At 31.4% G+C, this 57671-nt stretch carries 50 protein-coding genes and 1 tRNA gene (2 of these 51 running past the window's edge); 21 read left to right on the top strand and 30 right to left on the bottom strand.

The features are described from left to right. Positions 1–2035: the start of a non-ribosomal peptide synthetase gene (locus tag EYD46_RS01945; RefSeq protein ID WP_130935367.1), read on the bottom strand. Its footprint begins 2111 nt before the window's first position; the window shows 2035 of its 4146 coding nt (coding positions 1–2035); its start codon is at positions 2033–2035; its stop codon lies beyond the left edge, outside the window. Between the two features lie 372 nt (positions 2036–2407). Here EYD46_RS01945 and EYD46_RS01940 point away from each other — a divergent pair, with 372 nt between their 5' ends. From EYD46_RS01940 to EYD46_RS01900, 9 genes are all read left to right on the top strand, one after another. Continuing rightward, positions 2408–3658, top strand: coding sequence for a HupE/UreJ family protein (locus EYD46_RS01940; protein WP_130935366.1), 1251 nt, complete (start codon positions 2408–2410; stop codon positions 3656–3658). A gap of 10 nt (positions 3659–3668) precedes the next feature. After that, positions 3669–6560, top strand: coding sequence for a non-ribosomal peptide synthetase (locus EYD46_RS01935; RefSeq protein ID WP_130935365.1), 2892 nt, complete (start codon positions 3669–3671; stop codon positions 6558–6560). A 23-nt stretch (positions 6561–6583) separates the two neighbouring features. Further along, positions 6584–7933: a thioesterase domain-containing protein gene (locus EYD46_RS01930; RefSeq protein ID WP_130935364.1), complete on the top strand. Its 1350-nt coding sequence runs from the start codon at positions 6584–6586 to the stop codon at positions 7931–7933. A 10-nt stretch (positions 7934–7943) separates the two neighbouring features. Continuing rightward, positions 7944–8666, top strand: coding sequence for a 4'-phosphopantetheinyl transferase family protein (locus tag EYD46_RS01925; RefSeq protein ID WP_130935363.1), 723 nt, complete (start codon positions 7944–7946; stop codon positions 8664–8666). 292 nt (positions 8667–8958) lie between these two features. Next, complete coding sequence (locus tag EYD46_RS01920) at positions 8959–9456, top strand: toll/interleukin-1 receptor domain-containing protein (protein WP_130935362.1); 498 nt, start codon at positions 8959–8961, stop codon at positions 9454–9456. Then, positions 9456–12017 (top strand): hypothetical protein, encoded by a 2562-nt coding sequence (locus EYD46_RS01915; protein ID WP_130935361.1) that lies wholly within the window; start codon positions 9456–9458, stop codon positions 12015–12017. Before EYD46_RS01920 ends, EYD46_RS01915 begins: the two co-directional genes overlap by 1 nt. Then, positions 12010–14313, top strand: a complete 2304-nt coding sequence (locus EYD46_RS01910) for an SPFH domain-containing protein (RefSeq protein WP_130935360.1) — start codon at positions 12010–12012, stop codon at positions 14311–14313. The genes EYD46_RS01915 and EYD46_RS01910 overlap by 8 nt, the downstream gene beginning before the upstream one ends. Next, complete coding sequence (locus EYD46_RS01905) at positions 14310–15890, top strand: MotA/TolQ/ExbB proton channel family protein (protein WP_130935359.1); 1581 nt, start codon at positions 14310–14312, stop codon at positions 15888–15890. Before EYD46_RS01910 ends, EYD46_RS01905 begins: the two co-directional genes overlap by 4 nt. 1 nt (position 15891) lies before the next feature. Continuing rightward, a complete protein-coding gene (locus EYD46_RS01900) occupies positions 15892–16638 on the top strand; it encodes an OmpA family protein (protein ID WP_130935358.1) in 747 nt (248 codons plus the stop codon). 139 nt (positions 16639–16777) lie between these two features. Here the strand turns inward: EYD46_RS01900 and EYD46_RS01895 are convergent, their stop codons facing one another. The 11 genes from EYD46_RS01895 to mnmE form a co-directional block, all read right to left on the bottom strand. Further along, positions 16778–20383, bottom strand: a complete 3606-nt coding sequence (locus tag EYD46_RS01895; RefSeq protein WP_130935357.1) for an nSTAND1 domain-containing NTPase — start codon at positions 20381–20383, stop codon at positions 16778–16780. 6 nt (positions 20384–20389) lie between these two features. Then, positions 20390–23083 (bottom strand): toll/interleukin-1 receptor domain-containing protein, encoded by a 2694-nt coding sequence (locus EYD46_RS01890; RefSeq protein ID WP_130935356.1) that lies wholly within the window; start codon positions 23081–23083, stop codon positions 20390–20392. Positions 23084–23138: 55 nt separating this feature from the next. Continuing rightward, positions 23139–23669: a RipA family octameric membrane protein gene (locus EYD46_RS01885; protein WP_130935355.1), complete on the bottom strand. Its 531-nt coding sequence runs from the start codon at positions 23667–23669 to the stop codon at positions 23139–23141. A 2-nt stretch (positions 23670–23671) separates the two neighbouring features. Beyond that, positions 23672–24634 carry a caspase family protein gene (locus EYD46_RS01880; RefSeq protein WP_130935354.1) on the bottom strand — a complete coding sequence of 321 codons (963 nt, stop codon included), beginning with the start codon at positions 24632–24634 and terminating at the stop codon, positions 23672–23674. Positions 24635–24637: 3 nt separating this feature from the next. Continuing rightward, positions 24638–25084: a hypothetical protein gene (locus EYD46_RS01875; RefSeq protein ID WP_130935353.1), complete on the bottom strand. Its 447-nt coding sequence runs from the start codon at positions 25082–25084 to the stop codon at positions 24638–24640. Further along, positions 25081–25890: a hypothetical protein gene (locus tag EYD46_RS01870; protein ID WP_130935352.1), complete on the bottom strand. Its 810-nt coding sequence runs from the start codon at positions 25888–25890 to the stop codon at positions 25081–25083. The genes EYD46_RS01875 and EYD46_RS01870 overlap by 4 nt, the downstream gene beginning before the upstream one ends. A 3-nt stretch (positions 25891–25893) precedes the next feature. After that, entirely contained in the window at positions 25894–26691 is a 798-nt protein-coding gene (locus tag EYD46_RS01865) for a caspase family protein (protein ID WP_130935351.1), read from the bottom strand. Positions 26692–26760: 69 nt separating this feature from the next. Beyond that, a complete protein-coding gene (locus EYD46_RS01860; protein ID WP_130935350.1) occupies positions 26761–27375 on the bottom strand; it encodes a response regulator in 615 nt (204 codons plus the stop codon). Then, complete coding sequence (locus tag EYD46_RS01855; protein ID WP_130935349.1) at positions 27372–29252, bottom strand: sensor histidine kinase; 1881 nt, start codon at positions 29250–29252, stop codon at positions 27372–27374. Before EYD46_RS01855 ends, EYD46_RS01860 begins: the two co-directional genes overlap by 4 nt. A gap of 24 nt (positions 29253–29276) precedes the next feature. Beyond that, the gene (locus tag EYD46_RS01850) at positions 29277–29624 is read right to left on the bottom strand and encodes a hypothetical protein (protein WP_130935348.1); all 348 of its coding nucleotides are present in this window, start codon (positions 29622–29624) and stop codon (positions 29277–29279) included. A 580-nt stretch (positions 29625–30204) separates the two neighbouring features. Beyond that, on the bottom strand, positions 30205–31593 hold the full coding sequence (gene mnmE / locus EYD46_RS01845) for a tRNA uridine-5-carboxymethylaminomethyl(34) synthesis GTPase MnmE (protein WP_130935347.1): 1389 nt from the start codon (positions 31591–31593) through the stop codon (positions 30205–30207). A 376-nt stretch (positions 31594–31969) separates the two neighbouring features. Between mnmE and EYD46_RS01840 the strand changes: the two genes are divergently transcribed. Then, positions 31970–32398 (top strand): hypothetical protein, encoded by a 429-nt coding sequence (locus EYD46_RS01840; RefSeq protein WP_130935346.1) that lies wholly within the window; start codon positions 31970–31972, stop codon positions 32396–32398. Between the two features lie 26 nt (positions 32399–32424). On the opposite strand, the gene EYD46_RS01835 is transcribed toward EYD46_RS01840, so the two are convergent. From EYD46_RS01835 to EYD46_RS01815, 5 genes are all read right to left on the bottom strand, one after another. Next, a complete protein-coding gene (locus EYD46_RS01835) occupies positions 32425–33258 on the bottom strand; it encodes a CvfB family protein (protein ID WP_130935345.1) in 834 nt (277 codons plus the stop codon). Positions 33259–33356: 98 nt separating this feature from the next. Beyond that, positions 33357–33695, bottom strand: coding sequence for a DUF2853 family protein (locus tag EYD46_RS01830; protein ID WP_130935344.1), 339 nt, complete (start codon positions 33693–33695; stop codon positions 33357–33359). An 85-nt stretch (positions 33696–33780) separates the two neighbouring features. Continuing rightward, positions 33781–35541, bottom strand: coding sequence for a 2-succinyl-5-enolpyruvyl-6-hydroxy-3-cyclohexene-1-carboxylate synthase (gene menD / locus EYD46_RS01825; protein ID WP_130935343.1), 1761 nt, complete (start codon positions 35539–35541; stop codon positions 33781–33783). A gap of 52 nt (positions 35542–35593) precedes the next feature. Next, positions 35594–36709: a chorismate-binding protein gene (locus EYD46_RS01820; RefSeq protein WP_130935342.1), complete on the bottom strand. Its 1116-nt coding sequence runs from the start codon at positions 36707–36709 to the stop codon at positions 35594–35596. 4 nt (positions 36710–36713) lie between these two features. Continuing rightward, positions 36714–37139: a PaaI family thioesterase gene (locus EYD46_RS01815; protein WP_130935341.1), complete on the bottom strand. Its 426-nt coding sequence runs from the start codon at positions 37137–37139 to the stop codon at positions 36714–36716. Between the two features lie 39 nt (positions 37140–37178). On the opposite strand from EYD46_RS01815, the gene EYD46_RS17665 reads away from it, so the two are divergent. Then, on the top strand, positions 37179–37328 hold the full coding sequence (locus EYD46_RS17665) for a hypothetical protein (protein ID WP_165454318.1): 150 nt from the start codon (positions 37179–37181) through the stop codon (positions 37326–37328). 20 nt (positions 37329–37348) lie between these two features. Next, on the top strand, positions 37349–38203 hold the full coding sequence (locus EYD46_RS01810; RefSeq protein ID WP_130935340.1) for an AraC family transcriptional regulator: 855 nt from the start codon (positions 37349–37351) through the stop codon (positions 38201–38203). A gap of 13 nt (positions 38204–38216) precedes the next feature. On the opposite strand, the gene EYD46_RS01805 is transcribed toward EYD46_RS01810, so the two are convergent. Continuing rightward, positions 38217–39113, bottom strand: coding sequence for an NHL repeat-containing protein (locus EYD46_RS01805; RefSeq protein WP_130935339.1), 897 nt, complete (start codon positions 39111–39113; stop codon positions 38217–38219). Positions 39114–39237: 124 nt separating this feature from the next. Here EYD46_RS01805 and EYD46_RS01800 point away from each other — a divergent pair, with 124 nt between their 5' ends. After that, a complete protein-coding gene (locus EYD46_RS01800; protein WP_130935338.1) occupies positions 39238–39588 on the top strand; it encodes a hypothetical protein in 351 nt (116 codons plus the stop codon). On the opposite strand, the gene murA is transcribed toward EYD46_RS01800, so the two are convergent. Genes murA through EYD46_RS01785 form a run of 3 tightly spaced genes read right to left on the bottom strand, consistent with a single transcriptional unit; the run spans position 39585 to position 41872 of the window. Next, complete coding sequence (murA, locus tag EYD46_RS01795) at positions 39585–40892, bottom strand: UDP-N-acetylglucosamine 1-carboxyvinyltransferase (RefSeq protein WP_130935337.1); 1308 nt, start codon at positions 40890–40892, stop codon at positions 39585–39587. The two genes, EYD46_RS01800 and murA, sit on opposite strands and share 4 nt — an antisense overlap. A gap of 8 nt (positions 40893–40900) precedes the next feature. Next, on the bottom strand, positions 40901–41527 hold the full coding sequence (locus EYD46_RS01790) for a DUF4290 domain-containing protein (RefSeq protein WP_130935336.1): 627 nt from the start codon (positions 41525–41527) through the stop codon (positions 40901–40903). Between the two features lie 51 nt (positions 41528–41578). Further along, positions 41579–41872: a DUF493 family protein gene (locus EYD46_RS01785; protein WP_130935659.1), complete on the bottom strand. Its 294-nt coding sequence runs from the start codon at positions 41870–41872 to the stop codon at positions 41579–41581. Between the two features lie 89 nt (positions 41873–41961). Between EYD46_RS01785 and EYD46_RS01780 the strand changes: the two genes are divergently transcribed. The 5 genes from EYD46_RS01780 to EYD46_RS01760 all read left to right on the top strand — a co-directional run bounded on the left by EYD46_RS01780 (position 41962) and on the right by EYD46_RS01760 (position 46499). Then, positions 41962–42504 (top strand): AAA family ATPase, encoded by a 543-nt coding sequence (locus EYD46_RS01780; protein WP_130935335.1) that lies wholly within the window; start codon positions 41962–41964, stop codon positions 42502–42504. Next, on the top strand, positions 42501–44408 hold the full coding sequence (locus tag EYD46_RS01775) for a RecQ family ATP-dependent DNA helicase (protein WP_130935334.1): 1908 nt from the start codon (positions 42501–42503) through the stop codon (positions 44406–44408). Before EYD46_RS01780 ends, EYD46_RS01775 begins: the two co-directional genes overlap by 4 nt. After that, positions 44405–45352 carry a methionyl-tRNA formyltransferase gene (gene fmt / locus EYD46_RS01770; RefSeq protein WP_130935333.1) on the top strand — a complete coding sequence of 316 codons (948 nt, stop codon included), beginning with the start codon at positions 44405–44407 and terminating at the stop codon, positions 45350–45352. Before EYD46_RS01775 ends, fmt begins: the two co-directional genes overlap by 4 nt. A gap of 188 nt (positions 45353–45540) precedes the next feature. Further along, positions 45541–45813 carry an HU family DNA-binding protein gene (locus EYD46_RS01765; protein ID WP_130935332.1) on the top strand — a complete coding sequence of 91 codons (273 nt, stop codon included), beginning with the start codon at positions 45541–45543 and terminating at the stop codon, positions 45811–45813. A 125-nt stretch (positions 45814–45938) separates the two neighbouring features. Then, the gene (locus EYD46_RS01760) at positions 45939–46499 is read left to right on the top strand and encodes a YqgE/AlgH family protein (protein ID WP_130935331.1); all 561 of its coding nucleotides are present in this window, start codon (positions 45939–45941) and stop codon (positions 46497–46499) included. Here the strand turns inward: EYD46_RS01760 and EYD46_RS01755 are convergent. Continuing rightward, a complete protein-coding gene (locus EYD46_RS01755; RefSeq protein ID WP_130935330.1) occupies positions 46496–47338 on the bottom strand; it encodes an aminotransferase class IV in 843 nt (280 codons plus the stop codon). The genes EYD46_RS01760 and EYD46_RS01755 overlap by 4 nt on opposite strands. A 61-nt stretch (positions 47339–47399) precedes the next feature. Then, a complete protein-coding gene (locus tag EYD46_RS01750; RefSeq protein WP_130935329.1) occupies positions 47400–47792 on the bottom strand; it encodes an START-like domain-containing protein in 393 nt (130 codons plus the stop codon). 131 nt (positions 47793–47923) lie between these two features. On the opposite strand from EYD46_RS01750, the gene EYD46_RS01745 reads away from it, so the two are divergent. Next, positions 47924–47997: transfer RNA gene (locus EYD46_RS01745), tRNA-Met, on the top strand. 89 nt (positions 47998–48086) lie between these two features. Here the strand turns inward: EYD46_RS01745 and EYD46_RS01740 are convergent. Genes EYD46_RS01740 through EYD46_RS01710 form a run of 7 tightly spaced genes read right to left on the bottom strand, consistent with a single transcriptional unit; the run spans position 48087 to position 54375 of the window. Further along, positions 48087–48527, bottom strand: a complete 441-nt coding sequence (locus EYD46_RS01740) for a Fur family transcriptional regulator (RefSeq protein WP_130935328.1) — start codon at positions 48525–48527, stop codon at positions 48087–48089. A 37-nt stretch (positions 48528–48564) separates the two neighbouring features. After that, positions 48565–48903 carry a hypothetical protein gene (locus EYD46_RS01735; protein ID WP_130935327.1) on the bottom strand — a complete coding sequence of 113 codons (339 nt, stop codon included), beginning with the start codon at positions 48901–48903 and terminating at the stop codon, positions 48565–48567. Between the two features lie 5 nt (positions 48904–48908). Continuing rightward, positions 48909–49256, bottom strand: a complete 348-nt coding sequence (locus EYD46_RS01730) for a DUF6686 family protein (protein ID WP_130935326.1) — start codon at positions 49254–49256, stop codon at positions 48909–48911. A gap of 15 nt (positions 49257–49271) precedes the next feature. Further along, positions 49272–51467 (bottom strand): PepSY domain-containing protein, encoded by a 2196-nt coding sequence (locus EYD46_RS01725; protein ID WP_130935325.1) that lies wholly within the window; start codon positions 51465–51467, stop codon positions 49272–49274. Between the two features lie 10 nt (positions 51468–51477). Continuing rightward, positions 51478–51945, bottom strand: a complete 468-nt coding sequence (locus tag EYD46_RS01720; protein WP_241657673.1) for a DUF2271 domain-containing protein — start codon at positions 51943–51945, stop codon at positions 51478–51480. A 20-nt stretch (positions 51946–51965) separates the two neighbouring features. Continuing rightward, entirely contained in the window at positions 51966–53465 is a 1500-nt protein-coding gene (locus EYD46_RS01715; RefSeq protein ID WP_130935323.1) for an ankyrin repeat domain-containing protein, read from the bottom strand. Positions 53466–53472: 7 nt separating this feature from the next. After that, positions 53473–54375: a DUF6607 family protein gene (locus EYD46_RS01710; protein WP_130935322.1), complete on the bottom strand. Its 903-nt coding sequence runs from the start codon at positions 54373–54375 to the stop codon at positions 53473–53475. Between the two features lie 105 nt (positions 54376–54480). Between EYD46_RS01710 and EYD46_RS01705 the strand changes: the two genes are divergently transcribed. Further along, entirely contained in the window at positions 54481–56631 is a 2151-nt protein-coding gene (locus EYD46_RS01705) for a TonB-dependent receptor plug domain-containing protein (protein WP_130935321.1), read from the top strand. Positions 56632–56638: 7 nt separating this feature from the next. Further along, positions 56639–57671: the 5' portion of an HmuY family protein gene (locus EYD46_RS01700; protein ID WP_130935320.1), read on the top strand. Its footprint extends 473 nt past the window's final position; only the first 1033 of its 1506 coding nucleotides appear in the window; its start codon is at positions 56639–56641; its stop codon lies off the right edge, out of view.

Here is a 57671-nt window from a genome sequence, read left to right as displayed (position 1 = left end):
TATCTATTCCAGACTCATCTTCTTCATAAACAATCATTCTACCTCCACTTACTAAAGGCAAAAAAGTAGAAGTAATTGTTAAATCGAACCCTATGGATGTAAATAATGCAAAAACTGATTTACTACTAAAACCATAATGTTCTTTAGCCCAAAAAATATAATTTGAAAGTGCTCTATTAGAGATAAGTACTCCTTTTGGAAGACCTGTAGAGCCTGAGGTATAAAGCACATAAGCTAATGTGCTTTCGTTTTTAATAATATCAATATTCTCTTCTGATTGATTAGCTAAATCATCACCTATCTCTTGTAAATTAATTATTGGAATTCTAATATCTTCAGAAAAGTTTTTCAATAACTCATTTTGAGTTAAAACAAACGCGCAATCACAGTTTTCTAATATAAAATCAATCCTATTTTTTGTCTGATCGGAAGCTATTGGAATAAATGTTCCACCAATTTTTAATATTGCTAAAACACTTATTATGTAGTTTGAATTTCTATAACTATGTACTACTACATTATCATTTACCTTGGCACCTTTTACTATTAGATAATTTGCAAGTTGATTAGCTTTTTTGTTGAGAGCTTTGTAGGTTAAAGTTTCACTTTTAAATTGTAAAGCAATAGCATTGGGTGTTGTCTTTACATTGTCTTCAAAAGCATCAATTACTGTTTGCAATTCAGGACTAGTATCTATTAAGGTTTCTGTAAAAACACTTTTCTCTACTTTACTAATGATACTAGGCTTATCTATTGGTTGGTTAATGTCTGCTAAAAAAGCATTAAATACATTTTCAAAATGCTCTAAAAAAGTTTCTGGAGTAGAAGCAACAAGTATATCTTCATTAAAATCGAAAATTAAATTTAACTGATTTGTATTATTAAAATCATGAATATGAAATCGCAGTTTGTGAGCTGGATCTGAACATTCTGGATGTATCCATCTTGTTATTGTTTCATGATTGGCAAAATTATTATAGCTAGAATTTATGTAGTTTAAAATAACATTATAACTTCTACTCAAATTTGCAGAAGATGTTCCTATTAATCCATTTTTAAAGCAATGAATAGTATCTAATTGAATCTTTTTTAATAATGAAATAAAAGTTTCATTTTCATCAATTTCAACCGTAAGCGGAAAAATTTCTATAAATAGCCCTACTGTTTCTTGAAAAGCCTTATTTATTCTATTATGAATAGGTATCCCAATAATTAATTTTCTTTGACCACTAACTCTATATAAATAAGAAAATAATACTGAAGCAAAAACAGTTAAAAGTGTAACATCTTTGTTCCAAATTTTAATTTCTGGGTTTTCTGAAAACTTTGTAAGCTTATCGATATCATCCTTACTGAGTTGAACTTCAATTCTATGTGATTTTTCAGTAACGTTACCTACTTTTTTTAATCCGTAAAAAGAAGGAGGATCTGTAAAAGATTTAATTTTGTTTTCCCAGTATTTTGTTTTCTCTTTATGCTGATCTCTAGACTTTTCTTCAAAATCTATAAACATATTATACTTATATTCTTCTGTAAAACTAGAAGTACCAAAGTTTAGAAGTTCTTCATAGATATAAGACATTCTATTGAATAATATAGTTCTACTTGTTGCATCAGTTATCAGATGATGCAAATTCAAATACCATATAAAATCATCATTTTTTAATCTAATCAATGCGCTATCAAATAACTTTTTTGATGTATCTAATACTAGCTTACTTTTAGTCCTCAACCATTCTTCCACCTCTGCTAGCTTTTTATCTTCAAAATCCAAATACAATAAATCTTCTTCTAAACATGCTGCGATTTTTTGATATGGTTTCCCATCAACTTCTAAGATAATAGCTCTCAAAACATCAGTATTACCAAGTAATTCTTTAAATGCTAGTTTAAATATTTTAATATCTATTTCTCCCTTAATATAAAATGCATACGGATCATTATTTATAGGAAGATTAAGGTGTAGCTTATCTGTAAGCCATAAAGACGTTTGACTTTTGGTTAAGGGTAATAATTCAATTTTAGATTTATCCATATTGAAGGACAGGTTGGTTTAATTTTTCTCATAAAAGTATGCTTTCTAAAAGTGTGATACTGTATATGAAAAAAGAGTTTTTGAGAGAAATTTAAATGATTAAATAATATTTTTAAAATACATCTAATTAATCATTAAAATATTTACTAAAGCAATTTCTATTAAGTTGTTTTCTCTTCATTAGTAAATATATAGTAATCACACATAGAGTTAAAATTCATTTTTAACACTTTGACGATTAATATTCTGAATTTATCGAAAAAAAAGACAATAAACATTAACAGTCTTTCAATATTTGCGATATTGAAATAAAAAATCGACAAAAGACACTTATACTTTATAAAGTGTTTTTACTAATAAACCCAACCCATTATGAAGATATTTACATCCTTGATATTATTTATTGGATTATCACTATTATCGGTAAATAAATTGTATGCTCATAAACCTGAAAACGCGTTAATATATTTGAAAGTATATGAACAAGAAAATGTAGAAGGCAGCTTTCATGTCAATGTTCACGATATAAATAATGCTTTGGACCTAAATCTAGGTAAGCATATTTCTTTGAAAGAGGTAGAACCCCATATAGATAGAATAAAATATTATTTAAAACAAAATTCTTCTTTTACATACCAAAACAAAGTGTATGAAATTGTATTTAACAATGATAACGAAATTCTATGGGTTGGTTTTGGTGACTTTATTTCGTTAGGGTTTTATTTGAAAGACTCTAAAAATGTACCTGATTCATTAAATATTACATATAAAGTTTTTATAGAAGAAAACCCAAAACATGTAAATCTGTTAGCAATGGAATACAATTGGAAAGCTGGACTAATTCATAATGAATCTATAATTGCCTTAGATTTTGATAAAGATAATTTAACAAAAACATTATCACTTAAGGATGGGTCTTTATGGACAGGATTTGTAGCTATGATAAAGCAAGGGACTCATCATATATGGATAGGGCTTGACCATATTCTCTTTATTCTTGCTTTAATTTTGCCTGCTGTAGTTAGAAGAAAAGAAATTACCGCTTCTACCAGCACAGTAAAAACTTCTAGTTTATGGAATTGGCACCCTGTAGATAAGTTCAAACCTGCTTTTATTTACATAGTAAAGATTATCACTTTTTTTACTATAGCGCACACAATAACACTTAGTTTAGCATCTTTACAAATTTTAACTTTACCTTCTAGACTTGTAGAATCTCTAATTGCGCTTTCTATTGGTTTGGCCGCATATCATAATATCAAACCAATTTTTAAAGGAAAAGATTGGGTAATAGCCTTTGTATTTGGTCTGTTTCATGGTTTTGGTTTTGCTACAGTCTTAGGCGAGCTTGGTTTTAAAGGGGAAAATCTATCATTATCCTTATTAGGTTTTAATATTGGAGTTGAAATTGGGCAATTAGTTATTATAATAGCTATTTTCCCTATTCTATATCTTATAAGAAAACTAAAATTATATCCTAAATTTTTAGTGTACCTTTCGGCTATACTTATCATTATTTCATTGTATTGGCTAATAGAACGTGCTTTTGATATTGATTTACCTCTAGATGAGGATGTTAAAAGAATTCTTTTTCCTGTAGTAAAATGGTTAGGGTTACGTTAAAAAAATAGCTGTGAATAAAGAAGAAAAGAAAATATCTCTCCTTGATAAATGGAAAAATAGAGATAGTAATACTATACTCCAAAACACCATACAAAAAGCTCCTATTGGTGTTAATCTCCCTTTATCTCATGGGCAAAAAAGACTGTGGTTTTTACAACAATTATATCCTAAAAACCCTTTTTATAATTATTCTGAAACATATACCTTAAAAGGTAAACTATCTGAAAACTCTCTAATTGGAAGTTTAAAACACATATATTTAAATAACGATGTTTTAAGAACAACTTATCATATAGAGAATGGAGAAGTGTTTCAAAAAATAAATAATGATAATGAATTAAACATATTAGTTTTTGACTTAACTAAAAAATCATCCAAATTAAAAAAACAAGAAATCAATGATATAATTGAGAAAGATGCCAAACAGTATTTTGATTTAACTAAATCTCCACTTATAAGGTGTACTTTAATTAAAAAAAGTGAAACTGAGAGCGTACTCATAATAACCATGCATCATATAGTTATAGATGAGTGGTCCATGAAAATTTTTAGAAAGCAATTATCTAAATATTATAACTTATTAAATATCAATGGAGAAATTAGAGATATAGATGATGAAACAAATAAATTGCAATATACCGATTATGCTTACTGGCAAAGTAAAAACAGTATAAATAAAGACCATCTATTTTATTGGAAAAATAAACTTTCAGGAGAGATACCTAGTTTAGACTTACCTACAGATTTTTCTAGACCAGCAAATCTCAATTTTAAAGGTTCTTTTTCAAAAACAGTTATTTTTGAAAATGATGTATCAAATAAAATAATAGCACTTTCTCAAGAATTAAGTACCACTCCATATGTAATTTTATTATCTGCATATTTTACATTATTACACTGGTATAGCGGACAAAATGATATTTTAGTTGGTTCCCCAGTGACCAATAGAGATCAAAAATCACTAGAAAACATTATTGGCTTCTTCATTGATACATTAGTAATTAGAACTGAAGTAAATCCTTCAATATCTTTTAAAGAATTTGTAGAGGTAGTTCGTAAAAACACCTTAGAAGCATTTTCTAATAAAAACATTCCTTTTGATCTACTAGTTAAAGAGTTGAATATAGATAGGTCATTATCAACAAATCCTTTTTTTCAAGTTATGTTTGTTTATAATGAAGAGGTTGAAACTCTTCATTTTAATGATAATTTAGAACTTACCCATGAATATTTTGACACTAAAGTTGCAAAATTTGACCTCACTTTTTTTGTAACTAAGCATAATGATACATTTAGTTCTAAATTTGAATTTTCTACTGAGTTATTTAATGAATCTACTATAAATAGTTTTCAAGAGCATTTTAATATATTATTAAAAGGACTTATTAATTCCCCTAATTTAAAACTATCCAAAGCTCCAATACTAACAGATTCGGAAAAAGCATTATACACTCAAGAAAATATAAACTCTTACAATTTCGAAGCTATAAATGGTATTCACAGCTTAATAGAAACTAATGCATTAAAGCAGCCTAATAAAATTGCTATCAGCTTTAATAAGTCTTCAATGAGTTACAAGGAACTTAATAATAAATCAAACCAAATAGCCTTAGAAATATTAAGTATCACAGAGGGAAAAAATATAATTATAGCATTATGTATTGAGCGTTCTATTGATATGATTGTTGGCATGTTAGGCATATTAAAAGCTGGATGTTGCTACCTACCTATTGATCCAGAATACCCCAAGGAACGAGTTGATTTTATGCTTAAAGACTCCGAAGCACAAATAATAGTAACTACTAATGAATATTCGCAAAACTTTGTTTCTGAACAGTTTTCAATTATAAATATAAAAAATATTGACTCTCCCATCGCTGAAATAGCAGATATAAAGTTACCCAAAGTATTAAATCATCAGTTAGCATATATAATTTACACTTCAGGCAGTACAGGTAAACCCAAAGGAGTTGCTATAACCCATAAAAATATTATTAATTCTACGCTAGGTAGGTTTGAGTTTTACAGTGACGCTCCAGAAGTATTTCTATTAATGTCTTCAATATCTTTTGACAGTTCTAAAGCTGGAATTTTTTGGACATTATGTAAAGGGGGCAATCTTATTATTACAGAAAAGAGAATTGAACAGGATATTGAAAAACTGGGAAATATCATAAATGCGTATAAGGTAACTCATACCTTAATGCTTCCCTCTTTGTACAGTCTCTTAATTAATTATGCTGATTATGATAAAATAAAATCACTAAGCACAGTTATAGTAGCTGGGGAAGTATGTCCTCCAGAACTATGTAAAATACATTTTAACACCTTTTCAAATATTAATCTTTATAATGAATATGGACCTACTGAAGCTTCTGTATGGTGTATCGCTCATAAAGTTACAGAGGAGGATTTATCTACAGAAAAGATTCCTATTGGAAAACCTGTTGCAAATACAGGCATTTATATATTAAACGAAGATTTAAAATACCTACCGCAGGGAGCTGTAGGTGAAATTTACATTGGAGGTACTAGTTTGTCTAATGGCTACATAAATCGAAAAGAACTTACAGAGGTTTCGTTTATAAAAAATCCAAATAAACCAGAAGAACGTCTTTATAAAACTGGAGACTTAGCCAGATATGACTCAAATGGGAATATTGTTTTTCTTGGTAGAGTAGATCAACAAATTAAAATAAGGGGCTATCGTGTGGAACTAAGCGAAATTGAAAACGCTATAAAACAATTTAGTTCAGATATAACTAAAAGTATCGTTTTATTTGAAGAAGATGATTCTGATAGCGAACTAATTAATGATACTGTTTTAAATGACGATGAAACTTTTTTTAAACTTCTTAAATCGTTGAACGATGAAGAACTTAAAGAGATATTTACCAAATAACTGTCACTTTTCTATAATAGTATATGACTGAAGAATATTTACATAACACATATCAACAACTATCTGAAGAAGAAAAATATAGTATAAAGTTAAAAGTTTTAAAACTAAAGCAAACTAATACTATTGATTCTAAACAAAAAAAGACAAAACAATTAACCGCTTATGTTAAATCTAATAAACTTATAGATTTAGAAACTTTTAAACTTTATTTAAAAGATCAGTTACCTCAATATATGATTCCTAATAGGATTTTCGAATTAGATAGTATTCCCCTTTTACCAAATGGTAAGGTTGATTTAACTAAGTTAAAGCATAACAGAAAAAACTATTCGAATAAGAAAAATATAACTTCAAAAACAGTAGGCTTACCTAAAAATGAAACTGAAAAGCAATTAGTTAAACTTTGGGAAGACGTTTTAGGCATTTCTTCCATTAGAGTAGATGACAATTTTTTCTCTATAGGTGGAGATTCAATTTTAAGCATTCAATTAGTATCTAAAGCTAAAAAATTAGGGCTTAATTTAAGACCAAATCAGTTATTTGAAAATCAAACTATAAGAGAACTTTCAAAAGAGCTTTTAAACGATACTAATAAGCTTAAGAACGACATATATTTAACTTCTATAAGGAAAAAAGGCAATAAAACACCTCTTTTTTGTATTCATTCTGGTGGAGGTCATGTATTCTTCTATGGCCCCTTAAAGGAATACTTAAAAAAAGGGAGACCTATATATGCTTTAAACCCATCTGGATTAAATAGCGGTGAGACCATGCATGAAAATGTTGAAAACATGGCAAAAGATTATTTAAAAACTATTAGAAAAATTCAACCTCAGGGTCCTTACAATATTTTAGTATACTGTTTTAGTACCTCAGTAGGAAACGAGATAGCAGCCCTTCTCGAGAACACAGAAGAAAAAATAAATATTATAGTTATGGACACTATGGCATCTGCTTGGAATGCCACCGACAATGAAACAATAACAGTACGTGTAAAATTTTTCGTTAAACGTTTATTTAAAGCTCCAATACAAACTATAAAACTATATTTTCAAGATAGATACTATTTAATTGAACCAATCCTTGTTAAACTATTTGGTAAACCATATGAAAAAGAACTTGAAAAATTAAAAGCTAATTTGAGAAAAATAAGTGTTGACTATAAATTTAAATCACATTCTGGAAATGTCTCACTTATTATGACTCAGAAAGAAGACAAAAGATTTGAAAATTTTGTAATTCAATCATGGAAAAACTTAACTTCAGGCAAAGTTTCCATAACATATACACAAGGACATCATAATACACTTTTTGAAAAATCAGATATAAAATATGTTTCTAAAAAAATTGACCAAGTAATAATAGACAGTTAAAAAACATCATTTGAGCTCTCTAATAATAGAAAAGAACAGTGCCCATGTATGGTTGATAAAAAAAGAATCAATCATTAAACATATTAAATACTTCAATAAACTCTTGTCTGAAGATGAAAAACTTAAAGTAAGTAAATTTAAATTCAAAAAAGATAAAACAACTTCAATTATAGCTCGCGGTAGTTTGAGAGTATTACTATCTAAGTATCTAAACTATCCTGCAACCGATTTTTCATTTTCTTATGGGGTATACGGAAAGCCATTATTACTTGATAATCAATCTATAAAATTTAACATTTCTCATTCTGGAGAAATAATAGTTATTGCATTTTGTAACCTTTATGATATTGGTGTAGATATTGAATATGTTGAAAAAGGTTTTAACGTTCTTGATATTGTAAATAATTATTTTTCAAATGCTGAAATACAAGCATTACATAACTTACCTGAATCAGAACATATTGAGGCTTTCTATAGAGGGTGGACAAGAAAAGAAGCCTTTATAAAAGCAAAAGCTAAAGGGTTATCCTTCCCTTTAGCTTCTTTTTCTGTATCAATTGATTCAGATAAAACAACTGATTTATATGAAACTATTTGGGATAAAAAAGAAAAAGAATTGTGGGATATTATTCCTTTTAAAACTGCTACACATTATAAAGCTGCACTTGCTGTACAAGCAAAAATAAATAGTATTAAATATTTTGAATTAAACTCAGAAAACATATTGATGTAGCATATCTACTTTCCGATACAAATTTGATACAATAAAAATTAAACTAAATAAATATTATAACGACTACTAAATTCCTACAAATATTTACTTTGTAAAAGTTAAGAGCTTGTAAAGTTTACTTCATTACACCTCAATAAATTGCAAGCTTGATCTCTATTAAGTTCTTTAAGAAAAACTACAAAAGAATTAAAAATCTTCAATAAATATTTCTATGTAGAACGCTTTATACCTATAAATGGGGATTGAATTGTCTTTTTTTAAAATATACATTAGCTGACATAATTCAAAATACATGGAAAGACAATACAAATATGACATTGCTATTTCCTTTGCAGAAGAGGATTATCAAATTGCTAAAAATATTGCATTGGCACTGAGAAAAATAAACCTTGAACCTTACTATTATAAAGATGACAGGGGGCGTAATTGGGGAACCAACCTTTTAGACACGATTACTAAGGTCTACAAATACGAGTCCCGTTTCGCCTTGATTCTTGTTTCCAAAAATTATTTAGAAAAGAAATGGACTACTTTGGAGCGCGAAATCATTCAAAGCGTTCATCGGGATTCTGCAGACTACTTATTGCCTTTAAAACTGGATGATACTCAGCTTCCAGATATGCCCCCACATATCATTCATGAAGAGTACAGCAATAATCCCGATGAAATTGCCGTGCTGTGTCACAAAAAAATCCAAAGCCTGCCCATACATCATTATCCTCCCTTTGATGAGGCCCCAAAAGTGGTTAACAACATTGGAACAGTAAACAACATGACATTCAATCTGTAATGAGCAAGGAGGAAAATAAGAATACAAACGATAATAATGTTGAGAATCAAAATTCAGATAGGCACGAATTGAGTAATTCCAATAAATTATCCGAAAATGACCGTTCGTATATCGTTGAAGAAATTAAAAAGTTTCTAGAGGATTCGCAATCCTCTGGTGGAAGTCCAAAGCTAATAAACGACACTGGTCCGGTTGCTAACATGAATTTTTATCTGAACAATACTAAAAAACATGAACAAGTAAACAATAATGCTGATAATTTTCATAGAGAATTTGATGTAAATGTTGAAGGAGAAAATGATAGAGGGCCCAAGGACAGCATTAAGAAAGAAAAATCAGATAAACTTGACTGTTTTAGTCCTTTTGAAAGAGTTGAGCAAACCCGTCCTTTTTTATTCTCCCAAATTGATGTTTACACCTACATAAAATATTTGGAGAAGGAACATTTTATCTTGTTTGAATATCCCGACAAAGTCTCTTACAAATATCTTGTTGATGTAATCCTGAATACTTCTCCGTTTGGTACTGCCTCCGTTTTTAATCTTGACCTTGACAAACAAAAAAAATTATCTGCTGAAGAGCAATTTCAACTCATCTATGATTTTAACGGGGTTGATGAGAAAATAGATATTCTTATCATAGAGCTGAACGAAAAACAATTTAACAACCTAATAAGAAAGCGAACTACGATTCAATTAAGGGGTTTAAAAAGAAACTTAAAGCTTAAACAGCTTCGGTTAATTTACTTTTTTCGCTCAGAAAGTGCGCAAATCATAATGCGTACTGAATTGCCAGATTTTTATTTTGAAATAGACTTCCTAAAAACCTTTTTATATGAGCACGTATCCCAGAATAAAGATGAGATTCAGACTAACTACACTGAAATAGCAAGTCAACGAAACAATAAACTCTGGGACAAGCCCAAAAACAATTATAATTTTTATCAGATTCTAAGTCATCATTTACAAGACGGAACCCTTACCGAAAGAATAAAAAGGGGCAACAATAAAAACACCAAACTCGAGGAGCTCAAACCCGTAAAAGTTTCAGAATTGGTAGGCTACGATGACTCAGCTTCCAAGACCATTTTGTTTATTGTCACTTTTTTTGATAAGCTCAAACTAAAGGATTTTAGGGGTTTGGTACAGTTTTATCTTACTATTAAAGAAGATAAGGGAAATAGAGGTTTCAACAAGAAAGGAAAAAAGAAAAAGAAAAAAAGAAAAGTAACTCAAAGTTTCTTAGAAGATTGGGAACAAAACTACAAGAGGATTTTTGATGCAAATCACCTTAATGTTAAAAAATTAGAAACCAAAGAACAAGTTGTAAGTTTTAAGGTCCCTTATCTGCAACAAGATCTTTATGAGTATTTTGAAGAATCAGACCCTATTTATTTTCAGAAAAATTTTGAATATCTTCTCCACTCAGAATTTTTGCTTCACTATGAAGGTTCGGACCAACTCGTTAATTCTTTCGTAAAATTTCTTGCCGTCATGGCTGCAAAAGATCCGGAGCACTATGGTACTTCGGCACTTATTGATATTGTTCGCCAATATGGACTCAGGGTGTATCAAATTAAATCAAATGCCGAACAAGACAATGACCATGAATATTGGTCCGCTATTTTCTCCAAGGATACTCAAAAAATAATTTCTAGGCTGGCAGACTTAATTCATGAAATCCTTCAATTTGAACATTTGGGGGCAATGGTCAAAGAATTCTTTGATATGCTATTGGTGAATGATGAATTGGGAATTGTAGTGCAGATTATTGCTGAAGTCGCTAATCGGGAAGGCTATTCCGAGCATTTTGATATGTTCTATTGGTTAAAGGAAATCATAAAACGAGATCAGAATGAAGACAACCAAGAACTTGCTTATCAACTAATGCTTCGAATTAGCTTAAAAAGTCCCTTTTCCATTTATAGAATTTTTGAATTGATATTAAGCTGGAAAGATGAATTAAGAGTTAAAGATCAATACCATAGTTTGCTTTTTGATTGTTGCAATCGCTTTATTGTGGATTTTTGCAAAAACGCTCTTAGCACTCACTCGGGAGGTTATCAATCCTTTATTTTTTTCAAGAACTTGGATGGTAATAATACGCTGGAAATCCTTTTGCCGTTCATTAAACTTCTATTTGATCAAGACTTCATTTACACCGAATTATCCCTTAGTGCAGATATGACCAAGGAGGACAGATTTGCTACTTACAATAACATACAAGTACAACGTATTATTACCATGGCAGCAATCTTGGAGTCCTTAAATCATATTTTACTTGAAGATATAGACGAGGGAGTCGATTCAGAAGCAATCAGCATACGAAACGCATTACTAAAAGCTTCAATCAGAACTGCCAGCAAATACCAACTCAAAAATCTTATTGCGTATTGGAGGTTTAAGAAAGAGTACTATCTCGAAGAATCCATTAGGCTATTAAACGCGAAGAAAAAAATTGAACGTAAAGAAATCCGTACCAAAAGGCAATATCTGGTTAGATTGATCAAAGCCTTTAATACCATATTGAAAGAATCTAAAAAAGAAAAGAGTCATGAGTAAAATAAATGCCATTTCAAACATTATACAAAAAATATCTAATGATGACCTTCCCAAGAATCTAAAGCCATACGAATTCATCTTTGCTTTTGATATAAAAAAGAAAAAGATTGTTGAAGCACCAAAGGGAATCAAAAAAAGGTTCTCTTTCACAGCTATAGACTATTATTTGCTCAATCAAAATTCGACTATTGATATCACTTTCAGCGATTTTCCGACAAAAGGTGGTGATGGGGTGGAATTGGACCTATCCGTAAAGTTAAATCTAGAATTAAAGGACGGTCTTTCTAAAGATGGCCTAAAAGCTCCCATTGAAAAATTTATAAGTGAAGGAAAAAGCTACAGCAATTATGAGCAGTTACTGAGAGATGTTATACGGATGAAGATAAAGTCTTTTGTAAAAAATTACTCCCAAAGTAACCCAAATACCTTTGTGGAAGATTTCTTTAAAGCAAAAAAGAAATTGGAGGGAGAGATTGCAGGCCAACTTGAAAATTATGGTTTGGATGGTCACATAAAAATAACTTCAAAAAACGAGACACAAATCCCCAGAATTCTTGAGTTCGAAAAGAGAATAGAAGTTCGGGTCAAAGACTTAGGGAAACTGCTTCATATTAAATACAAAATTGAAGCCCTTTTGGATTCCAACAAAAAAAATCTAGCTCTCCAGAGTTTTGGAAAAGAGAATGACATCAATACTAAAATTGAAATAGCATTAAAAGAATTTATTGGCAATTACAGCTATAAAGATTTTTTGGATGAACGTGAAGATAAAATTATTGTTCCGTTCAAAAGCAAAGAACTCACCCAAATCCTTGCCAATTTTGGAAGAAAAGTAAACTATTTCCAAATCGAACATGATAAAGGTAGTACCCTAGAAATAACGTCCGAGACCTTTGAAGAAACTGTTGAGTGTAAAATTATAGGGTACAACAAACCTATAAAGGTTGAAAACTATGTGATGTTGGCTATAAAAGACCCAGCGAAATATGAGAAAGCCAATATAGAAGATTTAAACAAATGGATACGTGAAAACATCCAAAAAGTAACTAAAAGACTTCTTTTTGGAGAATCTTATTCCAGTATTGTACTTCATGATTCCAGAATCGAAGAGGCAATTAAAGAAAATCTACATGAAATTTGTATTGAAAGTGGCCTTGAAGTAGATCAACATGTGGTCACCCCAGACCTTCCTCCTCTTAAAATCAAAAAAGAAGGGTTTGATATTGAGTCAAATAGAATCTATTCCACCAAAAGCAGTTCAGTTTCAATTGAAATAAAGCTTGTTCTAAGTGGTAAAATTCCGGATCTGGAAAAAATTCCGGACTATATAAATCCTAATATTGACATTTCCGAAGAAATAAAGAAAACAGCAGAAAAGGCCACCAAAAGAATATTGCACCGCACACAACCTCATGCGGCCTTCATGTATTTTGATCTCTTACCGGAAGGTGAGAGCATCTATGAGGATTGTCCAAATTGCCATGTAAGAGAACGTATTAGAATTGAAATTACCAAAGAGTTGGAAGGCTTTTTTATTTCTAAACTGGATGTCAATCCTAGTATCAATGAAACAGGCCCCGTTGAAAAAGTAACCATACTAAAAAGAGGGGTGAATAAACTTGAAATGGAAATAAAACCATGGAATGGTAATGAAGATGCTGAACGGGTAAATTTCCATATTCATTATCAAATTGAAGGAGTAAATCCAAATTACTGGGATAAGTTTCAAACCTATCTAAGTAGTGAAGAGGCAGAAATATATGAATCCATTGATGAGACCCTAATTGGAGATTTTAAATCAAAATTACCAACACTCCCAATGGAGTATCTAAGATTTAGAGACTTCAATACGCTAAAAGAAGTTAAATCAAAGGTCATTGATCCTGTAACGGTTAAAATTGCTTCTGTCACAGGCCTAAATGTTCAAATTGTCAATTTTTATAGAGACACCACCCAATGGGAAGAACTCAATATTGCAGATACAGAACACTTGGGCAGCACGCTGCAACAAAGCAATAGAGATGCCCTAGCCATTTCCCATAATGCTCGACTTAAAGAACTGAACGTCCTTAACAAGCGAAAAATAGATTTGATACAAGATAATGAAGATGGTGATAATGATGATGCCATTGCAGACATCAATAAGAAAATCATAGAGATTACAGAAGAAATACCAAATTTTCAAATCTCCAAGGGAAAGCGACACCTTAAAAAGTTAAAATCCCCTGAAAAAAAAGATTTCTCATTAGGTTATTTTAAAGAACTCCCAGAAAACAAAAATACTGAAGAAGAATGAGCAGTACTACCATTAATAAATTTGCAACATCACGACCTAAAAACCTATATTTCTCAACAGATTTTTTGTTTAAGAGTCAAATGCGACCTGGAATCTGGTTCCTTGTAACGTCCATAATTCTAATTCTCCTGTTTTTAAAATACTTCGATGATTATAATAAAGGCGGAAACTTAATGGTTACCGATTTCACCACCTTAACTGTTTATCTCTCTATATTTATTCTAGCACTTTATGCCAATTACTTAGTACTATCTGGTATTGCTTCCTTACAAGTTGAAACCGCGAACGCCATGGTCATTTTCAGAGATATGGGCGATGTACTACGAAAGATTCGAGGTGAAGAAAGAAAAAGAATAGAACTTGATGAAATGGAATTGTTTTTGGCTGATAATCCCGATAAAAACATTGCAATGTTGCGATTGGCAAGAGGTATTATTTCTGATGCTCGAGATCGAAAGTTTGACTCCCCTGCTGTTATTATGCAACCTTACAAACATGAATCCATAAGATACTTGGCAAAAGTGGTTACTATTCAAAAAATTGCCTTGCAATTGGGTATTACTGGCACTTTTATTGGGTTAATAGCAGCATTCATTGAACTCAATAATAATAATATTGGAGACTCTTCTCTAGCAGATATTATCATTCCGTCCTTAAAGTATGCTTTCATTACCAGTATTGCAGGTCTTATTGCTGCAATTGCAATTGGTATACTAATGTTGCTTTACAGAAAAATGCAGGACAAGTTTTTTAGGCAAATGGAGTATGCTACCCAGACAATGATTGCCTTGGCAAGAAATTCAATAAACAAAGACGATTTTATAAATGAATTCGGTCAACTCAACAATGCCTTAGACCAGGTTCAAAAAAGAATTTATGATCAAAGTCGAGAGGTCGCCGATCAAACCTCGAATATTTCAAATGGTTTATCAAAACTCAACGAAGTAAAAAATGAATTCTATAATTTTCTTGGGCAGTTATCCGATGAAGAAAAAACATTTTTAAAAGAAATACGAGATTACCACCGCAATATTTCTCCACAGAAAATCAGCGAGAATCTTAAAGAAAGTTTTACTGGCACCGTTACTTCAATTGCAGGGTTGTTAGAGGATAACCTAACTAAGAATATTAAAAAATACGATGTGTTACATGAGTCTGTTGATCAAACCAACGATAGTCTTATTAAACTTAACACTCATCTGGGTGATCAAAACAGCCAAATAAAGGCAATTTCTAACCTATTAAGCGACATTGGTAAAAATTTTGAAAATTCAATGGATAAAATTGCCAACTCTCAATATGAATTTATAGATAAAATTACTGGATCCCATGTAAGCTCTGAGTTGAGTGCCAACATGGTACAGGCTTCCTCAGATATTTCAAAATCATTGTCTAATCAATTAACCGGGTTACAAAAAGACCTCGGTCAATTTAAAAATGAACTTAGGGTTTTTAACAAAAATGTAAATGCTTATTTCGACTCTCGAAAAAAACTCGAGAATCTATTATATAAAACCCTAGCATTTACTGTTGGTATTACAGGAACCGCTTTAATTGTTAAATGGGTTTTCTTTTAAAATGGATGATTTTGAAGACACATATCAAGAAGAAACTACCTTTACTGCTGGTACGGACCTCACAATATCATTGGTGGCCATACTTACACTACTGCTAGCCTCTTATCAAATTAAAATCTCGGAGTATGAAAGAGAGGCAAAACAACAAGAGGCAATTTTTGACCGTATTGAAAAAACACAACTGGAAATCATCGAAAGCTTTGCTAAAACATATAGTGTAGCATACCGCCAACCCAATAAAGAACAAAAAGAGTATATTATTTCCTTTTCTAAGAAAAACACTAATGACGACTACGACATCAAATTTTTCAACAATTTAACCTCCCAGAAAATAATTTTTGGGGAAAATATTTTGTTTGAATCTGGTAAATATGCTTTAAAAAAACGCGGTGAGAATTATATAGAAACAGCCTCAGAAATTTTAAAGGAAAAGAGGGGGGAAATTCAGGAAATTCGGATTTTAGGCCATGCCGATACAACAAATACCCGTAAGACGAAAAATTTCAATTTAAGACTAGCAAGTAACCGTGCTCAAGCTGTTTATTCCTATATGAGGGACTTTGGTGGGATTAATCCCGCTGAACAGATTATCTCCGCTGCAAGTTATGCCGAGTATATGCCCGTAAATCGTGACTACAAAAATCGAGAATACGATAATAAAGATTTAAGAGAAGACAATGCTACTTTTCAAAAACGTGCTCAAAATAGGAGAATTGAAATGGAATTGCGTTTTTATGAGGATTTTTAAACATAGTAAACCATCCAAAACCGTAATTGTTTTGAACTTGAAATACATCTCTTAAAAAGTCAGACTATAAAACCATTAGAATTGTAATATTTTTATTCTGAATAACATTACATTAATTATAAAATTCGAAGAGTATATTTTAGAATTTAATATTTGGATTAACCTCAAGAATACTGTCAATTGATGATAGACTTAAACCTTCTGATTCCTTAAATCGTATAAATATTTTTCCTTGAGGAAGTTTTTTGTACAGAAAATTTGAATCCTTATTGGAAATACCAAAAATGTTAATTTCTTTGACTTGATCTAAATTTTCAAGATTTTGATAATTACTTAAGTTTGGGCAATTTCTTAAGGTTAAGTTATTTAAGGATTCAAGTTTTTCAAGACCATGAAGGTCTATGAGAGATGTATTTCTGTAAATATTTAGATATTCTAAACTATTGAGTCCTTCTAATTCATTAAAGCTTATGGGATATTTTGAATTGCGTAATTCTAATGAATCAAGAGACCTTAGCTTGTGGATATTTGGAATGGGATTATAGCTTATTAGATTTCGTAAATTTATTTTAAGACTTTTCAGTTGCCTGAGATCATTTAAAAAATTAAAGTCGCTGATTTCAGAATTTAATTCAAATTCCAAACTTTCCAAACTCCCAGCATTTGAAATATTACCCAATTCATGTAGTCTACGATTTCCGTTTAGTCTAAAAACTTTTAGGTCACTTAACATCCCTTTAAAATTGATATCTACTAAAGAATCACAATAGGTTATACTCAACTCTTCCAGTCCATCTGTGGTATTAAGGATATCCAAATTCCTTAAATTATTCTGATTGGTAATTGATATAGATTTAAGTTTTGGCATTACCCCAATTTCATTTAGACTATTTAATCCATCAATGTTCCTCAAATCTAGTTTTTCCAGGTTTTTAATTTCAGTAAGGGTTGGTTTCTCATTAATAATTAATTCGGAAAGACCTAATACTTCTAAGTTCTTTAAGTCTTCTAAAATTTCAAATTCAAAAATCTCATTGCTGTTAATATCAAGCTCTTTTAATTTCTCATTTAAATTTCCTTTGAGGAGTCCTTTACCTGAAAAATCTCCACTGATCTTTAGATATTTTAAGTTTGGAGTTTGCTCCAAAAATTTATTAACGAAATTTTCTTTTATTTCACTATAACTAAAATCCAAGGATAAACTGTCCATATAGGTCATATCCTCTAAAGTCTGGATATTCCAATTAGAATCATAAATGTCTATATCCAAATTTTGTAATTCTATATTACCTAGAGGTTTCAGGCTTAACTGTTCATTTTTAAAGTTACACGAGGAAATTATGAGGGTTTTTAGACCAGAAAGACCGGACAAAAAATCTAAATCTTCAATTTCAACAAAATCAAGTATTAATGTGGTTAAAGATTTTAAGGAATTTAAATTTTCAACATCAATAAAAGTTTCATCGTCATAACCTTCAAGTTCAAAAAATTGGATTGAATCTAATACCTCAACACCTTTCATTTTTTTCAAGCCTGAGCATTCGTATATCCTCAGAAATTTAAGCCTGTGAGGGTTTTTAAGGTTTTTTAAAAACTCTAAATCCTTTATTGGAGCTTCATTAATTTCTAATCGTTTCAGTCCCTTAAAGAATTCTAGATTATCTAAGATGTAGTCATAATTGTTAAAATCAACAGTAAGGTTTTGCAGACTATCTAGAAAATTTTGAAGTATCTCCTCATCTTTTGGTAACTCCAATGAAAAAAAGTAATCCGCATTTACTAATTGCTTAAAAAAACTCTTTTTTTTATTGTAAGGTTGAAACCATATGAAGTAAGCAAACAAGAAAGAACCGAATAGAATTATCATTGATAACGACCACTTGGCTTTAGACATAAATGAATTTTGACTTTTTGATATAAATTCATTGATGTCTTCGTTTGACAAATCGGGATTGCTAGACCTCCATTTATTAGCCCTACGGGTTTTTTTAAGCGATAATAACTTTTCATCTCCATTTTCGTAACCTTCTATATGATTTAACAACCTATCGCGGTATTTTAGAGCATTCCTTCTTTCGTCTATCCATACTTTTAGTCTCTCCCATCTTCTAATCAAAGCTTCATGAACAATTTCAATACTAAAATCATCTTCAAATTCATCATCTTCATTAAGGCTAGCTGATGATTTCCATATTGAAACGAGCCTTCCTTCTTCTCCAACTAAATATTCAAAAACTTGTTTAACCTCTGATTGGTCATAATGATTATTCAAACTATCAAAAACACTACTCTTGTCAACTGTACGTTTCACATCTTTTTTATTGCTAGTAACTTCAATTAAATTAACGAGCAAGCTCTTCAAGATTAATTCCTTCTTCTTGTTTTTTCCGTTTCGAGTAACATTTCTATACACATTCTCTGCATGTTCCTGAATAATTCCTGTAATTCCTCTGTTACCAGAAATTTTCACAAATTCTTGAGTACTAATTATTCCATCCTCAATAGTTTCATCATTCCAAAGCATTTGAAGAGTAAATTGTAATATTGGTAAAGTACCATCGATTTCCTTTGTATCATTTAATAAAGACAATATTAGTTCTTCATGAAATTTAACCCCATTTACTCGTGCGGGCTCAGCTATTATTTCTTTAAGGCTATTTTCCCAATTCTCTGGATGTAATTTATAGTCTAAGCTATTTAGTAGAAATTTAATTTGGTGATTGCCGCTAACAAACTCAAAATTTGCTAATGCGGTGGCAAAATCACTTCTAAAATTAATTAAAACAATAATACTTGAATGAGATTTAGACATCTTGCTAATCCCAGTTAAGAGTTCCAAAAGTTGTTCCCTTTCTCTTAGCGATGCTTTATCTTTATCATTGCATTGTGTGATAATCTCTTCAAACTGGTCAATACATATTATAAGATTGTGTAGCTTATTAATAATCTCATCAGATGTTATATCATTACTGGATATTATTCCAGCATCTAACAAGCTATATCTTAAATTAAAAAAAGGTTTTTTTCCAGGGGTAATAACTACATAGTTGTATTTTTTGAATTCGTCCTGTTGTTTTAGGTTATATATAATTCCCGCCTTAACAAAAGAACTCTTTCCAATACCAGAATCACCTATAATACTTAAAAAAATATTACCCGATTTTGCCCTAAGAATCTTTACACATTGATTTATTTCCTTCTTTCTTCCAAAAAAATATGTTCCGTCATTAACTCCAAACGATTTAAGACCTTTATATGGATTTTTCTTATTGATTGGATTAAGAAAACTAAACGGGAATAAACATTTAAATAAAGCATTTTCTAGTTCGGTTTCATTCTTAAAAGGATGACTAAACTTCCCCCGAAACTTTTCTTTAATACGATTGTACTCTTCGATATTATCAACCTCATTCTTATCGAATTCTACAAGAGGAAGACAAAATATTTTTTTGTTGTGCCGTATTGCCGCATCAAACTCAATCTCTGTATAGGTTCTTTTTTCATCTGGTGGATATGAACCTACCCTTTTACCAAAAATCAATACATAAATATCACTTTCCTTTACTGCCTTTTCACAATCTTCAGTAAACAATTGAAAATCTCCAGTATCATACATCCTTTCCATAATTTTAGGGTGTAATTCAAACTTATCCTTTAATTGATTTTCAATCAAGTTTTTAAGTGTTTGCCTATACTCCCTAAGGTCTATAAAGGTTGATGATATGTAGACTTTCCATTTTGGCACAAACTATTAATCTGGTATATAACTCGATACGTCGTGAATCATAATGTCTCCTTCCTCATTTGCTAAAACAATTTTTTTACCATCCATACTAACAGAAGCAAATTCAGGCTTTCTAGAAAACCTCCAAGGTAAATGATATGCAAAATCAAGATCATTAAATTGATGACTAATTGAAAGGGTTATCATGTCTGTTTCTTCAGAGAAATTCAACTCAAACAAATACGTATTAATTTTATTAAAGATTACTTCCCATGCACCTAAATTGCTCATAATTTCAGATACCTCAGCATTATTGTCGATTACCATAGTTCCATTGAACTCTTTTAGTGCCATTATCTTATTCTTATTGGATACGGATAAAATTTTCTTGATTCGATCAACATTCCAATGAACTTCACCTAATCCATCAGTAATACTTGATGGTTCAAAAATCAGCGTATCATTCCTGATATTAGATTCGTTTATAGACATCATTAAAACTCTTCCTTCAACACACTCAGAGTCCTTAGAAAAAGTTTCAGAATCACCATAAAATATATTCAATTCATTTCCCAAACGTGCAATTGCATGTACTTCTCTTTCAAAATAGTCTTCTGCTTCTGGGATTTCCAAGTATGAAATTCTTGGTTTTGAATTTTTAATTGACTTTTTAATTAATTTTATTTGATTGTTGTAAATTTTTTTTTCAGCCAACCATACCATTTTTTTTCCTTTATCAATCCAGCTTATAAATTCAGAATCTTCAGGGCTATAAAATTCCATATCATAGATTCCCTTATTCTTAGAGTAATTATAACAGAAAATGATGCCTTTTCCTGAAATGAAATGAACTTCATTTTGAACAGGATTTATTCTTAAACAAGAAACCTCTTTTATTAATTGAGGTAAATACCATTCAACCCATTCACCTAAATTCAATCTTAGAACCCTTATTCTGTCCGTAGTTATTACCACCAAAGCAGTGCCATCATTAGCAATTCTAACATCTAAAAGCTTTTCATTTTTCCAACTATATTTACCTCTTTCCACTAAGTCTAGTGAAAAATCATTGACCGAATTCAAGCTTGACGTATCAATTTGCCACAGATTCCCTTCATCGGCAACAAATACTGATTTTCCATCTGCAGCAAATTGTGCCGCAAATACTGGCTTACCTTGCATCTCACCTCTTTTAAAACCGGTAGCTGTATCAAGAACCAGCATTCTACCTTCATAGGTGCCTGCAAAAATTATTCGTCCATCTGGCGATTCAACAATTACATGATCGACTAATCTACGACCATATTCTACGTCTATACCATCATCTGGGTGAGTTCTATATAGATTGTCATCATCCAATTCGTTGTTGACTAGAATGGAATCTCTACTTTCTTTTGGGTTTGGAAATTTCAAATAATTATTTTCAATTTTACTATATTCATTCGATTTCTCAACCTCTTTTCGTATTCCTGTAATTAAAGAATATTCATAAAATACTGTATCGTTTTGAATAAGTAAAAGTTCTTCTCCTGAATCTTTAAACTCGGCAATCTCAGATCTGTGAAGGCCAGAATATATGAATGCCCCAACTTCTGATCCAATTTCTTTTTCGATAAATCGTTCACCTGTCTGCAAATCAATAACTTCAAATGAAGTCCAATCTTGAATACCTTCTAATTCTGGATTCCCTCCAAAATTCTGGTGATCATAAACAATTAATATTTTCTTTTCGTTTTCTGATAAGAATATATATGATACCGCCGGTTGAAGAGTGGTAATTATATTGCTACCCAACATACCGGCCTCTGTAGCAGCCAAAGCATGCTTTATAATAATTGGATTCATTTCAATACGGGTAAATTCTTCATAAACTTTTTCAAATGTATATTCAGCATAAAAGACATCTGATTTGACAAGTTGTTCCTCGCCATTACGAAATTCATTTATAGCTTGACTCAAGTCCAATTCAAATTGGTTTTTTTTGAGGGTCGTTCGAACTTCTTGCAAACTCTTTTTTGCTAACTCTTCCAATCTCGTTGCACGGTCAGCTCTTTTTTGGGTAGCTTGAGCCAATTTCTCAATATCCCTTATTCGGTTTTCTCCTATTTCAATTGAATTTAACAATGAATCTGATTCAGTATTTAATTTACCAATAGTATGTTTCGATTGTTCAATGATTTTTTGAAAAGAATTAAATGTAAAAAATGCAACTAAGAGACCAAATAATATAGCCGTTATCGTTAAATAAGTTAATTTTCGAAGTCTAGAATTCTTAGTATTAAAACCAATGGTATCTAAAATCCTTTTGACAATTTTCTCTGAGGGCTGTCCTAGCATTAAGGCGTCTGAATTTTCTTTTGCGAGAGCTAAACCCCTAATTTCATCGAACCAATCTGCATCTTCTAGTGAACCAAAGTCGACGGGAATAATTGGTCTTTTATTTCTTTGGTTTTTGAATAAAACAACTTCTTCTAATACTGCTTCTGATTTCAAGGCATTATCAGAACCAAGGAGAACAAAAAAGTCACATCTTAACAGAGTTCTTTTAAGATTACTGGGAAGATCTTCGCCAGGTTCGGTTCCATGTTGATCTATAAAGCACTCTATTTTCTTTTTAGTAAGTTCATTAACCAAAGCCGCTGCATAATCGCTAGTATCTTTTCGAGAGTAGGATATGAAAACATCATGGCCAAACAAAAATTTCTTAAATGAGAACTTCATCGATGAGTCAAATAAAATTTTAATTCAATGGAATTCATCCAATTATAACTATTAATTAGATAATATCTTTAAAAAAGTTTTCGTCAAATAGACTTTTCACAAAAACACATAAATAGAATATGAGGAATATCAATGGTACAAACTGCTCTAATTTGCTCAAAGGCAAGTATTTTTTTAGTGATTTGCCTTCGCCCAATTCTTTCCACTCAGCAGACCAATATGGGCTTGAAGGGAGTCTTTCTTCTAGTTGACCTACAACTTTGAATTTAGCAGAATTTAAATTTCTATAGGATCGTAAAATCCACCACCAGGCAATACAGATTACAAGCCCGAGACAAGCAAGGAGAATGGGAATGTAATAAGAATATTTATCTTGGTTAGCCAAGGCGAAACCTAATCCAGTAATTAAAGAAGTACTTAAGCTTAAAAAAAACACATTAGTCGAATTCCTTCTCTGACTAATGCGATCGGCCATTTCGGTGTACATCTTGTACTGCTCTAAAATATGGGCTTGGTACAATTCTTTGTTTTCAACATATATGGAGTCTTTCTCGAATTCATTCCATAATTGGGAGGAATCACTCATAGCTATATTTTTTTATTTGAAACCAATTTCCAATAATATCTGCCCAACGGGGTCAATACGCAAGATTTAGACCATATTGCTGCATGATACATATGTGGGGCTTCAATAGGTACAACCAGGTTTAATCGATTGTACTTTTGCAATACTCCAAACTTTTTTGTGTTTACTAGATTTGGCATATTACTCTCTGGTTCGTAAGAGGGGTCTAGCTGATGTTCATCATCGGTATCATTGAATAATTCAGCTATTTTTCGCAAATCAGCAATAGTTATAGCAGGTTTAGTCTTTTTTATTAAAGTAAGCCCATTTATACTAATTCTACAGACTGGGGTTTGTTCCCAAATGCTTAGTGCCGGAGAGATATTTGCATATAAATTTTCTAAGAAAATATTACCTAAGATATCAGCTGCACTACCTTCTAAGGCATCAACCAAAAGTGATGTAAAAACCCCTCTTCCGTATTTCTCTACTGAAACCTCGTCTTCAGCTGATGAACATAATATGGTTAAACCCTCTGATAATTTTGCGATATCGTTGGCATGAATGTCCAATCCCAATTTACCAGAATGGCAACAATCTAAAATTATGATTTTATTGTCGGCAGGAGATTCATTGGCGTAATACAGCAATTCTGAAAGCGACAATCCCTCATCTCCTACCTTACATTCTGATGTAACCAGATACCCTCCTGAAGGTTTTATAAAGCCATGACCCGAAAAATAAAAGAGTGCGACATCTACATCGTCTTCAAATAACGCTTTAACTGAATCTTCAAGAGCCTTTTTGCGCAAAATACTCCCCGAATTTGTTGCTATGATTCTATTTATAGAAAAATTAAGAGATTTATCATCATCATTATGTTCAAGGGCAGATGCCACAGCATTCGCATCTTTAACACACCCTGAAAGTCCGTTAAATTTATCGTAATAATTTACCCCTACAACAAGTGCTTTTTTTGAAATCATTCTTTATTTTTTGGGTATTAACAAAGGTGAGATCACTGAAAAAAGTATTAAGCCCAAACCTGCAAATAAATAATCATGAATATCTGTCAATTTAAAGGGACCCCCGATGGCATAAACCCAAAAAACGAAGGCTAAAGTAGATACAAAAATCTGTGATTTTAGCAGTTTAAACTCCGAGGAAATGGCTCGCTTTACATAAAAGGGAGTTGCTACCAATAAAATGAAAAATACCACCCAATATGTAATTTCAGATTTGTGTAAAGTATCTGTTCCATTAGACAGTTGGCTCAAAATTAAATTATCTACCGCCAAAAAAGCTCCAACAATCTCTGCGGGTACTAGTTTTGCAACTTTATCTAAATGATTATCTGGATTTACCCTTAAGTTTTTACTATCCAAAGATTTAAATTCATAATCAGCTAGATCAGATTTTCTTATTATTCGTCTCATGACTCATCTTCTTTTTTGATTAACTCTAATAGAGCTTCTTGGATTTTATCTTTTTTGTTATCATATTCTTCCAATAACTTGTCCCAATATTTTTTTCTTGCATTTACTTCCGTGATCCTTACCTCAATACTTTCAACAAAAGCAAGATTTTTAAAGTTGAAAATTTCCATTTGCGGAGAATCAAAAATTATGGCTCCTCTGTTTTTTGGAAGGTGATTGTTAAGCGTATAGCTGTTTAATTCAATTTTTTGTTTTTCTCCATTATTATCAAAATAGGAAATAGTCACATCCACTATGAGATTGACCATATTTTGGTTCTTACTACCATTCTTGAGTTTTGCAGCAGAGAAATTATGCGTCACAGATTGCAATTCAACTCCTGAGTATATGATGTCCTTACCAAAAGGTGGGATAATATCAAAATCTAATTGAACTAAGGCATTACCACCTATCACCTTTTTGTAGGTAAAACCACTTAGACCAAAATAATTTATTAAGGAATCATTACTTTTTTCAAACAGTTTAACCTCAGAACCAAAAGTCGCAACATATTTTTTAGGATTATAAATTAATTTTGAGAGATTCTTCAATCCGAACTTTAGAGCGTCTGGCAAGATTGAAGTGGCTGCAGCTCCAAAACTTTTTGGATTTTCTATTAATGTTATTGATTCCTTAACGTCATTTACTTCTATTTTTTGAACCTTATTTTTGCTATCTAAGTAGTAATAGATTTCCCCATTTTGCGCCGTTACGAAAAGTGGAATTAGTGTTAGAATTATAACAAACTTGATGATATTTGTTTTCATAGTTTAAATTTTGAATGGATTAGTTTTAATAAAATTGTGATCTTGGTTTCCTTCAAAGGAAATTTGTGGTGTACGCCCTGTTGGTGTCAGCTCCCTTATTTTATCAATTAAAGCTTCGTGATCGCCTTTAAATACCCCATTATTCCAAACATCTTTTAGGTTTTGAGTAAACTCACTTAATGGGAAACCTGGCTTAGCTTTTTCATCATCTTTACATGCTGCTAAAGTCACGAGCCCGCACTTTAATTGAACATTTTCAATTGACCCCAAAAGTTGTTGGATAGCCTCATAGAAAGGCTTATTTTTTTCAAATATCTCAATAGACTTTTCCTCATCGAAAGCTTTAGCTTTATCTTCATCAACTAAAAAATTCTTGTAAATCGATTTATTATGACAACTATCTGTAATAATCAATACTCTTACTCCTTCTTTAAAATTACTACTCAACAAATAAATCTCATCATCTACTAATTGAGCGTCATACAAACACCAAGTTTCATCTCGCTGGTCATCTTTTGATTCGTCTCCATTCATATCAGGAATAAAACTTCCATGGCCAGAATAAGTAATTATTACAAAGTCTCCCTTTTGAGAATTTCTTGCTAATTCGAGCCAACTCTGACTTACTTTTTTTCTTGTTGCATTTTCTGTTAATAGCGTTTTTGTTCGAAAACCATTTGCTTTCATTATTGACTGCATATACAATGCATCATTTTGACAGCATGACAATCTACCGTTAGAACCGTAGTGTTTTGGATTAACTGAATTGACCCCAATGTGAAGAGAATAGCCTTTGTACATTTTATTAAGTTTAAGGCTTCAAAGATTTATAAAAAACCTTTACTGGGGTATACCCATTTCTAGGGATTTTTAAAAGTCGTATTTCATTTCTATTGCATAACGTAATAATTCGTTAGCCCCATTTAGTCCCAATTTTCGAATCATATTTTTGCGATGAGTATCTACTGTGCTTTTACCAATAAAAAGTTGGTCCGCTATTTGGTGAGAAGTATATCCTTTCGAAATTAATTGTAAAATTTCCTGCTCGCGAGTAGATAAAATGCTTTTCGATATATTTTTTTCTGCAGTAGGCATATTAATTTTTTTGTCAAAATAAGTCTTTCCAGAAGCTACAGTTCTTATTGCTTCTAGAACAACCTCCAAACTACTGTTTTTGAGAATATAACCTTGAGCTCCGGCCTCCAACATCTGTCTCACAGCGTCATCTTGATCAAACATTGTAAATGCAATAATCTTGGTATATGGCATTTCTTTGAGGATTGTTCTGGTAGCTTCAATACCATCTAGCTTAGGCATTCGGATATCACAGAGTACAACTTTTGGCTGCTTTAACCGAACCAGTCGCAGTAGATCTTCTCCATTATTTGCGTGACCAATCACTTTGATATCGTCCTCATATTTTACATAGGATTCTATACCATCGATTAAGGCTTGGTGATCTTCTGCTATGGCTACTGTTATCATATAGGTACATCAATTAATATGGAGGTTCCTTTACCAATAATACTGTCTATCGTAAAATTACCTTCTAAATGTTCCACTCGTTTTTCAATATTAGTCAAACCCATTCCTGAGTGATTTTTATTCATTTGCGATCGGTCAAATCCCTTACCATTGTCTTCAACAATAATATTCAGGTTGTCATTATACTGACTCAACTGAATATTAACTTGTGAAGCTTCAGAATGCTTAATAGCATTAGCAACCAACTCTTGAACCATACGAAAAACAGAAAGCTCCAAGGAATTTTCTATTCTCTCACCCATTCCAAAATCTTCAACGGTAACCTTCAAAGCATTTGCTTCGGTAATGGTCTTGGCCATTTTTTTTATTGCCTGCAAGAGGCCTTGATCACTCATCATACCAGAATTCCTACTACGTGCCATTCCTCGGATTTTTTGATAAGCTTCCTCAAGTAAGCCCTCAACTTTTTTAAGTGCTTTGTCTTTTTTACTGGCTTCAGCATTTTCAAAATGTAACTTTATTGTGGCCATCAAACTACCCAAATCGTCATGTAATTCTCCAGCCACTTTTTGTCTTTCTTTTTCTTGACCCTCAATCATCGCGTCAATACTGACCAGTTCTTGTTCTTTAATCAGGTTTTCAATTCGCTGCTGTTTTAATAAAGCTTCTTGTTCTGCCAACTTACGTTTCTTAGAAGTATTTTTTTGTAATAAAATAGCAACTCCAGTTCCCATTATAAAAATAATTATCGAAGAGATCAGCCAATTCCTATTTTCCTTTAACTTTTGCTGTTCAACAAATATTTGCTCCTCTTTTTTCGCCGTATCGTATTTGACCCGTGCTTCCTCTCTATATTGTCTGGACAATTGATTACTCATAAAGGAGTAAGTTTTGGCAGATAACTCGTATTCATTTTTATTAGACTTTTTTAGATATTCATATGCTTTTTTGAAGTTTAGCTTTTTTTCATAAAACTCTGCTCCCAACCTATTATCGTAAAAAGTGTCTCTTAGACTAATAGCATTTTCAATGGACATTTGCCTATATTTTTGAGTTTCTGCAAGACTTCCTTGTTGTAAAAACATATCGGAGATTTGCCAATAATTTGTGGCCATTAATTCCTGATATTGTCCTCTATTCTTGGTTAAATATTCTACTTTTTTAAAGTAATATTGAGCAGAATCATAATTCTTATTTAACTTATTTTCAATTCCCTTTTCATGATAATAATAAGGAAAGTAATTGTTAGTCTTTTCCAAGAGGCCAAAAACCGAATCTAATTTTCTTATTGACTTATTATATTCCAGAATATTGTACCCCAGAGTGTCATTAGCTTTTGAATAGAGGACTGTTTCGTTAAGACTCAATATTGCATAATCTTCAGTATTCTGTGATACCTTTCTAAAGGCATCTATATAACCAACAAATTGATTGGATCCCAAAAAAACCTGACCTTTTAGTTCTTTTAAAATGTAAAGTAGAGCTACTTTCTGAAAGTGTCGATTTTTAGAGTTTTCCGCTACTTTATAGGCTTCAAGAAAATACTCAAATGCTGCTATGTTACCATATTTTTTTTTTAAAAGCTCTAAATTTCCTTTAGTTAAACTTAGAACAAATCTTTTTTGAAAATCCATACTCTCTACAGGTATGTCTACACTTTCCATTTCCCTACCTATATCAAAAAAAAGAATATTTTTTATACTTATCTTAAGCCATGGATCTTCTATCAATTCGACTTTTGAAATGGCTTTTTCATAATTCAGATTCTTTTTTAGAATGAAAATCGAGTCAATTTTATCCTGAGCAGTAATCTGCCAAGTGCAAACCCTTAAATAAAACAATATTAGAATTAAATATTTATAACTTTGTTTATGCACTTTATCCGTTAGTTAACAATAGATTTAGGGATTGTTGTTTACGACTTCTATGTGTGAAGTTTTACATCTTGGCCCAGGAGATTTTTCATTTTCTGGATTAATCCTTTCTGTAAAATAAACACCATCTCTCTCAAAAAATTCCGTGTCAAATACTTGATTAAGATTAGATCCATTACTTCTCAAAGCATTTTCTATTGGGTGTAACTCTCTATCAACCACCCACTCCTTAACTTCATTTAATTGGATTCCATTAAAATCCAAGTCAACAGAATCTTCCTCACCATTAATAGGTTCTAAAGCTCTTACGTGAAGCTTGAATTCAATTTTACCATTATTCAATTCAATTGACTGCGATTCATTTTCTGTTTTCATAAGTCCAAGATTTAAATGGCCCTTATAGTTAATTAGAAAAAGTCTAAGTGTCATTAGTTTGGTTTCGTCTTCATTCAAAATTGGTTGGGCATAAATGTTGAAAAAAGTGCCATAAAGTTGGCTTGAATAAATGAACTGTTTGTCATTTTGATTTTTCAAATTAAATGTTCCGATGAAATTGTTTGGCATAATTTTTAGTTTTTTAATTTTATCAAAACTAAATTTTTAATAAAAACAAAAACATCCTCATTTATAGGTATTTCCTATTGAAAATAGTCTTTTTTTCTTAATTTAAAAAATCTTTGCCCTTTTTTACCACAAACTATGGCTTTAAGTTAAAATTTAACGAATTAAAGATTCAATAATTTCTTATCTAAAGTAACTGTTATAATATGCATTAGTATTAAACTCTCTAATTTCCTACTTATTTTTTATTGATATAAAAACTGACATGAGTATTAGGGGAAACCTCAAGAAATATTAACTGAATTAAGTTTAAAAGAAAGAATTAAATGACTTCTATATGAAAGCTTTTAGGGCTAAAGAAACCTGAATGTGTTTTTTGATACGATTGGATACATTACTTCCCAATACAGAAATTAGCAAATATATTACCTAATAAATCATCATTTGTAATCTCTCCTGTAATCTCTCCAAAATGATACAGAGCCTGACGAATATCAATGGCCAATAAATCACCTGACAATCCTGTTTCCAAACCTTCTTTTACTTTTTGAATTTCCTCAAAAGCTTTTAAAAGAGCATCGTAATGGCGGGAATTTGTAACAATAGTTTCGTTATTTCTTAGCGCTCCAGTATTTATAAGATTTAAAAGAGCATCTGTTAATTGCTCTACACCTAAACCAGTTTTAGCTGATAATAGGAGTATATCTGTAATATATTTTTTAATCTTGGTTAATTGTATATCATTTAACTGATCTATTTTATTAGCAATTACCAACAGGGGTTTTTGGGGGTATTTATTTTTTATCTTTTCTATTTCTACAGAAACAGCTTTAAGGTTATCAATGTTTTTCTTAGCATCAAATAGATATATAGTAACTTGAGATTGCTCTATTTTTTCAAAAGTCTTTTTAATTCCAATACTTTCAACAATATCTTTTGTTTCTCTAATACCTGCCGTATCTATAAAACGAAACCCTATACCTCCTATAGAAATTTCATCTTCAATAGTGTCTCTGGTTGTTCCCGCAATCTCAGATACTATAGCACGTTCTTCATTTAATAAAGCGTTTAATAATGTTGATTTACCAACATTAGGTTCTCCTACAATGGCCACTGGAATACCATTTTTTATAACATTACCAACTGCAAATGAATCTATAAGGCGTTTTAATACAAATGTAATTCGAGCTACTAAATCTTTAAACTGAGTTCTGTCAGCAAATTCCACATCTTCTTCTGCAAAATCTAACTCTAACTCTATTAAAGATGCAAAATTTAAAAGTTCTTCTCTTAACTTAGCTATTTCAGAAGAAAACCCTCCACGCATTTGCTGCATTGCAATTTGGTGTGATGCTGCATTATCGCTAGCTATCAGGTCTGCTACTGCTTCTGCTTGACTTAAGTCTAATTTTCCATTTAAAAAAGCTCTCAACGTAAATTCTCCAGCATTAGCCATTCTACATCCTTTTCTTAAAAACAACTGTATAATTTCTTGCTGAATGTAATTAGAACCATGGCATGAGATTTCTACAACATCCTCTCCTGTGTAAGAATTAGGGTTCTTAAAAAGAGATACTAAAACCTCATCTAAAACAATATCGTTATCTATAATATGTCCTAAGTGAATAGTGTGAGTCTTCTGCTTAGTCAAAAGTTTTCCCGATACAGATTTAAACTGTTTTTCTGCTATATAAATCGCACTTTTTCCTGATAAACGAATTACAGCAATAGCACCTGCACCAGAAGGCGTTGCTAATGCTACAATAGTATCTTTTGAAATCATGGGGCAAAAATAACTAATTTAAAATGTATTTATTTGCCGTTATTTTACTCTATTTTATTTTGATAGAATTTTCTTTAAAATTTTAACATTCAGAAATAAATAACTAAATGATATTTTCTTACAATATTTACTCTTTTAAGGTGATATAAAATGATAATTCTTTATAGTTTTTTAAAATAATTTAACTATTTCACAAAACTTTGATTTTTAGATACTTAACTTTTATATATTATGCAAGCATAGTATATTTGCCGACTTATTTTTATTACAAAATGTGACACATATTATTTTTATGTGTCTTAATGATAAATAGTTAAATAACTATTTTAGATAATTTTAACCCATCTAGTGCTACTAGAATAAAAAAGCCTTAATAATGAAAATTATTGAATCTGATTTTTCAAATCAAATTGTAAAATTTGTTCAAAACAAGTTAGGAGATATCTTCTTTTTTAATCACATTGCTGTAGTGGAATTAAATGAAGGTATACATTTCGACATAAATAATGCACCTCTTATTTTAGAAGAATTAAAATCTTATTTTGGAGAAACAAAACCCTTTGGAGTTATTGCAAATAGAGTGAACTCTTATTCGGTAGAATTATTAGATACTCCAAAATATAGAGAAGAAGTTAAAAATTTGAAGTCATACGGTGTTGTTGGTCATGATGCGGCTTCTAAGATGAATGCAACAATTGAAAATGATTTTTGTTTATCAGAAAAAGTAGATTACGATACTATTTATGACGCAATTAATCATGTATACAACAAAGTAAAAAATAGCAAGTTATTCTCATTGAACTAGATTATAAAATCTTATTCTGAGTGATTTTACGTCGTAATTAAGTAAATACCATCTGACTTTATTTCAATTTGCCTTTGTCTGTATAGATTTCCAATGGCTTTTTTAAAACTTTTTTTACTCATTTGAAGTTGCGATTTTATGTCTTCTGGATCAGACTTATCTGTAAGATCTAAAAAACCGCTATTGTCTTCTAATTCTTGTAGAATACGTTTTGCATTAGGTTCAATATTTCTATACCCTATTTTCTCTAATGAGATATCAAGCTTATTTCCTGGTCTAATCTTTTTTACGACACCTTTAAAAGTATCTCCTACACTTATATCCTTATAAATATTATCCTTATAAATTAGCCCTGAGTGTATTTTATTAACGATTACATTCCAACCAATATCCGATGGGTGGGAGGCTATTAAATCTACTTCTTCAAATTGATTAACAGTTAATTCTTTATTATCTAAAAAACGGTTGGTTTTGCTAGAAGCTACTAAACGCTCTGTCTTTTCATCTAGGTAACAATACACTAAGTACCATCCTCCTGGTTTCATTTTAAAAGCTTGTTCTTTAAAAGGGCAAAACAATTCTTTTACCAATCCCCAATCTAAAAAAGCACCAAAATCTGTTACTTGATTACATCTTAAAAGTGCAAATTCATTACGCTTAACATAAGGAACATCTGTAGTTGCTACAGGACGTTCTTCATTATCTAAATAAATAAAAACATCTATTTTATCCCAAATTTTAAACTCAGAGGGCACATATCTATTGGGTAGCAATACTTCATCATCATTTGCATCAATTAAATAAATGCCATGATCTGTTTCTCGAAGTATCTCTAAAGTATTTATTTCTCCTAATTTCATAAGGTGCAAAGTTATAACAATAGGTAAATACAATTACATTAAACTCCATAAAAAAAGCGCTGCAATTGCAACGCTTGTAAATTTATATGGGCTTTCTTCTAATAAACTGACTCTTTACCAAAATGCTTAGTTAATAAATAGTAAACAACAGCTCTATATTTATTTCTGTTAGATTTACCATAAGTCTCCATAACAGATGCTATTGCACCGTCTAAATCATCGCCAGCACCTAACCCTAATTTTTTAATTAAAAAATTATTTTTTACTGTTTCTAACTCAGACTCATCAGAACCTGAAACTGTAGATGCATCAGCATTATAGATAGATGGTCCGCAACCAATAGTTACTTTTGTTAATAAATCCATATCTGCATTAACTCCGCATTTTTCCTTTAAATCTGAAGCATATTTAGCAATAAGCTCGTCACGTTTACTCATGATAATAATTTTTTAGATTAATAATTTTATTTTCTTAAATATAGTCAATTTTTAGACACATTAACTTTTGTTAAGTCACATTTGATTAGCGAATAAATTCAAAATAATTTAAAAGTACTTCATCATTAATACGTTTAGGCGTAAAAATTTCTAAAAGCTTTGGTTTTGTGGATGAGCTGTAAAATGTTTTTAATTCTACAATCATTTCTTCTTCATTTGTAGCTTTTACGTATTCAAAATTAAACATGTTGCACAAATGCTCTGCTGTTAGCTGATGATTGGTTTCAAAATACATATCAAAATTCTCGGTATTTTTATGCCCTGGCAAAATTCTAAAAATACCGCCTCCTTGGTTATTTACAACTATTATCCTAAAATCATTAGATATATAATTATTCCATAATGCATTACTGTCATAAAAGAAACTTAAGTCTCCTGTAATAAAAGTGGTTTGTTTTCTAGTAGCAACCGCACTTCCTATTGCTGTAGATGTACTGCCATCGATTCCACTTGTTCCTCTATTACAATACACTTCAAGGGTTTTATTTAAATTAAATAATTGTGTGTAACGTATAGCTGAACTGTTACTTATTTGTAAAATTGAGTGGTTGGGTACTTTTTTAAGAATAATATTGAAAACTGAAAAATCAGAAAACGGAATCTCTGTTAGATATTGTTCATGTCGCTTTAATCGTCTTTGTTTTACTTTACTCCAAATTCTCTTGTAATCACTTTTTTTATAATGACGTATAAGTGGTAAAAACGACTTGAAAAATGCTTCAGGCTTTGCTTCTATATGTTTTGATAGACAGAAGAAAGTATCATTGGCTCGTTTTTCATCAATATGCCAATGTTGCTTTGGTTTATATTTTCGTAATAATGCTTTAATTTTTTTTGAAACGATTAATCCTCCAAAGGTTAGTAGTATTTCTGGCTGTAATTGCTTTTGTTCGTCTTCTGATAAAGGAGCTATAATTTGATCTATACTAGGAAAAAAACTATTGTGATGTATGTTTGATGTGGTTTCTGTAAACACAATAACACTATCATCTTTTGCCAATTCATTTACTAATGCTTTGTCAATGGTATTAGGGGCATTAACACCTACTAAAATCATCTTTTTTGATGCTGACACCCAATTATCATAGCATTCTTTTAAAACAACATCTTCTATACTTGTTTCCTTTTTTAAATTTGAAATTGGTTTTGGATTAACACTTAACTCCTCAATTGTTTCATATAAGGGTTCATCAAAAGGAATATTTACATGAACAGGGCCTTTTTTGATTTTCGCAAAATTTATGGCGGTATTTATCTCTTGTTCATTAAACTCTTGAATATCTTTTTGAAGCCCTAAAAAACGCTCTAACTTATTTTCGAGACTTTTCATTATAGGTAACTCTTCGTTACCTGGTATGTTTTTCTCATCCTTTATATCCAACTTTAAATTTGCTGAATATAAAATATGATTTTCGTAAACGTTCTTTTGGTTAATAGTTTGTCCATCTCCAATTCCTATGAGGTGTTTAGGTCGATCAGCCGATAGTACCACTAACGGAATATCACTATAAAACGCCTCTGAAACTGCAGGGTAATAATTTAATAATGCACTACCTGAAGTACACACTAAAGCTGTTGGTTCTTTTGTTTGTTGGGCAATACCTAAAGCAAAAAAAGCTGCACAACGCTCATCTACTATACTATAACATTTAAAAAAGGGATCGTTAGTAAAACCTATGGTTAAAGGAGCACTACGGCTTCCTGGAGAAATTACTATATGCTTTATATCTTTCGCTTTACACAGTTGAATTACAGTTTGTGCAAGCGGGATTTTTGGATATGTCATCAACTTCATAATCTATTTGCAAAATTACGAAATAGCCATGAGACAACTTTATTTATAGCACCTTTTTAACGACTTTAGATTTTGCTACAGTTTCCTCCCATTCATTTTCAGGATTTGAAGTCTCAGTAATGCCACCTCCTACATAAACTAAGGCTTTATTATCTTTTATTTGCATACAACGTAAGTTTACGTAGAGCTGTGTGCTTTTACGTTTTACTGTATAGGCTCTATTTTCTATGTTACGTCTTCCTGTTCTTGGTTTTACTTCGGTTTCAAGATTAAGCTCTCCTAAAAAACCTGTATAAAATTCGCGATTATAGTTTTCATGCTCTAATATAAAGGCTTTTGCTGGTGCTTTAGGCATACCACAAACTGCAGGTGTTGGGTGTAAATTATAAAGTAATCTTTCAAAATCTATATTAGTTTCATTCATAACACCTTTTATCAATGTCCGCAAATGTAATAAGTTACCTGCTTTTACGGTTTCTAAGCTAGAAACTTGGATATTATTTACATCTTCTTGAATATTGTCCAATATAAAATCTGTAACAAACTGTTGCTCTTGTAATTCCTTTTCTTGCCATACTACACCTAAATTACCATTGTAATTTTGTGTTCCCGCCAAGGACATGATAGAGAAGTTTCTACCTTCAATTTTTAAAAGTGTTTCTGGTGTTGCTCCCAACCATAATCCAACTTTTGGATGAAACCAACAATACACAAAAGCGGATTGATATGACGCTAATAAGTTTTTAAAAGTGGGTAATGGACTGTCTTTTTTAAAATCACATATTTCTCTTCTTGACAACACAACTTTTTGAAGCTTACTATTCTTAATAGCTCTTATACCCTGCTCTACTAAAGCTATATGAAAGTCTTTCTGTATAGGATCCGTCTGAGATAATAAGGTTGAATTCTGATCATTTTTATCAATATCTTTTTCTGATGCAGTAATTAGTTCAGATTCAGATAAAGGTGTTAAAATACTATCCGCAGAATTATCAAAAGGAGAAAACACAAAACCACTCTCTTCAAAGTGTTTTGTAATGTGTAATACATCACTCCTCTGTAAAATAGCTTTTATTCTATCTTTATTTGGTTTACGATAAACAACAAAAGGAAGATTACTCTTAAAGTGATGCTCTAAACGCTCAAAAATGTGTTCCAAGGTTTTATTTTTTTCTTGGTAAGGAAATAGTAGTTAGTTTACAAAGCGAAATAAGGTTATCATCGTCATCTGTAATTTTTATTTCAAACAATTGGGTTGTTCTGCCTTTATGTATAAATTTTGCGGTGGCATAAACATATCCTTCCTTTACACTTTTAACATGATTGGCACTTATTTCTATACCTCTAACAAAATAATCCTTTAAATTTAATAGCATTTCTGCTGCAAAACTCCCTGTAGTTTCTGCCAAAGCAACAGTTGCTCCCCCATGTAATACTCCATCTGGCTGATATACTCTTTTGTTTACTGGCATTCTGCCAACAACAAAATCATCGCCAAAATCTACCATTTCAATTTCCAACGTCTCCATCAATGTATTCTTGGTAATATCATTAGCACGCTTTAGTATTTCTTCTTTTGAGATTTGCATAGAAGCCTTTTATATTTTTATAGTTTGTAAAAATACGAAATGCCAAGTACCTTAAAAAATACAAAAGTAAAATTGTCTTATTGGCTAGACAATCATCTCCATTCAGTAGAAATTAGAGTAACTTCTGCCTGTGTTATAGATCAGCAAGAATGGAAAAGTAATTCATCTTATTCCTTATTAGATTTGTAACATCAAAATGACTAAAACAAGTGAAACAAACTAACAAACATTTTTATCAGGAAAAGCTAAATAGTATTACAGAGTATATTCACAATAATCTTGATAGCAAAATAGATATTAAGACATTAGCTGAGCTTTCTTGCTTCTCTCCTTTCCATTTTCATCGCATTACAAGAGCGTTATTAGGAGAACCTATTGGTAAATATATTACCAGAACCAGACAGGAAACAGCTGCCAAACTATTACGCTATTCTAAATTAAAAATTGAAATTATCGCTTACAATGTTGGTTTTGATACGCCTTCATCCTTTACAAAAGCGTTTAAATCTCATTTTGGAATCTCTCCGAATGAATATAGAAAAGATAAATCATTCACAATCAAAACAACGAATATTATGCAAACAACACTTAACATTAAAGCACCAAAAATTCAGAATATTGAGGATAAAACATGTCTTTATTTACGAATGCACGGTAATTACCAAACACTTGATTACACTGGTGCTTGGACTAAACTTTGGGAACAGGTAAAAGCTCAAAAGCTATTTACCAAAGGTATACAACATTTTGGTTTACCTCATGACGATCCTAAAGTTACTGACGAAAATAAAATTAGGTATGACGCATGCTTAATTATCCATAAAAATGCAAAACCAAATGGAGAAGTTGGAGTTAAAACCCTAAGCGGAGGAAAATTTGCTGTTTTTTTATACCAAGGTTCTTATAAATATTTTGCTGATGTTTATGATTATATTTTTAACGACTGGTTATTAAATAGCGAATACGAATTAAGAGACGAACCTGTTAGAGAACGATACATTAGCCACCCGGATAGGGTAACCGAAGAAAAGTTAAAAACTGAATTCTATATACCTGTTAGATAAAAAACCTGTTCTGCTACTCAAATTTTAATTTATAAGCCATTACTCTATTATGGAAAAATGTTGGAACTAATAAAGTTTGAGTAGCAGATATATAATCTATATCTGCTGCATAGATTTTTTCCTCCCTAGTGTCTAAAAGTTCTACAGCTTTAAAGTCTTTAGCATAGATATAAAAAAGCTGTCCACTCCATCCTGATGTAATAAAATCTCCATTTTCTAAACGTACTATGCCATCTGTTTGACCAATATCCTTTGTAAGGGTTTTAAAATTTAGATCTTCATTATTAACTAAACCAAAAACAGATGCAGCAAAATCAGCATAATAAATACCTTCTTCTTGCCATAATAATCCATTAAGTCTATTACCTTCAGGGTTTGAAGCATAAACACTTATATTATCATTTTGCAGCTTGTGAATTTTATTAGAATTTGAACCTGAAACATATATCACACCATCTGGACTAACTGTTAAATCGTTTAATTGAGGATTGTTTTCAACTGTGAAAGTATTTGAAATCTTTCTGTTTTTAATATCAATTTCTACTAAGTTATGTATGTCATTAACGTATAATTTACCATTGTAAATCCCCATACCTTTTGGAGCACTAAGGCCTTGTATCCAATTTAATTTTGTTATTTCTCCTTTAGTATTTATTGTGGAAATAAAACCATTATTATCCTCTTCCCATGGACCATTATTTATATTGGCAACATAAATGGTTTTTGAAGTTTCATCATACAACACAGATTCGCAAGTGGTTAGTAACGTATCTGTTTCCCATAATAGCTCTAAAGAAGGTTTAACTATTTTAAGTTCGACTTTATTATTAGCGACATTCTCTTTTTTCTTGCCACAAGACACAAACAATACAAAAATGATAAACGTAATTGAGAAGGTATTTTTAAGCATAATTTAAACAGTTATGAAATTTAAATATAGACAAATAATAAGTTTTTAACGCAATAAGACAATTAAAACAGTATTGTTATCTTAAAAATTTATTTATAAGAAATGTTATTACTAAATTTCAATCATGAAAACATTAATCTTATTATTGGCCATTGGTTGCTTTTCACTTTCTTATTCGCAAACAATTTCGACAGACGACAAACTCCATTTTGGTGCTGGTGCCATCATCTCGGGTGGAAGCTATGCTTTTATTTACACAGTAACCAAAAACAAAAAAAAGGCGTTTTGGTATAGTTTGGGAGCTTCTACATTAGCGGGTTTAGGAAAAGAAATATATGATGGTAGTGATAAGAATAATAAATTTGATACTGGTGAATGGGTTGCTACTACTTTAGGTGGATTAACTGTAAGTACAACTATTAGTATCTTTCATGGAAAACAAAAAAAGAAACGTAAGCACGCTCTTGTTAATTAAACACGTTCTATTCTAGCTCCAATAGCTCGTAACCTTTCATCTATATTTTCATAGCCACGGTCTATCTGCTCAATATTTTGTATCGTAGATGTTCCTTTTGCTGATAGGGCTGCAATTAATAGGGAAACTCCTGCTCTAATATCTGGGGAGGTCATTGTAGTAGCCTTTAATGTAGATTTAAAATCATGGCCTATAACGGTAGCCCTATGCGGATCACACAGAATAATTTTTGCCCCCATATCTATAAGCTTGTCCACAAAGAAAAGACGACTTTCAAACATTTTTTGGTGTATCAAAACACTACCTCTTGCTTGAGTAGCAACCACTAATATAATACTCAACAAATCTGGAGTAAACCCAGGCCATGGCGCATCAGAGATAGTTAAAATAGAACCATCAATAAAACTTTGTATTTCGTAACCATCTGTATGTGCTGGTATGTGAATATCATCTCCTTGTTTTTCTACAGTAATACCTAATTTTCTAAATACATTAGGTATTACACCTAAGTCATTCCAACTTACGTTCTTTATGGTAAGTTCACTTTTTGTCATAGCTGCAAGGCCTATCCAACTACCTATTTCAATCATATCAGGAAGCATTCTATGTTCTGTACCTCCTAAGCTTTCAACTCCATCAATAATTAGCATATTAGAACCTACACCAGAGATTTTAGCTCCCATTCTATTCAACATCTTACAAAGTTGTTGTAAGTAAGGTTCGCAAGCTGCATTGTAAATTGTAGTTTGTCCTTCAGCCAAAACAGCAGCCATTACAATATTTGCTGTACCTGTTACTGATGCTTCTTCAAGGAGCATGTAAGTTCCTTTTAGCTTTTCGGCCTCTACACCATAAAACTGCTCTTCCCTACTGTAACCAAATTTTGCGCCTAGTTTTATTAAACCTTCAAAGTGAGTATCTAAACGTCTACGTCCAATTTTATCACCTCCTGGCTTTGGAATATAGCCTTTACCAAAACGTGCCAATAGCGGCCCAACAATCATTATAGAGCCTCGTAAACCACGACCATCAATTTTAAATTGATCGGATTCTAAATATTTTAAATCTAAATCATCAGCTTGAAATGTGTAACTACCTGTTGATAGTTTTTCAACCTTAACACCTAACTTTTTAAGTAAATTAATAAGCTTATTAACATCAATAATATCAGGAATGTTGTTAATGGTAACTTTTTCTGGAGTAAGCAAAACTGCACAAAGAATTTGTAATGCTTCGTTCTTTGCACCTTGAGGTTGTATGCTGCCTTTTAGCTTATGACCTCCTTCAATTTTAAATGTTCCCATAAATAAACTTAGTGACGTTTTCTAGAGCGATTAGAGTTTTTCTTCTTTTTATTGTACTTCCCTTTAGAACGTAAAAGACTACTAGAATCTGATAAATCTTCATCAGAATTTCGCAAATCTATCTTACCGTTAGATAATTCATATAAATGATCATAAATTACCATGTCTTCAACTGTATCTTTATTCCAGTTTAAAAAACACTTTTTCATGTGGTTGGCAATGGTATAAAGCAATGCCTCTTTAAGTTCTCCTTCTTCCCAGGTATTGGCAACATCAATCATCGTTTTAATGTTATTACCATAAAAACGGTACTTAGGGTGGTTTTGAGGATATTTTAAAGGATCTGGGCGCTCTGCCAAAACTTCTTTAGATGGTTTTGGGAATGGAGATTCTACATCCAATTCAAAATTAGACATGATGAATAATTGATCCCAAAGTTTATGTTGAAAATCTGGAACATCACGCAAATGCGGTTGTAAATTACCCATTACTGATATTATAGCCTTTGCCAACTTCTCACGCTCCTCTTTGGTTTCTCTACTCTTAGCATGATTAATCATCTTTTGTAGATGACGTCCATATTCAGGAATAATTAAATGCTCTCTTTCAGTATTATATTCTAAATTATCAATCAAAATTACGGTATTAAATGTTCTAATGAAGTATGCGCAAAATACGAAAAAAAACTAAAGACTAATAACGCCCTCTATTTTTTCTGCAACCTCTTTATATTTGGCAATTACTGCATCTGGATTCTTCATTCTAACATTTATAGAAACGCTAGTATATTTTCCGTTTTTAGATGCAACTGTAGTAATAACTGCTCCCATGTTATTAAACAAACTCTCTACTTTTTCTATTTGAGAAGCATTTGTCTTTACAATAAATTTATAAAGATACCCTGTTGGCCACAATGCTGTATCATACAATTGTGCCCTTAGTTTTTTATAGAATTCTTCTTGATTTGAAGTCTCGCCCATATACTTTTTTGATGTGCAAATATAAGCTTTCCTTTCCATTTTTTTTATAGAAGTTTAATTCCGATTTTTACAAACAAAATCAAAGCATTTTGGGGTTAAAACGAATTGTAATTACTGGCGGACCTGGAACAGGGAAGTCTACTATAATTAATGAACTTATTAAACAAGATTTTACTTGTATGGAAGAAATTTCGAGACAAGTAACATTAGATGCTCAAAAAGAAGGTATAGAACAGCTTTTTTTAACAAATCCTCTGTTGTTTAGCGAACTACTTTTAAAGGGACGTATTTCACAATTTAAAAATTCTGAAAAAACCGAAAACAACATTGTATTCTTTGATAGAGGTATTCCTGATGTTTTAGCCTATATGGACTACATTGGGGGTTGTTATCCAGAGGACTTTGTAACACACTCCCAACACTTTGTTTATGATGTGGTTTTTATTTTAAAACCTTGGGAAGCTATTTACAAAAGTGATAATGAGCGTTACGAAAGCTTTTCTCAAGCTCAAAAAATACATGATTATCTTCTTGAAACCTACCAAAGTTTCAATTACTCGCCAATAGATGTACCTTTTGGAACTGTTGAAGAACGTACTAATTTTATCCTAAACACTCTTAGTTTAAATTGAGCCTACATCCCCTTAACATATTGGAGCGTTACTGGAAATTCACTGATTTCCGTGGTAATCAAGAATCCATTATAAATGCAGTTCTAGAAGGCGATGATGTTTTAGCATTAATGCCTACCGGAGGAGGAAAATCTATATGCTTCCAAATACCAGCTCTAATAAAAGAAGGTATTTGTATTGTAGTTTCTCCACTAATTGCATTAATGAAAGACCAAGTGCAACAATTAAATAAAAAAGGGATAAAAGCACTATCTATTACTAGTGGCATCTCTAAAAGTGAATTGGATACACTTTTAGATAATTGCATCTACGGAAATTACAAGTTTTTATACTTATCCCCAGAACGTTTACAGCAAGAATTAGTACAAGATCGTATCCGACAAATGCAAGTAAACTTGATTGCTGTTGATGAGGCACATTGTATTTCACAATGGGGAAACGACTTTAGACCTTCATATTCTAACTTATTAGAATTGAGGAAAATAAAACCATCTGTAAACGTCATAGCTTTAACTGCAACGGCAAAAGAAAACGTTGTTAACGACATTACAAAACAATTAGATTTTATTAAGCCAAAAATATTTAGACAGTCTTTTTTTCGACCAAACTTAGGATACATAGTCCTACATGAGGAAGACAAATATTATCGCTTAGAAACTATTTTAAAAAAACATAATGGTTCTTCAATTGTATACGTAAGAAACAGAAAAGCTACAGTTGATATAAGCACGCTTTTAAACTCAAAAAACATACAAGCCACACATTATCATGGTGGACTAAACCCGACTGAAAAAGAAAACCACATGAATAGTTGGATGAGCAACAAAACACAAGTTATGGTTGCCACTAATGCTTTTGGTATGGGTATAGATAAACCAGACGTAAAAACAGTAATACACTTAAATTTACCTGAAAGCATAGAAAGTTATTTTCAAGAAGCTGGTAGAGCTGGGAGAAACGGAGTGCAAGCATTCGCTGTAGTTTTAAAAAATAAAAACGATGAAGTACTAGTAAAGAATCAGTTTTTAAAAATACTTCCTTCTGTAGACTTCATTAAGCATGTATATAGAAAACTAAGCAGCTATTTTCAAGTATCTTATGGAGAAGGGCAATACCAAGTTTTCGATTTCAATTTTAATAACTTTTGCAAGACGTATAATTTTAACAGCACGTTATGCTATAATGCACTATTGACTCTAGATAGAAATAGCATCATTTCACTATCTAAACATTTTAAAAACAAAGTTCTAATAAGATTTAAATCAACTAATAATTTAATTTTTGAATATTTAGACACACATCCTCAATTTGATGTTACAGTAAAATCAATTCTAAGGTCTTATGGTGGTGTTTTTGATCATGATACAAATATTAATACATCAAAAATAGCAGATAAAGCTTCAATATCTGAACACGAACTCATTCAGGTTTTAGAACAACTTGCAAGAGATGAAATTATCACCCTACAACACTCTAAAACTGATGCTCAAATTACATTTATAGAACCTAGAGAAGATGATAAAACAATAAATAGAATCTCTGCGATTATTAAGCAACAAAATAAATTAAAAGAATATCAAGTTAAATCTGTAATTGATTATATTAATAATGATGATGTTTGCAGAAGTATGCAATTACTAAACTACTTTGATGAAAAGGATGTAACACCTTGTGGTGTTTGCTCTGTTTGCACTAAAACTACTAAAAACCAAGAGAAGACAAGTACTAAAGATTTAAAAAATCAAGTGATAACGCTTTTAGAAACTGGAGAGAAATCATCAAGACAAATTTCAAAAATTTTAAATTGTGATGATACAGCAACTAAAAACGTATTAAAACTACTGTTAGAACATAACATAATAAATATTACAAAAACTAATAAATATAAGCTAAGTCATTTATGAGAGATCTAAAAATAGTGTTTATGGGAACTCCCGATTTTGCAGTAACAACCTTAAAAACACTAGTAGAACATAATTATAATATTGTAGGTGTAATTACTGCACCAGATAAACCAGCAGGTCGCGGAAGAAAGCTTAATGAGAGTGCTGTTAAAAAATATGCTAAAGAAGCGGGATTACACCTCTTACAGCCAAAAAACCTTAAAGATGAAACGTTTACAGGAGAACTAAAATCTCTCGAGGCCAATCTACAAATAGTTGTAGCTTTTAGAATGTTACCTAAAGTTGTATGGCAAATGCCTAAGTATGGTACATTTAACCTACATGCATCCTTACTACCAAACTACAGAGGTGCTGCACCAATTAATTGGGCTATAATAAATGGAGAATCTATTACGGGAGCTTCTACCTTTTTTATTGATGAGAAAATAGATACAGGAGAGATGATTTTACAGCAAGAAACCGTAATTGAAAAAAATGAAAATGCAGGAAGTTTACATGATAGATTGATGCATTTAGGAAGCGATTTAGTTATAAAAACAGTACAACTAATTGAAACCAATAAGGTAAAAACTACTCCGCAAGTAGATAATGACAATATTAAAACAGCATATAAACTAAACAAAGAGAATTGTAAAATTGACTGGAATGACAGTATAGATAATATCTACAATAAAATTAGAGGGCTTAGTCCCTATCCTGCTGCTTGGAGTGAATTAGTTGATGGAGAAAGTATTTTAGATGTTAAGATATATGAAGCTGAAAAAGAAATTACACATCACAACGACAATGTAGGAAATATCGTTGTTTCTAAAAAAAGTATGAAAGTACCTGTAAATGAGGGTTATATAAATATTTTAAAAATCAAACTCCCAGGTAAAAAGTTAATGGATATAGTATCACTACTCAATGGGTATAAATTTGAAAACAATGCAAAAATGCGCTAAACCCTCATTATTACTCATTTTATAAAAACATCGACAAAATACAGTTCCTTTATTAACAAATGCTATAAGTTATCAACAAAACTCTGTATTTCCCTTGCTGTTACTTGCATGAAAGCATAATCCGTATAAATTTGTAGAGGATTTAACGAAAAAGTTTAACCAATTTATTAATAATTAAAATTTACATTATGAACAAAACAGATTTAATCGATGCAATGGCAGAACACGCAGGAATCACTAAAGCAGCTGCTAAGAAAGCTTTAGAATGTGCACTTATTGAAATAGAAGGTGCTTTACAAAAAGGAAACAGAGTTTCTTTAGTTGGTTTTGGTTCTTGGTCAGTTTCTAAAAGATCTGCAAGAGAAGGTAGAAACCCACAAACTGGTGCGACTATCAAAATTAAAGCTAAAAACGTTGTTAAGTTTAAAGCTGGATCTGATTTATCAAGTGCTGTAAACTAAGTTTTAGTTTCAGAAAAAAATATAAAAATGCTTTCCATACTGGAAAGCATTTTTTTTATGCGCCGCTCAAAAGTTGCTTTTTTGATAAAATAATCTTAGATTTAGTTAATTTAATATTAAACAGCATGACGAGCACCACCCCCAAAAAAGGCGATTTGCTGATTGCAGAACCAGCCATAATTGGAGACGTTTCCTTTAATCGCTCCATTGTTTTATTGGCAGACCATAGTGAAGAAGGGTCTATTGGTTTTATTCTGAATAAACCATTAGAATATACCATAAAGGATTTAATTCCAGAGGTAGAAGCTCCATTTAAAGTTTACAATGGCGGTCCTGTTGAACAGGATAATCTTTATTTTATCCATAAAGTACCTAATTTGATACCTAATAGTATAGAAATTTCTTTGGGTATATTTTGGGGAGGGGATTTTAAAAAAGCCGCTGAGTTAATTACCAATAACACTATTAGTGAAAACGACATTCGTTTCTTTTTAGGGTATTCAGGGTGGGATTCTAATCAACTTGAAAGTGAACTAAAGGCAAACTCGTGGGTGGTTTCAGAAAATATTTATAAGAAAAAAATTATTGAAAAAGACTATGCTTCTTTCTGGAAAGAAAAAATGCTAGAACTAGGTGGCGAGTATAGTATATGGTCAAACGCGCCAGAAAACCCAAATTATAACTAAGCTAATCTAACAACAATATTTAGTTTCTCTATTAATAGTTTAGCAACATCATTAACAAAATGCTTTTTACGGTATTTTGTAATAGATTGTATTCCAGTAATTACATTTGTAACAAATAATTCATCTGCTTTTTGAAGTTCAAAAGGAGAAATTGCAACTTCTTGTAACTCATAATCGCTTAACTTTTCAACAAGCCTTATTATTTGTGCTCGCATAATGCCTTTTAAACATCCATCTGATAGTGGTGGTGTTTTTATAATATTACCCTTTACTAAAAATAAATTGCCATTTAAAGCTTCAACTACATTTTTATTTGTGTTTAGGAGTAAACAATTATCTAATTTATTTTCATTAGCAAAAATACTACCAACTACATTTATAGCCTTATTATTAGTCTTAAGCGTAGATAATAGTGTTGGTGCAACATAGTAATCCTTAAATAAATCTACCTCGTAATCAGATACATTAAACTCAAATACATCATTATCTAAAGGCTTGGTACTAATTGTATAACCTACAGTATTTTCCTTTGGTAAATACAATCCACCTTCATCTCTAAAAACTATCAGTTTTACCCTAACATTACCGCTCTCAAAACCATTTACTTTTAAAAGATCTTTTATTTGGGTATCAAGAAGTTCCATGGTAAAACTCATAGGTATTGCCATACGCATTATTCGCATAGATGCCATTAGTCTAAAGTAATGGTCTTCCCAAAATAATATTTTCCCATTGGATACTTTAATAGTTTCAAAAACAGCATCTCCATAAGCAAAACCCCTATTATGTATTGAAATACAAGTAGTATCCTCTAAAATGTTACCGTTAAAATTTATCATAAAAAAAGTCCGCTACTTTTATAAATTTAAGCGCGGACAAATATAAGATTAAATAGTGTTTTTATACAGAACCTAATACTTGTTTTAAATCTGAAATTTGATTTTCCCAAAGCATTTTAGCCTCTTCTACCTCATCATCATCAGCAAAATCTGTTACCATTAAAGATACATCCTTAGTAATTTCATCTACTTGAATTCTAATTTCAAAATAACAGGCGGCACCATCTTCTTCATCTTCTAACCATCTAAACTTCACACGTTCCCCACTCTTTTTACTTAGTAATTTAGCTTGTTCTTCACTATCATCCCAAATAAAAGTAAATAACTCACCACGGGAATTTACATTATCTGAAAACCATTCAGACAAACCTGAGGGCGTTGAAATGTATTGATATAATAACTGCGGTGAGGCATGTATAGGAAATTCTATCTCAAACTTTGTTTTATCGTCCATAAAAGTTATTAAAATATTGTGTGCTCAATATATACATTAATTGATGAGTTTAGAAATTATTTTCAATAATATTTTGCACAAGTTATGTTTGCGAACGTAAATATTGTTTTTATATTTGCAACCTCAAAAACGGCGAGGTAGCTCAGTTGGTTAGAGCGTCGGATTCATAACCCGGAGGTCACGAGTTCAAATCTCGTTCTCGCTACATAAATAACAAACAAAAAACCCAAGGTTAAACCTTGGGTTTTTTGTTTGTTCATAACAGTATTATAAGAAAACTAGAGTATTAAAAATCTAAGTGTTTTTTCTAACACCATAAAAGTACATGGAGTGTTTATCAATTTCAATATCGAAAACCTCTTCAATAGTTTTTTTGATTTCTTGCAAACGTGGGTCACAAAACTCTAAAACCTCTCCTGTATCTGTTAAGATAATATGATCATGCTGCCTGTTAAAATATGATTTTTCATATTTAGCCATATTATCTCCAAATTGATGTTTTCTTACGAGTTTTATTTCCAACAAAAGCTCTATAGTGTTATATAATGTTGCCCTACTAACTCTATAGTTTCTAGCTATCATTTTATCATATAAATCATCAACGCCAAAATGACCTTCACGGTTGTAAACTTCCTCTAAAATTGCAAAACGTTCTTGTGTTCTTCTCAATTTCTTTTTTATTAAAAAGTCTTCAAATACCTTTTCTACAATTGCAAAGTTTTTGTTTGAGTCCATATTTTTATTTTTAAGAATTAGGTTTACCTACAAAATTTTAATTATTTAACATCATATCAATTCCCAATTCCAAAAGAGAACCTTCAATCAAGTTTTGAAGTAAAACTAAGTTTTCATAATTCATAACAAGACTGATTTGAGGTATAGGAGTTTCAAGGAATGTTAATTCATCTACATCACTTTTATTAGCATTTTGAATTAACCTATCTAGCGATTTATTAATAAAATCACTAAACATCAATATTTCTGCTTCAGTAAGATGAAACACGGTTTTATCAAAAACAAAATTTACTTTTTTAAAGTGCTCTAGTGGACAGCGCTTCCATTTAAAAGCAATTCCATAATCATTCTTATAAAGCATATTGATATCATCCATATACTTTAGTTTAAAAAGAAAACATAATCTACATCTGGCACTGATAATACAGTAAATGGCTTTTTTGTATCCTGTAACACTAAATCCTTTAATGCCGAAAATTCTTGTCTATTAAATACCAGGGTTAGATTTTTTTGTAATGTTTGAATTGGTATTTTTCGTTTTATGGGTGTTCTATCGTACATAGCTTGCCAATATTCTACCTCGAGTTCACTAACAAAACTTTGAAATACCTGAAGTTCTTTTTTAGTAAATTCTATACTTATATTATTGAACTGTAAATTATATAATTGGCAGCTTTCACAATAAGCAAGTTGTCCGTTACAATTTTTAGCTATCACTTTATGACACATAGTAGTTTTGGTTTTTTAATAACAGTCGGTTAATATTTGGTTATACTTTTCAAAAGAAGATATAGGCAAGTTAAAACGTGTTTCCGTGAGGTTGTTCAAGGTTGCAAGTACATCATTTTTCATTGCCAAAGAGCCACAAATCATAAGTGTTCCACCATTTTTAAGGACACGACATACCAAATCCGCTTTTTCTACTAAAGAATTTTGAACATATCTTCTTTGGTTTTCTTCTTTAGAAAAACTCACAAAAAGCCCCGAAAGATTTTTCTTGTAAAAAGCAGAATCAATTAAATTGGTATATAACTTAAAAGACGTTTTGGTTCTACCTCCCCAAAACAAGTAAGTTTTTGTTTTATTTGGCTTTTCGGCATTAATCATTCCTAAAAATGGTCCAATACCCGTGCCGTTGGCTATCATAATAACTTCTTTTGCATCATTCGGAAAATGAAAACTTGAGTTTTGTTTTATAGTGGCTGTAATCATATCATTTTGTTTTAACTGACTTAATGTTGAAGAACAAACACCTTTGTCATGTTTTTTTATACTTAACGTGAGATTGTTATTAATTTTCCCAATGGAATACAAACGTTCTTTCGTATCATTTTCAGGAATAATAGAAAGTAAATCGCCTGATTGGATGTTGAGTTTTTGCTTAGGTTTTAACGTTAAAAGGAAAGTCTTATCTAAATTTATAGAGGTACGTTCTACAACCTGAAACTTTTGAAATTTACGCTTTTCTTTTGAAGGTTTTAATCTTAAATCTACCTTAGTGATATTGCTCCACTGTGATACCCAACTATCAAAATCTGTTTGCGATTGCTCGTTGATTTTTACCAATGGCAATAAGGGTTTAAATTGACTTAGTTTATGAAGCAATGCATCTGCTTTAATGGCGAAATGGCAATAGTTAGGATACAATTTTGAACCAAAGCCTACTACCGAAAATTGAATAGGATTTACAGGTTTTACTGTATTGATAATGGTTTCAAAATTTCTAGCATTATTTGGTGCATCTCCTTTACCGTATGTAGAAGTAAACACTACTAATTGCTTAGCGTTTTTATAAGTTGAATATTCATTTAATGAAGAGAGAAATACTTTTTTTCCTGCTTTAACTAAAGCTTTACAAAAGTCTTTTGCAAATACAAATGTATTTCCAGTTTCTGAACCTACTAAAAGAATAATTTCCGATTCATCTTTATCAAAAGTTCCTAGTGTTATTCTTGATTTTTTGATACGTTTTAAACTCATGGACAATCCAGAGTATATAAAGAAGAGGATGCTCAAACTGGCTATCAATAGTACTGTAGACCATAAAAAATTCCCCGCTCCCGTGTGTAATTTTAAACTTAGTATAGAGGCCATTTGTACAAAGGGATACCGCACTTCACTAATAATTTCGCCTGTATGTTGATGCAGTAATATTTCCTTATTGGTTAAGGCTATTTCAAAATAATCTTCTGCATCTTCAGAAAAAGGAAAAGTTAACTTTCTAAGTTGATCTAATGTCGTGTTTTTAAGTAGTGGAATTTCTAAAACATCATTATACTTTGGAGTATTAGAAGGTTCAAAATCGTAATTGTGTGAGGTAGTAGTTTGGGGTAGTAACGAAAACTTTTCAGCAGAAAGGTACACTCCCGTTAGCGCAATGATACATATAGGTACTAAAAACCAACGTCCAAAAATTACATGATAACGCTCGTTAATATTGGTTTCTTTTACTTTAGAGAAAAACTTTAGTATTCCGCCTTGCCTTTTTAAAACAAGTACTACTCCAGTAATGGCGATTAAGCATAAAAGTAATGATACTAACCCCACAAAAAACCGACCGATACTTTTTAAAAACAACGACCTGTGAAAGTTAGTCATCCAATTAAAAAAAGCAGATGGTTTTTCAATAGCTGCTATTTTTTTTCCAGAAATTGGGTTGATATAAATTGTTTTGCTTTTACCTGCTTTAGTAATTACAGAAGCTTTTACAGCATTAGCGTTTGTAATTTCAAACTCAAATACGTCTTTGTACTCATTTTTTAAAGCCTGAACTGTTTGCCCTAATGTAATGTACGCTAAATTTGAAGTTACTTGTGGCTGCACCACATCTGACATTGATTTTAAAGCTAAAATTCCACCTGAAATAGAAGCTACAACCAAAAACAGGGCAGTTGATGCTGCCAGTAAAAAATGACTATATCTCCATATAGATAATGTCATAAACTTCTGTTTATTGAGGTATTAAACGTATATATCTTATAAACCCTTTGCCTTCAACTTTACTTGTTAAGCTTTCTGAGGTTAACTCAAATTGAACATCATCTGTATAGTACTCCTGATCTTCAACAGCGGTTTCAAAACGAATATTGTAGCCTTTATCTAATATATCAGCATCTATATCTAAAACACTTATGGTACGCTCACCTCCTGCAACAGTTTCGCCAGAAATGGCATCTATATCAGGTCTACGCTTTCCATAAAACTTCCACCACTCAGTTATATCGCTATACCACTCTTTATCTGTTCCTTGAACGTATAAGGTTTTCTCGTAAGCTCCTTCTGGGTTTAATAGTGAAACCACTACATAAGCTCCCTCGCCAGAATAATTTGTTAACTGTATCATGCACTTCACTTTGGTTGTTTCCGTAGCGTTGGTAAACGCTAAAAGCGTAAACAGTAAAATAGTTATAATGGGCATGTATTTTAATAAACGTATCATCATAATTCTAAAAGAGTTAAACTGAATTTGTTGTTTTGTAATACTTCATTTTCTTTAGCCAAATCCAATGGTGTTTCCTCAAAATCGGTTTGTATCCTTTTATCTGCACCTTTATTTAAAAGAAATTGTAAGACGGTATTATCTTTTGATTTCATTGCTGAAATATGAAGTGGCGTGTAACCATATTTATTCTTTTGATTTATGGGCACATTTAACCCTTCAAGTAGTTTTAAAAGATTAAGGCTATTTTGCTTTACTGCCAAATGCCAAAGATTATCTTGGTTTGCCTGTTGTGTTGAAAAATCTAACCCTTTAGCTTTTAACAATTCCAGCTTTTTCCTGAAACTGTCTTTGGATTTTTCACTATATGAAGATATAAGATAATATACTAAAGAGTTACCTTTAGCATCGGTTATTGTTATGTCTGCGCCTTGTTCTATTAAAAAGGCAACAACATCTTCAAAGTTACTTTCTACTGCACGCATTAAAGGTGTTACCCCTTTTTTATTTTGGGTATTTATATTTTTAATATGTTCTGAAAGAAATAAAACAGACTCTAAAGTATTGCTGTAAGATGCATTGATAAAAGCTGTATTGCCATTCACATCTTTTTGATTTACATCAACTCCTTTTTCAATAAAATACTTGAAAATATCAAGATCCTTATTTTTATAAGCTAACGCATGTAAAGGTGTAAAACCCTCATTTGTAATTATATTTGGTTCTAGTCCCAAGCTTTCTAAGTATTTATAAGTTTTTAATGTGTTTTTATGATGCCTCGTGCCTTTGGCTGCAAACATAAAGGCGTTACCTCCTACTGTGTTTAGCGACTTGTACGCAACTCCCCTTTTTATAAGTAGATTTAGTAAATCTATATTTCCTTTTTTGGCAGCATAGTTAAATATGCCATTACCGTTGTTGTCTACACTGTGTAAATTAATACCTTTTGAGACAAAATAATCTATCAAAACATCATCTTTTAAAGCTGGAGCAACTAGTAAAAGAGCATTGGCACCATCATTGTTTTTTTCTGAAAGTACATTAGCGCCATGCGTTATACAGAAATCATATAATTGAGTATTGCGTTGTCCTGTAACTGCTGCAAAGTTTAATACCGAATAGCCATGGCTATCAATAATATCCATTTTTGCACCTTTATCAACAAGGTACTGCATCATTTCTATGTTATCTTTGTATGCAGCCCAAAACACATAGGTTCTACCATCGTGGGTTTTCTTATTTACACCATTACCATCTATAGTTAAAAGGTATTTAATGATGTTGTTATCTACCTTTTCAATAAGACCCAAAGAAATGGCATCAAATGCATGTTCGTTGAGTTCAGTAGGATCGTTGCCATTTTTAATAGCTTCCTGTACTTGCTCTAATGAAGGTTTGTTTTTCCAATAAGCTCTATCTAAAAAAACATTAGTTTGAGCACTAACTTGGATTGAGATTAGAACAATAATGATATTTAATAATTTATAACTTGAAACCATAAATCACTTATTTTACAAAAGATTCTATAACCTCACTAATAGCGGTTTCCTCATCGATATCATCAGAAAATAAATGCTTATATAAAGGTTTGTTTTCTACCTTAGTTTCTAGTGCTAAATCTTTATTCATGCCATATACGGTATCCCACTTTGCTCTAACCAAAGCCCATTTTGCTTTGTGTTTTTGCCACCAATCAATTGCACCTTGGCATTTACTATCGGCTACTTTTTTATAGGTGTTATAGCCTTTTTCTTTAGCAATTATTACATCATCGGCTCCAGATGTTCTAACAATTTTTTTATTGTCTTGGTCGTGTACCCAACCATAATCGGTTACCTCATGTCGATTACCTCTTTCTGTAATATTATAATCACTTCTTGTGGTATATTCGCGTCTTGGTAACGGTGCGTCGGTAGTATTTTCCCAGTAGCTTTTGCCATCAACGTGTACCCAAGTCCCAGAACCCTCGTAACGTGGACTATCATCCACTTGATACACTTTTTGTGTCCACTGCCCTTTTACATCAGCTTTTGGTTTCGCAATATAATTCCAGTTATTATCGCCATTATACATGTAAAAATCGGTGTTTTGGTACACCCAATCCTGCCTCCAATGCTTTACTATATATGGTTTAGATGGATCTCCAACTTGCAATAAATGCTGTATAGATACTTTGTTTTTATCATCTATAACCAATTGCGCCCACTCTAAGGCCTTATCTGTTTTGGTCTTAGAAGGCTTGTACAAAGAATCTTCACTGTAATTAAATGTTTCAGCAAAATTGAATGTTACTTCAAAACAGCCACACATACTCTTAATGGCTTCTAGGTCTTCTTTCTTCTTGCTTTGAGCATTCGCATTTAGGGTAAATGTTAAAATTAGTAGCGATAAAATAGTTAATCGTTTCATTTTTAAATGTTTGAGTTATGTGAATATTAATTTTTTAAAAATCTATTTATTCTTATTTAGACTAATTAAAAATAACTTATATATTTGCAGCAAATTTAATTAAGAATGATTCTAAATAAAAAATATTTAACTATTTATTTTTCATTTTTTTTAGTAGGCTATTCTTTTTCTCAGGAAACTTCTAGAAAAGATGGAGATTCTATTAAAGTTGAAACATTAGAAGAAGTTGTCTTAACAGGGCAATACAACCCACAATCCATTAAGAAGTCTGTATTTGAAGTAAATGTGATAAACCGCAAACAAATTGATATGCTAGCTGGTAACAATCTTGCTGATGTATTAAATCAATCTCTTAATTTAAATATCATTCCAAATGCAAATACAGGAAAATCAACTGTGCAGATGTTTGGGTTGGATGGTCAGTATTTTAAAATACTTGTAGATAATATCCCTTTGGTAAACGACGAGGGTTTAGGCAATAATACAGATTTAACCCAAATAAATTTAGACGACATCAAGCAAATTGAAATAGTTGAGGGTTCTATGGGCGTGCAATATGGTGCCAATGCTGTTTCTGGGGTTATTAATATAATAACTAAGAAAAATTCAAAATATAAATGGGATGTTTCTACGTTTACACAAGAAGAAACAGTTAGTAACGAATATGCTTTGTTTAGTGAGGGTAGGCATATACAGTCGTTAAGAATTGGGCATCAACTAACAGATAAAATCAATGTAAGTGCTAACTATAATAGAAACGATTTTAATGGTTTTTTAGATGATAGACAAGGCCCCTATTATGAACTTAATGATGGTTTACGTGGATTTTTATGGCTACCAAAAATTCAAAATACAGGAAAAGCATTAATTAATTTTTCAGGAGATAATTTTCAATCCTTTTATAAGTTCGAGTACTTTGATGAGCAAATTGATCGGTTTTCATCACAAGTTACAGAAAATTTCAACGCATCCACAAATACAACAAACCCTGTTGGAACTGATGCTATTTTTAACTCCATACGTTTTTTTCATCACTTAAATTTTAGTGGCAAACTAAAACAGCAAATTAATTATGATGTTTCCTTTTCATATCAAAGCCAAAAGCGTGATGTAGAAATGTTTAAATACCGCATAAGAACCAGAGAGAAATTTGATGTAAATGCTTTTGAGTTTCAATCTAGAAACGTGTGGTACTCTAGAGGTAACTTTAGTAATTTTTTTAATAGCAAAAATTTTAAAACACAACTTGGTTATGAAATTAATAATACCAATGGTTTCGTTTCCCAAGAAGCTGGTAGTTTTGATGGCGAAAATATAAGACGAGAACTTGGCAATTATGATGTTTTTGCATCATCAGAAATTAACATAACACCAAAAATTTCCATACGTCCTGGAGCAAGATTAATTGCCTCTACCCTATTTAAACCAAGGACAGCCGTATCTCTAATTTCAAAGTATAATTTAAAAAATGATTTAGAGTTACGCGTACTAGTAGGCTCCTCTCCTAGACTACCAAATTATGCGGAGCTTTACACCTATTTTGTAGATGCAAACCACGATGTAAGAGGTAATGCAGATTTATTACCAGAACAAGGCGCTTCAATTTTTGCACACATAAAAAAGAAGTTTTCTTTTGGTAAGGCTGAAACACCTATTCGCCTGCAAAGTAAACTGTCTTTTAACTATTTAAATGTTGAAGACAGAATAGAATTAAGCATAATTAATAATAACCCATTACAGTTTCAATACATTAACATTGATGCTTTTAAAACCATTGGTGCTTTTTTTAGAAATACACTTATTTATAACAGCCTAAGAGCTTCATTTGGTTTGGGTTACTCTGGACAATCAAAAGTTTTAGACAGTAGAACTTTGGCTAACGATGATTATCTATTTGCGCTACAGGCCAATGCCAATGCATCGTATCGTTTTGATAAAATTGGGTTAGTGGCTTCGGCATTTTTTAAATTCAATGGGCCGGTTCAACAATTTGTACAACAACAAGATGCTAATAATCAAACCATTTTAGTTAGAGGAGAGCAAGCTGGGTTTAGTATGCTAGATGCCTCTTTTCGTAAAGACTTTGCAAACAAAGCTTTACAACTAACATTGGGAGCAAGAAATCTTTTTAATATCACTCAAGTAAATACAACCGCGATTGAAGGTGGTGCACATTCTGGGCCTGCTAGTAATATTCTTTTGGGATACGGACGATCTTATTTTTTAAAACTATTATATAATATTAAATCTAATTAAATAACAAATGAAAACAAATCTAATATTTATCAAAGCACTCGTAATTCTATTTTTAGTGAGTGCATGTAGTAATGATGACGACGAAGCTATGCTCCAAGATTTTGCAGTAGCTTTTGAGAACCCCTCTGCTAGTTTTCTTGCAACTGATGTAGATAAAGATGTTGTAGTTGTATTTGCTCCTGCAGCAACTTCTAATGGTGTTATAACTATTAATTATACTTTAGACAATGCCGAATATGGTCTTGATGGGGACTTCACAACTATACCTGTTGGCGATGGCGGCACAATTGCTTTACCTTTTACAGCTGGTGCTGAAAGCGTTAGTTTTAAGATAAATAAATTAAAGACACCAATTGAAGGTGATACTAAGGCTATCACATTCTCAATAAGTCAAGTAAGTTTATCTAATGCTACTGTAAGTGGTAATGTTGATTTTCTATTAAGCTTTACGGAAACTGCCGCGTTAGGTGGTGTTATTGCTCCAGAAGTTGGAGGTGTAAATTATACTAATCAAGTATTTATAGATTTAAGCGCTCAAACTACTACCCCAGTAAGAAGAGATGCTTGGGAATTAGCATTTCACTCAGGAGCAGCAAACAAGGTGTTTTTAAATTCCGCATTACGTGTTACAGCTGCCGAACTTTCAGATTTTACGGATTTAAGTGCAATAACAAGTGCTACAGCATTTTCTCCTGCTTTAGAAATTGATGTATACAATTTATTTACGCAACAGACGGAAACAAAAATTATAAATTCAGTAGAAGAATACAAAGAAGGTGTAAAGCAATCTTACTCTATGTACGGCCCGTATGCAGATCATAGAGATGGAAGCGAAACTGCTATTTCTGAAATTTCTGCTACTCCAGACGATAATAAAGTATATTTAGTGTATATGGGATCTGAAATACCTACAACAGCAGGTTCTGGAAGTACTAACCACTCTGGAGATGATAGAGGATGGTATAAGGTTAGAATTACTATGGATGGCGAAGATTATAAATTGCAATATGCTGAATTAGAATCTACTACCATAAAAGAAA

The organism is Hyunsoonleella pacifica, assembly GCF_004310335.1.
In the GTDB taxonomy this organism is placed as follows: domain Bacteria; phylum Bacteroidota; class Bacteroidia; order Flavobacteriales; family Flavobacteriaceae; genus Jejuia; species Jejuia pacifica.
The sequence above is the reverse complement of the archived record's forward strand: the minus strand, read 5'-3'. Positions and strand labels throughout refer to the sequence as shown.

What these genes read in the sequence shown, in the direction of transcription:
- EYD46_RS01850 (WP_130935348.1), bottom strand. Translation starts at nt 29,624, where the DNA reads ATGAAAACAGAAAATGAATCGCAGTCAATTGAATTGAATAATGGTAAA.
- EYD46_RS01835 (WP_130935345.1), bottom strand. Translation starts at nt 33,258, where the DNA reads ATGAAATTAGGAGAAATAAATACTTTAGAGATACTTCGAGAAACAGAT.
- EYD46_RS01750 (WP_130935329.1), bottom strand. Translation starts at nt 47,792, where the DNA reads ATGGACGATAAAACAAAGTTTGAGATAGAATTTCCTATACATGCCTCA.
- EYD46_RS01910 (WP_130935360.1), top strand. Translation starts at nt 12,010, where the DNA reads ATGAGTAAAATAAATGCCATTTCAAACATTATACAAAAAATATCTAAT.
- EYD46_RS01885 (WP_130935355.1), bottom strand. Translation starts at nt 23,669, where the DNA reads ATGAGTGATTCCTCCCAATTATGGAATGAATTCGAGAAAGACTCCATA.
- mnmE (WP_130935347.1), bottom strand. Translation starts at nt 31,593, where the DNA reads ATGATTTCAAAAGATACTATTGTAGCATTAGCAACGCCTTCTGGTGCA.
- EYD46_RS01880 (WP_130935354.1), bottom strand. Translation starts at nt 24,634, where the DNA reads ATGATTTCAAAAAAAGCACTTGTTGTAGGGGTAAATTATTACGATAAA.
- EYD46_RS01725 (WP_130935325.1), bottom strand. Translation starts at nt 51,467, where the DNA reads ATGACATTATCTATATGGAGATATAGTCATTTTTTACTGGCAGCATCA.
- EYD46_RS01720 (WP_241657673.1), bottom strand. Translation starts at nt 51,945, where the DNA reads ATGCCCATTATAACTATTTTACTGTTTACGCTTTTAGCGTTTACCAAC.
- murA (WP_130935337.1), bottom strand. Translation starts at nt 40,892, where the DNA reads ATGGGAACATTTAAAATTGAAGGAGGTCATAAGCTAAAAGGCAGCATA.
- EYD46_RS01830 (WP_130935344.1), bottom strand. Translation starts at nt 33,695, where the DNA reads ATGAGTAAACGTGACGAGCTTATTGCTAAATATGCTTCAGATTTAAAG.
- EYD46_RS01940 (WP_130935366.1), top strand. Translation starts at nt 2,408, where the DNA reads ATGAAGATATTTACATCCTTGATATTATTTATTGGATTATCACTATTA.
- EYD46_RS01805 (WP_130935339.1), bottom strand. Translation starts at nt 39,113, where the DNA reads ATGCTTAAAAATACCTTCTCAATTACGTTTATCATTTTTGTATTGTTT.
- EYD46_RS01900 (WP_130935358.1), top strand. Translation starts at nt 15,892, where the DNA reads ATGGATGATTTTGAAGACACATATCAAGAAGAAACTACCTTTACTGCT.
- EYD46_RS01870 (WP_130935352.1), bottom strand. Translation starts at nt 25,890, where the DNA reads ATGAAAACAAATATCATCAAGTTTGTTATAATTCTAACACTAATTCCA.
- EYD46_RS01735 (WP_130935327.1), bottom strand. Translation starts at nt 48,903, where the DNA reads ATGGATGATATCAATATGCTTTATAAGAATGATTATGGAATTGCTTTT.
- EYD46_RS01705 (WP_130935321.1), top strand. Translation starts at nt 54,481, where the DNA reads ATGATTCTAAATAAAAAATATTTAACTATTTATTTTTCATTTTTTTTA.
- EYD46_RS01860 (WP_130935350.1), bottom strand. Translation starts at nt 27,375, where the DNA reads ATGATAACAGTAGCCATAGCAGAAGATCACCAAGCCTTAATCGATGGT.
- EYD46_RS01890 (WP_130935356.1), bottom strand. Translation starts at nt 23,083, where the DNA reads ATGAAGTTCTCATTTAAGAAATTTTTGTTTGGCCATGATGTTTTCATA.
- EYD46_RS17665 (WP_165454318.1), top strand. Translation starts at nt 37,179, where the DNA reads ATGCCAAGTACCTTAAAAAATACAAAAGTAAAATTGTCTTATTGGCTA.
- EYD46_RS01865 (WP_130935351.1), bottom strand. Translation starts at nt 26,691, where the DNA reads ATGTACAAAGGCTATTCTCTTCACATTGGGGTCAATTCAGTTAATCCA.
- EYD46_RS01875 (WP_130935353.1), bottom strand. Translation starts at nt 25,084, where the DNA reads ATGAGACGAATAATAAGAAAATCTGATCTAGCTGATTATGAATTTAAA.
- EYD46_RS01920 (WP_130935362.1), top strand. Translation starts at nt 8,959, where the DNA reads ATGGAAAGACAATACAAATATGACATTGCTATTTCCTTTGCAGAAGAG.
- menD (WP_130935343.1), bottom strand. Translation starts at nt 35,541, where the DNA reads ATGACATATCCAAAAATCCCGCTTGCACAAACTGTAATTCAACTGTGT.
- EYD46_RS01915 (WP_130935361.1), top strand. Translation starts at nt 9,456, where the DNA reads ATGAGCAAGGAGGAAAATAAGAATACAAACGATAATAATGTTGAGAAT.
- EYD46_RS01840 (WP_130935346.1), top strand. Translation starts at nt 31,970, where the DNA reads ATGAAAATTATTGAATCTGATTTTTCAAATCAAATTGTAAAATTTGTT.
- EYD46_RS01800 (WP_130935338.1), top strand. Translation starts at nt 39,238, where the DNA reads ATGAAAACATTAATCTTATTATTGGCCATTGGTTGCTTTTCACTTTCT.
- EYD46_RS01815 (WP_130935341.1), bottom strand. Translation starts at nt 37,139, where the DNA reads ATGCAAATCTCAAAAGAAGAAATACTAAAGCGTGCTAATGATATTACC.
- fmt (WP_130935333.1), top strand. Translation starts at nt 44,405, where the DNA reads ATGAGAGATCTAAAAATAGTGTTTATGGGAACTCCCGATTTTGCAGTA.
- EYD46_RS01760 (WP_130935331.1), top strand. Translation starts at nt 45,939, where the DNA reads ATGACGAGCACCACCCCCAAAAAAGGCGATTTGCTGATTGCAGAACCA.
- EYD46_RS01755 (WP_130935330.1), bottom strand. Translation starts at nt 47,338, where the DNA reads ATGATAAATTTTAACGGTAACATTTTAGAGGATACTACTTGTATTTCA.
- EYD46_RS01715 (WP_130935323.1), bottom strand. Translation starts at nt 53,465, where the DNA reads ATGGTTTCAAGTTATAAATTATTAAATATCATTATTGTTCTAATCTCA.
- EYD46_RS01785 (WP_130935659.1), bottom strand. Translation starts at nt 41,872, where the DNA reads ATGGGCGAGACTTCAAATCAAGAAGAATTCTATAAAAAACTAAGGGCA.
- EYD46_RS01930 (WP_130935364.1), top strand. Translation starts at nt 6,584, where the DNA reads ATGACTGAAGAATATTTACATAACACATATCAACAACTATCTGAAGAA.
- EYD46_RS01710 (WP_130935322.1), bottom strand. Translation starts at nt 54,375, where the DNA reads ATGAAACGATTAACTATTTTATCGCTACTAATTTTAACATTTACCCTA.
- EYD46_RS01730 (WP_130935326.1), bottom strand. Translation starts at nt 49,256, where the DNA reads ATGTGTCATAAAGTGATAGCTAAAAATTGTAACGGACAACTTGCTTAT.
- EYD46_RS01905 (WP_130935359.1), top strand. Translation starts at nt 14,310, where the DNA reads ATGAGCAGTACTACCATTAATAAATTTGCAACATCACGACCTAAAAAC.
- EYD46_RS01765 (WP_130935332.1), top strand. Translation starts at nt 45,541, where the DNA reads ATGAACAAAACAGATTTAATCGATGCAATGGCAGAACACGCAGGAATC.
- EYD46_RS01740 (WP_130935328.1), bottom strand. Translation starts at nt 48,527, where the DNA reads ATGGACTCAAACAAAAACTTTGCAATTGTAGAAAAGGTATTTGAAGAC.